Annotated in this window: 56 protein-coding genes and 1 pseudogene (2 of these 57 running past the window's edge); 29 read left to right on the top strand and 28 right to left on the bottom strand. The window is 63.4% G+C overall.

Annotated elements, in window-relative coordinates:
* A protein-coding gene (locus BSY16_RS07005; protein ID WP_083242848.1) for a DUF6220 domain-containing protein crosses the window boundary here: on the top strand, window positions 1-410 show its 3' portion. Its footprint begins 10 nt before the window's first position; the window shows 410 of its 420 coding nt (coding positions 11-420); its start codon lies off the left edge, out of view; the stop codon is at window positions 408-410.
* On the opposite strand, the gene BSY16_RS07000 is transcribed toward BSY16_RS07005, so the two are convergent.
* Window positions 411-2408: a putative bifunctional diguanylate cyclase/phosphodiesterase gene (locus tag BSY16_RS07000; RefSeq protein ID WP_083242847.1), complete on the bottom strand. Its 1998-nt coding sequence runs from the start codon at window positions 2406-2408 to the stop codon at window positions 411-413.
* A 170-nt stretch (window positions 2409-2578) separates the two neighbouring features.
* Here BSY16_RS07000 and BSY16_RS06995 point away from each other — a divergent pair, with 170 nt between their 5' ends.
* The 3 genes from BSY16_RS06995 (at window position 2579) to BSY16_RS06985 (ending at window position 5649) form a co-directional block, all read left to right on the top strand.
* A complete protein-coding gene (locus tag BSY16_RS06995) occupies window positions 2579-2932 on the top strand; it encodes a DMT family protein (RefSeq protein WP_069058993.1) in 354 nt (117 codons plus the stop codon).
* A 94-nt stretch (window positions 2933-3026) separates the two neighbouring features.
* A complete protein-coding gene (locus BSY16_RS06990) occupies window positions 3027-4466 on the top strand; it encodes a DUF1800 domain-containing protein (RefSeq protein ID WP_286157189.1) in 1440 nt (479 codons plus the stop codon).
* Window positions 4467-4476: 10 nt separating this feature from the next.
* The gene (locus BSY16_RS06985; RefSeq protein WP_069058992.1) at window positions 4477-5649 is read left to right on the top strand and encodes a DUF1501 domain-containing protein; all 1173 of its coding nucleotides are present in this window, start codon (window positions 4477-4479) and stop codon (window positions 5647-5649) included.
* Between the two features lies 1 nt (window position 5650).
* Here the strand turns inward: BSY16_RS06985 and BSY16_RS06980 are convergent, their stop codons facing one another.
* Window positions 5651-6241: a hypothetical protein gene (locus BSY16_RS06980; protein WP_069058991.1), complete on the bottom strand. Its 591-nt coding sequence runs from the start codon at window positions 6239-6241 to the stop codon at window positions 5651-5653.
* A 19-nt stretch (window positions 6242-6260) separates the two neighbouring features.
* Window positions 6261-6641 (bottom strand): acyl-CoA thioesterase, encoded by a 381-nt coding sequence (locus BSY16_RS06975; RefSeq protein ID WP_069058990.1) that lies wholly within the window; start codon window positions 6639-6641, stop codon window positions 6261-6263.
* A gap of 204 nt (window positions 6642-6845) precedes the next feature.
* Between BSY16_RS06975 and BSY16_RS06970 the strand changes: the two genes are divergently transcribed.
* The 6 genes from BSY16_RS06970 (at window position 6846) to BSY16_RS06945 (ending at window position 13915) form a co-directional block, all read left to right on the top strand.
* Window positions 6846-8666: a methyl-accepting chemotaxis protein gene (locus BSY16_RS06970; protein ID WP_069058989.1), complete on the top strand. Its 1821-nt coding sequence runs from the start codon at window positions 6846-6848 to the stop codon at window positions 8664-8666.
* Between the two features lie 276 nt (window positions 8667-8942).
* Window positions 8943-10175 (top strand): extensin-like domain-containing protein, encoded by a 1233-nt coding sequence (locus tag BSY16_RS06965; protein ID WP_069061425.1) that lies wholly within the window; start codon window positions 8943-8945, stop codon window positions 10173-10175.
* Window positions 10176-10289: 114 nt separating this feature from the next.
* Window positions 10290-10943: a glutathione S-transferase family protein gene (locus tag BSY16_RS06960; RefSeq protein ID WP_069058988.1), complete on the top strand. Its 654-nt coding sequence runs from the start codon at window positions 10290-10292 to the stop codon at window positions 10941-10943.
* 372 nt (window positions 10944-11315) lie between these two features.
* Entirely contained in the window at window positions 11316-12137 is an 822-nt protein-coding gene (locus BSY16_RS06955) for a sulfite exporter TauE/SafE family protein (RefSeq protein ID WP_069058987.1), read from the top strand.
* Window positions 12138-12230: 93 nt separating this feature from the next.
* Window positions 12231-13157, top strand: a complete 927-nt coding sequence (locus tag BSY16_RS06950; protein ID WP_069058986.1) for an ABC transporter ATP-binding protein — start codon at window positions 12231-12233, stop codon at window positions 13155-13157.
* The gene (locus BSY16_RS06945) at window positions 13154-13915 is read left to right on the top strand and encodes an ABC transporter permease (RefSeq protein WP_069058985.1); all 762 of its coding nucleotides are present in this window, start codon (window positions 13154-13156) and stop codon (window positions 13913-13915) included. The genes BSY16_RS06950 and BSY16_RS06945 overlap by 4 nt, the downstream gene beginning before the upstream one ends.
* 45 nt (window positions 13916-13960) lie before the next feature.
* Here BSY16_RS06945 and BSY16_RS06940 read toward each other — a convergent pair whose 3' ends face one another.
* Both BSY16_RS06940 and BSY16_RS06935 read right to left on the bottom strand, forming a co-directional pair.
* Window positions 13961-14887 carry a pseudouridine-5'-phosphate glycosidase gene (locus BSY16_RS06940; RefSeq protein ID WP_069058984.1) on the bottom strand — a complete coding sequence of 309 codons (927 nt, stop codon included), beginning with the start codon at window positions 14885-14887 and terminating at the stop codon, window positions 13961-13963.
* A 46-nt stretch (window positions 14888-14933) separates the two neighbouring features.
* A pseudogene (locus BSY16_RS06935) lies at window positions 14934-15882 on the bottom strand (carbohydrate kinase family protein).
* Between the two features lie 230 nt (window positions 15883-16112).
* Here BSY16_RS06935 and recA point away from each other — a divergent pair.
* The 5 genes from recA to BSY16_RS06915 all read left to right on the top strand — a co-directional run bounded on the left by recA (window position 16113) and on the right by BSY16_RS06915 (window position 22620).
* The gene (gene recA / locus BSY16_RS06930) at window positions 16113-17195 is read left to right on the top strand and encodes a recombinase RecA (RefSeq protein WP_069058983.1); all 1083 of its coding nucleotides are present in this window, start codon (window positions 16113-16115) and stop codon (window positions 17193-17195) included.
* A 373-nt stretch (window positions 17196-17568) separates the two neighbouring features.
* On the top strand, window positions 17569-20229 hold the full coding sequence (gene alaS, locus BSY16_RS06925; protein WP_069058982.1) for an alanine--tRNA ligase: 2661 nt from the start codon (window positions 17569-17571) through the stop codon (window positions 20227-20229).
* A 111-nt stretch (window positions 20230-20340) separates the two neighbouring features.
* On the top strand, window positions 20341-20787 hold the full coding sequence (locus BSY16_RS32305) for a hypothetical protein (RefSeq protein WP_171902392.1): 447 nt from the start codon (window positions 20341-20343) through the stop codon (window positions 20785-20787).
* Window positions 20687-21577, top strand: coding sequence for a GGDEF domain-containing protein (locus BSY16_RS06920; protein ID WP_171902391.1), 891 nt, complete (start codon window positions 20687-20689; stop codon window positions 21575-21577). Before BSY16_RS32305 ends, BSY16_RS06920 begins: the two co-directional genes overlap by 101 nt.
* 182 nt (window positions 21578-21759) lie before the next feature.
* Window positions 21760-22620: an AraC family transcriptional regulator gene (locus tag BSY16_RS06915; RefSeq protein ID WP_069061424.1), complete on the top strand. Its 861-nt coding sequence runs from the start codon at window positions 21760-21762 to the stop codon at window positions 22618-22620.
* A gap of 161 nt (window positions 22621-22781) precedes the next feature.
* On the opposite strand, the gene BSY16_RS06910 is transcribed toward BSY16_RS06915, so the two are convergent.
* Both BSY16_RS06910 and BSY16_RS06905 read right to left on the bottom strand, forming a co-directional pair.
* A complete protein-coding gene (locus BSY16_RS06910) occupies window positions 22782-23417 on the bottom strand; it encodes a glutathione S-transferase family protein (RefSeq protein ID WP_069058980.1) in 636 nt (211 codons plus the stop codon).
* Between the two features lie 115 nt (window positions 23418-23532).
* On the bottom strand, window positions 23533-24747 hold the full coding sequence (locus BSY16_RS06905; RefSeq protein WP_069058979.1) for an NADP-dependent isocitrate dehydrogenase: 1215 nt from the start codon (window positions 24745-24747) through the stop codon (window positions 23533-23535).
* A 216-nt stretch (window positions 24748-24963) separates the two neighbouring features.
* Between BSY16_RS06905 and BSY16_RS06900 the strand changes: the two genes are divergently transcribed.
* From BSY16_RS06900 to BSY16_RS06865, 8 genes are all read left to right on the top strand, one after another.
* The gene (locus BSY16_RS06900) at window positions 24964-25530 is read left to right on the top strand and encodes a hypothetical protein (RefSeq protein ID WP_150129893.1); all 567 of its coding nucleotides are present in this window, start codon (window positions 24964-24966) and stop codon (window positions 25528-25530) included.
* Between the two features lie 68 nt (window positions 25531-25598).
* Complete coding sequence (locus BSY16_RS06895) at window positions 25599-26432, top strand: RNA methyltransferase (RefSeq protein WP_069061423.1); 834 nt, start codon at window positions 25599-25601, stop codon at window positions 26430-26432.
* Window positions 26433-26448: 16 nt separating this feature from the next.
* Entirely contained in the window at window positions 26449-27210 is a 762-nt protein-coding gene (gene murI / locus BSY16_RS06890; RefSeq protein WP_069058977.1) for a glutamate racemase, read from the top strand.
* A 120-nt stretch (window positions 27211-27330) separates the two neighbouring features.
* The gene (locus tag BSY16_RS06885; RefSeq protein ID WP_069058976.1) at window positions 27331-28842 is read left to right on the top strand and encodes an ATP-binding protein; all 1512 of its coding nucleotides are present in this window, start codon (window positions 27331-27333) and stop codon (window positions 28840-28842) included.
* 222 nt (window positions 28843-29064) lie between these two features.
* Complete coding sequence (gene rpsD, locus BSY16_RS06880; protein WP_069058975.1) at window positions 29065-29682, top strand: 30S ribosomal protein S4; 618 nt, start codon at window positions 29065-29067, stop codon at window positions 29680-29682.
* A 71-nt stretch (window positions 29683-29753) separates the two neighbouring features.
* Window positions 29754-30680, top strand: a complete 927-nt coding sequence (locus tag BSY16_RS06875) for a glutaminase (protein ID WP_069058974.1) — start codon at window positions 29754-29756, stop codon at window positions 30678-30680.
* 43 nt (window positions 30681-30723) lie between these two features.
* Window positions 30724-31596 carry a tRNA 2-thiocytidine(32) synthetase TtcA gene (ttcA, locus tag BSY16_RS06870; RefSeq protein WP_069061422.1) on the top strand — a complete coding sequence of 291 codons (873 nt, stop codon included), beginning with the start codon at window positions 30724-30726 and terminating at the stop codon, window positions 31594-31596.
* Window positions 31580-32404 carry an inositol monophosphatase family protein gene (locus tag BSY16_RS06865; RefSeq protein WP_069058973.1) on the top strand — a complete coding sequence of 275 codons (825 nt, stop codon included), beginning with the start codon at window positions 31580-31582 and terminating at the stop codon, window positions 32402-32404. The genes ttcA and BSY16_RS06865 overlap by 17 nt, the downstream gene beginning before the upstream one ends.
* Window positions 32405-32582: 178 nt before the next feature.
* Here the strand turns inward: BSY16_RS06865 and BSY16_RS06860 are convergent, their stop codons facing one another.
* From BSY16_RS06860 to BSY16_RS06830, 7 genes are all read right to left on the bottom strand, one after another.
* The gene (locus tag BSY16_RS06860; protein WP_069058972.1) at window positions 32583-33788 is read right to left on the bottom strand and encodes a multidrug effflux MFS transporter; all 1206 of its coding nucleotides are present in this window, start codon (window positions 33786-33788) and stop codon (window positions 32583-32585) included.
* A gap of 125 nt (window positions 33789-33913) precedes the next feature.
* Window positions 33914-34249 carry a Grx4 family monothiol glutaredoxin gene (grxD, locus tag BSY16_RS06855; protein ID WP_069058971.1) on the bottom strand — a complete coding sequence of 112 codons (336 nt, stop codon included), beginning with the start codon at window positions 34247-34249 and terminating at the stop codon, window positions 33914-33916.
* 118 nt (window positions 34250-34367) lie between these two features.
* The gene (locus tag BSY16_RS06850; RefSeq protein ID WP_150129892.1) at window positions 34368-34673 is read right to left on the bottom strand and encodes a hypothetical protein; all 306 of its coding nucleotides are present in this window, start codon (window positions 34671-34673) and stop codon (window positions 34368-34370) included.
* 140 nt (window positions 34674-34813) lie between these two features.
* Window positions 34814-35077, bottom strand: coding sequence for a hypothetical protein (locus tag BSY16_RS06845; RefSeq protein WP_069058969.1), 264 nt, complete (start codon window positions 35075-35077; stop codon window positions 34814-34816).
* A gap of 6 nt (window positions 35078-35083) precedes the next feature.
* Window positions 35084-35317 carry a BolA/IbaG family iron-sulfur metabolism protein gene (locus BSY16_RS06840; protein WP_069058968.1) on the bottom strand — a complete coding sequence of 78 codons (234 nt, stop codon included), beginning with the start codon at window positions 35315-35317 and terminating at the stop codon, window positions 35084-35086.
* Window positions 35318-35336: 19 nt separating this feature from the next.
* Complete coding sequence (gene purL, locus BSY16_RS06835; protein ID WP_069058967.1) at window positions 35337-37574, bottom strand: phosphoribosylformylglycinamidine synthase subunit PurL; 2238 nt, start codon at window positions 37572-37574, stop codon at window positions 35337-35339.
* 102 nt (window positions 37575-37676) lie between these two features.
* Window positions 37677-39095 carry an aminotransferase-like domain-containing protein gene (locus BSY16_RS06830; protein ID WP_069058966.1) on the bottom strand — a complete coding sequence of 473 codons (1419 nt, stop codon included), beginning with the start codon at window positions 39093-39095 and terminating at the stop codon, window positions 37677-37679.
* A 94-nt stretch (window positions 39096-39189) separates the two neighbouring features.
* Between BSY16_RS06830 and BSY16_RS06825 the strand changes: the two genes are divergently transcribed.
* Complete coding sequence (locus tag BSY16_RS06825; protein ID WP_069058965.1) at window positions 39190-39405, top strand: DUF1127 domain-containing protein; 216 nt, start codon at window positions 39190-39192, stop codon at window positions 39403-39405.
* A gap of 3 nt (window positions 39406-39408) precedes the next feature.
* Here BSY16_RS06825 and BSY16_RS06820 read toward each other — a convergent pair whose 3' ends face one another.
* Genes BSY16_RS06820 through purC form a run of 5 tightly spaced genes read right to left on the bottom strand, consistent with a single transcriptional unit; the run spans window position 39409 to window position 41843 of the window.
* Window positions 39409-39801 carry a hypothetical protein gene (locus tag BSY16_RS06820; RefSeq protein ID WP_069061421.1) on the bottom strand — a complete coding sequence of 131 codons (393 nt, stop codon included), beginning with the start codon at window positions 39799-39801 and terminating at the stop codon, window positions 39409-39411.
* A 47-nt stretch (window positions 39802-39848) separates the two neighbouring features.
* Window positions 39849-40520 (bottom strand): phosphoribosylformylglycinamidine synthase subunit PurQ, encoded by a 672-nt coding sequence (gene purQ, locus BSY16_RS06815; protein ID WP_069058964.1) that lies wholly within the window; start codon window positions 40518-40520, stop codon window positions 39849-39851.
* Complete coding sequence (locus tag BSY16_RS06810; protein WP_069061420.1) at window positions 40517-40774, bottom strand: hypothetical protein; 258 nt, start codon at window positions 40772-40774, stop codon at window positions 40517-40519. The genes purQ and BSY16_RS06810 overlap by 4 nt, the downstream gene beginning before the upstream one ends.
* A gap of 17 nt (window positions 40775-40791) precedes the next feature.
* Entirely contained in the window at window positions 40792-41034 is a 243-nt protein-coding gene (gene purS, locus BSY16_RS06805; RefSeq protein WP_069058963.1) for a phosphoribosylformylglycinamidine synthase subunit PurS, read from the bottom strand.
* 44 nt (window positions 41035-41078) lie between these two features.
* Window positions 41079-41843: a phosphoribosylaminoimidazolesuccinocarboxamide synthase gene (gene purC, locus BSY16_RS06800; RefSeq protein WP_069058962.1), complete on the bottom strand. Its 765-nt coding sequence runs from the start codon at window positions 41841-41843 to the stop codon at window positions 41079-41081.
* Window positions 41844-42070: 227 nt separating this feature from the next.
* Between purC and BSY16_RS06795 the strand changes: the two genes are divergently transcribed.
* On the top strand, window positions 42071-42391 hold the full coding sequence (locus BSY16_RS06795) for a DUF1476 domain-containing protein (protein ID WP_069058961.1): 321 nt from the start codon (window positions 42071-42073) through the stop codon (window positions 42389-42391).
* Window positions 42392-42450: 59 nt separating this feature from the next.
* Here BSY16_RS06795 and BSY16_RS06790 read toward each other — a convergent pair whose 3' ends face one another.
* Both BSY16_RS06790 and BSY16_RS06785 read right to left on the bottom strand, forming a co-directional pair.
* The gene (locus BSY16_RS06790) at window positions 42451-45039 is read right to left on the bottom strand and encodes a sensor domain-containing protein (protein ID WP_069058960.1); all 2589 of its coding nucleotides are present in this window, start codon (window positions 45037-45039) and stop codon (window positions 42451-42453) included.
* 85 nt (window positions 45040-45124) lie between these two features.
* Window positions 45125-45685 (bottom strand): RBBP9/YdeN family alpha/beta hydrolase, encoded by a 561-nt coding sequence (locus tag BSY16_RS06785; RefSeq protein ID WP_069058959.1) that lies wholly within the window; start codon window positions 45683-45685, stop codon window positions 45125-45127.
* 167 nt (window positions 45686-45852) lie between these two features.
* On the opposite strand from BSY16_RS06785, the gene BSY16_RS06780 reads away from it, so the two are divergent.
* On the top strand, window positions 45853-46656 hold the full coding sequence (locus BSY16_RS06780; protein ID WP_069061419.1) for a DUF2189 domain-containing protein: 804 nt from the start codon (window positions 45853-45855) through the stop codon (window positions 46654-46656).
* Between the two features lie 85 nt (window positions 46657-46741).
* Here BSY16_RS06780 and BSY16_RS06775 read toward each other — a convergent pair whose 3' ends face one another.
* The 7 genes from BSY16_RS06775 to BSY16_RS06745 all read right to left on the bottom strand — a co-directional run bounded on the left by BSY16_RS06775 (window position 46742) and on the right by BSY16_RS06745 (window position 52542).
* Window positions 46742-46984, bottom strand: a complete 243-nt coding sequence (locus BSY16_RS06775) for a hypothetical protein (RefSeq protein ID WP_069058958.1) — start codon at window positions 46982-46984, stop codon at window positions 46742-46744.
* A 100-nt stretch (window positions 46985-47084) separates the two neighbouring features.
* On the bottom strand, window positions 47085-48392 hold the full coding sequence (gene purB / locus BSY16_RS06770) for an adenylosuccinate lyase (RefSeq protein ID WP_069058957.1): 1308 nt from the start codon (window positions 48390-48392) through the stop codon (window positions 47085-47087).
* Window positions 48393-48451: 59 nt separating this feature from the next.
* The gene (locus BSY16_RS06765; RefSeq protein ID WP_353652370.1) at window positions 48452-48991 is read right to left on the bottom strand and encodes a hypothetical protein; all 540 of its coding nucleotides are present in this window, start codon (window positions 48989-48991) and stop codon (window positions 48452-48454) included.
* A gap of 2 nt (window positions 48992-48993) precedes the next feature.
* Complete coding sequence (locus BSY16_RS06760; protein ID WP_083242845.1) at window positions 48994-49728, bottom strand: DUF2259 domain-containing protein; 735 nt, start codon at window positions 49726-49728, stop codon at window positions 48994-48996.
* Entirely contained in the window at window positions 49725-50402 is a 678-nt protein-coding gene (rpe, locus tag BSY16_RS06755; RefSeq protein WP_069058956.1) for a ribulose-phosphate 3-epimerase, read from the bottom strand. Before rpe ends, BSY16_RS06760 begins: the two co-directional genes overlap by 4 nt.
* A 64-nt stretch (window positions 50403-50466) precedes the next feature.
* Window positions 50467-51465 (bottom strand): P1 family peptidase, encoded by a 999-nt coding sequence (locus BSY16_RS06750; RefSeq protein WP_069058955.1) that lies wholly within the window; start codon window positions 51463-51465, stop codon window positions 50467-50469.
* Window positions 51466-52542, bottom strand: a complete 1077-nt coding sequence (locus BSY16_RS06745; RefSeq protein WP_069058954.1) for an ABC transporter substrate-binding protein — start codon at window positions 52540-52542, stop codon at window positions 51466-51468. It abuts the gene before it with no gap.
* Window positions 52543-52684: 142 nt separating this feature from the next.
* Here BSY16_RS06745 and BSY16_RS06740 point away from each other — a divergent pair, with 142 nt between their 5' ends.
* The 3 genes from BSY16_RS06740 to BSY16_RS06730 form a co-directional block, all read left to right on the top strand.
* The gene (locus tag BSY16_RS06740) at window positions 52685-53212 is read left to right on the top strand and encodes a flavin reductase family protein (RefSeq protein WP_171902444.1); all 528 of its coding nucleotides are present in this window, start codon (window positions 52685-52687) and stop codon (window positions 53210-53212) included.
* Window positions 53213-53290: 78 nt separating this feature from the next.
* Window positions 53291-54166 (top strand): AAA family ATPase, encoded by an 876-nt coding sequence (locus BSY16_RS06735; RefSeq protein WP_069061415.1) that lies wholly within the window; start codon window positions 53291-53293, stop codon window positions 54164-54166.
* Window positions 54167-54169: 3 nt separating this feature from the next.
* On the top strand, window positions 54170-55008 hold the 5' portion of the coding sequence (locus tag BSY16_RS06730) for a vWA domain-containing protein (protein WP_069058953.1). Its footprint extends 403 nt past the window's final position; the window shows 839 of its 1242 coding nt (coding positions 1-839); it begins with the start codon at window positions 54170-54172; the stop codon falls past the right edge of the window.

Raw genomic sequence — 55008 nt, 5'->3', positions numbered from 1 at the left:
CCGATTTTGCAACCACGGCAAAGCCGCGACGCACAGTGCCGTTCTGGTATCTGCAGGCGGCACGCTCGGTGCCGGCCGGCATTCTCGCGCAATATCTGCTCGCGGGGCTTGCGCTTTTCCAGGATGGGGTTTTCTGGGCGTGGCATGGCGGGCTTGGCATGCTGCTCTCCGTGCCGATCTCCGCGATGGCCCTTGCAGCCTGGCTTCTTGCGCAGACAAGGCCGCTGCGCTGGTGGGCGGGCCTGCTCGCGGGGCTCTACGTTACGCAGATCGTGTTGATCGTGAGCGGGCAGAACCTGGAATCCGGCCTGTTGCAGGCGCTGCATCCGTTCAACGGCGGGCTGATGCTCGTCGCGGCGCTGGTCATCGTCGTCAAGGTGGAGCGCAACCGGGCACGAACGGTACGGTGATCAGGGCGTGCCAGCCATGCTGCGGCTGATGCGCAAGGCATGCTGGTCAAGCCAGCGCGGGATGTCGGCGGCCGGCATGGGGCGAGCGAAGTGATAGCCCTGGGCGTGGCGGCAGCCGAGCATCCTGAGCACTTCGGCCTCTTCCTCGTCCTCGACACCTTCCACGACGATATCGATGGAAAGCGCGTGGCCGATGCCGACCAGGGCGGCGATGAGGGCTTGGTTCTCGCGGCTTCTGGCAATGCCCTTGACGAAGCTGCGGTCGATCTTCAACCGGTCGATATGCAGGCTGACGAGATAGGCCAGCGAGGAATGGCCCATGCCGAAATCATCGACGGCGAGGCGGAAGCCTGCGGCTTCCAGCCGGGCAAGTTCGGCGCCGGCGGCCTGTGTGTCGAGCGTCGCCTCTTCGGTGATCTCGATCTCCATCAAGGCCGGGGAAATCTCGTGCGCGGCGGCAATGCCGCTCAACAGGCGGGAAAGCGTGTCGCCGGAAAATTCGCGCGGAGAGACGTTGACCGCCACGCAGGCCTCCGGCAGGCCGAGGCGGGGCAGGGTGCGCAGCAGCTCGGCGGCGCGGTTGGCGACATAGCCTGTCAGTTCCGTGGCGATGTGCAGGGCCTGGGCGGCGCGCACGATATCCGGCGGATTGACTGGGCCGAGATCGAGATGCGCCCAGCGCAGCAGGGCCTCGAAACCCGTGACGCGGCCGGTGGCCAGCTCCACCTGCGGCTGGAAGACCACCAGCAGCTGATTGTTTTCTATCGCTTCGGCGAGCGTCGCCTCGATAAGGCGTTGCCGCTCGATGCGGGCCTTCAGCACGGGATTGAACAGGCCGAGCCGGCGGCGGCCACCCTCCTTGGCGGCATAGAGCGCGATGTCGGCGCTGGCGAAAAGATCGTCCGCCGTTTCCCCGTGTTGCGGGTGGAGCGCAAGCCCGGCACTGGCGCCGACCGTCACGGGGCGCTCGCCGATAAAGATGGGATCGCCGGCCAGCCGCACGATGGCATCGCCGATCGCGCGGCCGCGCCCCTCTGCCTGCTCGCCCTCGACGATGACGGCGAATTCGTCGCCCCCGAGACGCACGACCGTATCTGTCGGGCCGGTGAGGCTGACGAGCCGCCCGGCAATTTCGACCAGGACGGTATCGCCCGCACCATGGCCCATCGTGTCGTTGATCGCCTTGAAACGGTCGAGGTCGATGACAAGCAGGGCGAGCGTTCCCGTCGGGAAATCGCTGGCAAGCAGGCCGCGCAGCCGCTGGTTGAACAGGGCGCGATTGCCGAGGCCGGTCAGCGGATCGCGGTTCGCCAGCGATGCGAGCTGGTGATAGGACTGGCGGATTTCCGCATTGGCATCCGACAGCGACGAGGCCAGCGCCACGGCCTTCAACCGGTCGATCTGGCTGCGGATGAAGCCTGCCTCGCTGAGTTGCCCGGCGCGCACCATCATGATCGCGAGCAGCAGGGCGTCGGCGGCGATGACCAGCGCATCCGTCGTACCGGATATCAGCAGCGAGACGATGGCGGTGAGCAGCGGCGGGCCGGCGAAGAGCAGGGCGGTGCGGGCATAGGCGGTGCTCTGCATCAGCGAGCCCGCACAAATGCCGCCGATGATGAAGATGAGATAGGGATTGAGCCCGCTGGCACCATGGGCGGTGCCGATGAAGGGCACGAGGCTCCACGCAATACCGCCGCCGAGCGCTCCGAGCGACAACACGCCGAGCGCGCGCCGCGGCCGTTCCACCGCACAGTTCAGGCGCCGGACGACGCGCACGCCGACATAGCGCGAGAGATTGACGGCAAACACGGCGGCCAGCCAGAGATAGATGCTGATATCGGGGCCGTCGAGCCAGAGGATCGCGGCGGTCGTTGCGGCGAGGAAGCAGTTGGCGGCAAGCGACAATACGATGCCGTCCAGCACGGACAGCGCCTGTGCTGAAAGGATCTGGCGTCTTGTCGGTTCATCCGCCGGCATCAGCCGGCTCGCATCCGTCATTCTGGTCCGCCCCGTCGACTTGCCGTCTGGACGGCTCGCGGGGATGGTGTGGCGGCGCGCATAAGATTGTCTTAACGGGGGATCGCGAGAATCAGTGGCTTGCCGATCTTGACGGTGCCGGCCTGTCGGTTATGCCCTTCACCCATCTCCTCAGGAATCAGGATTCGCCAATGCCCTTCAGCCTCAACCCCGCGGCCGTCTGGCCGATCGTGCTGCTCTGCCTCTCCAACGTCTTCATGACCTTCGCCTGGTACGGACACCTCAAGTTCAAGTCGGCGCCGCTGTTCATCGCCATTCTGGCGAGCTGGGGCATTGCCTTCTTCGAATATTGCCTGGCGGTGCCGGCAAACCGCTTCGGCCACGAGGTCTATTCCGCCGCCCAGCTGAAGACCATCCAGGAGGTCATAACCCTTCTCGTCTTCGCCGGCTTTTCCGTGTTCTGGCTGAAGGAAAGCCTCACCTGGAACCACGCCGTCGGCTTCATGCTGATCGCAGCCGGTGCCGCCTTCGTGTTCAAGGGATAGGCTAAGTCTCCCAAAATAGTCGCAATCGGGCGCAAGCATTGCGCATGGACTGGATGGGACTCGTTTGATGTCAAATTTCGCCAGCATGGCGGCGATGCGCTTCGGCTACGGCAGGCGACCGGGCGAAGCTGCGCCGCAGGATGTGGACACGTTGATCCGGCAAGTGGAGCGCGGCGCGGCTGAGACCTGTCTTTTCCCCTATGAGGGCATAGCCGAGCGCCGCGCGCGTTTTGTCGATTACAACGCCGTCAACGTTTCCAGCAAGGCCGCGGGCAAGGCCGGCACGCTTCGGATGATCGGCGAGCGCGCCGTCAATCCCTACAACATAGTGCTCAACAATTCGCTGCAAATGGACCGGCATCGGAGGGTTCAGCAGGCGGTTCTGTCGTCAAACGGATTCTTCGAGCGACTTGCCGCCTTCTGGTGCGATCATTTTTCGATCGATGCGCGCAAGGGGCCTACATTGTACCTCATGGCGGCGTTGTTCGAGGCGGAGGCGGTGCGGCCCAATATTGCGGCGCGTTTCTACGACCTCCTGAAGGCCGCCGTGCTGCACCCGGCCATGCTGGTCTACCTCGACCAGATCCGGTCTGTTGGGCCGAATTCGCCGGTCGGTCTCAGGACGGGACGTGGACTCAACGAAAACCTGGCCCGCGAACTGATCGAACTGCACACGATGGGGGCGGGGAGCGGCTACACGCAAACGGATGTTCGCGCTGCCGCCTACGTCCTCACCGGCTTGTGGTATCGTGCGCCGCACTATCACACCGTTTTTCGGACCCGTTTCGCCGAGCCTGAAGGCTACGAGGTGCTTGGGCGTTCCTACGGTGGCGCCGACGCGCAGATGCAGCGGGTGCATGACTTGCTTGGCGACCTGGCTGGGCGGGAGGAAACCCATTGCCACATCTGCCGCAAGCTTGTCGTGCATTTCATCTCCGACGACCCGCCGCAGGCGGTGGTGGACGCCATGGTGGAGGCGTGGGCGCGCAGCGACGGCGCGCTGCTCGACGTGTATCGGGCGATGCTCGAACATCCGCGGAGTTTTGCGGAAGAGGGGCAGAAGGCGCGGCAGCCGTTCGACTTCGTTGTTGCCGCGCTTCGGGCGATGAATGTATCGAAAACGGCGTTGCAGCCGCGTGGTGCTAACGAGAAAACGTGGCAGCTCGCGTCGGATGTGGTGGCGTTGGAAGACGTGTCGATGATGACGGCGGAAGGCCGGCCGGCTTTGGGCGCTAATCCGTATACCGTAGGCGCCATCGCCCGGCTCGGCCAACCAATCTGGTCTCCACCGAGCCCGGCAGGCTGGGCGGAGGAGCTTTCGGCCTGGGTTACCGCCAGCCAGCTCACCGAGCGGATTGCCTGGAGCAGGCGTCTCGTCGCGCGCTTCGGTCGCGATGCGAATCCACGCGGCTTTCTCGAGGCGACGCTTTCAGATGCGGCGCGGGCAGATACGATCGAAACCGTCTCGCGTGCACCCAATCGCGAGGTTGCGATGGCGCTGGTGCTGGCATCACCGGAATTCAATCGACGTTAGGAGCATGGCGATGACGACAGAAATCAACCGCCGGGCCTTCCTTGCAGGGGCATGCTGCGTGGCGGGTTCGCCGCTCCTGACGCCGGTCAGCTTTGCGGCTATGCCCGGCGACAACCGGCTTGTGACGATCGTGTTGCGCGGAGCGCTGGACGGGCTGGCGCTGGTGCAGCCCCATGGCGATCCGGCCCTTCGGCTGTTGCGGCCGAAGCTGGCGCTCGACGCCGATGACGGCCTGGTCGACCTGGACGGTTTCTTCGGCCTGCACCCGGCCGCCGCCGAGCTGATGCCGCTGTGGCGCTCGAACGAGCTTGCTTTCGTGCACGCGACCTCTACCCCCTATCGCGACGGCCGCAGCCATTTTGACGGGCAGGACGTGCTGGAAAGCGGCGGCTCGGCCGTTCATGGAGACCGCACCGGCTGGCTCAACCGCGCCATCGCCGTCATTCCGCGGGCCGCCGATCGCCGCGCGATCGACGTGACCACCACGGCGGAGCTCATTTTGTCGGGACAAAACCCGGTCGATGTCTGGTCGGCACGCGCCGATCTCGCACTGCCGGAAGACGAGCTGGCGTTTTTCGCCCGGCTCTACCAGAACGACCCGGCATTTTCCGCCGCTATGCAGGAAGCGACCGATACGGACCTGTTGTCGGACACGATCCGTGACGCGCAGGGCAAACCCGGAGGGGGAATCGCTGCCGTCGCAAAATTCACTGCTGGCATGCTGTCGGCCGATCATCGCATCGCGAGTTTCTCCATCAACGGCTGGGATACACATTTCAACCAGGCGCGGATCTTCCAGCGGCCGGCCACGGATCTCGCCGCAGCTATCGTCACGCTGAAGGCGAACCTTTCTCCGGCGATCTGGCGCAAGACCGCGATCTTGGCGATCACCGAATTCGGACGCGCGGCGCGCGAGAACGGTTCGATTGGCACGGATCATGGCACGGGCGGCGTCGCCATTCTGGCGGGTGGTGCCATCGCGGGCGGCAAGGTCTACCGCGACTGGCCATCGCTTGCCGAGGGCGACCTGTTCGAGGACCGCGACCTGCGGCCGACGATGGACCTGCGCCAGATCGCGGCGGCCATGCTGCGCCAGCAGTTCGGCATTCCCACAAGCGACCTCGAGTCATCGGTTTTCCCGGGGCTCGTCGTCGACAAGCGGCCGGCGTTCCTTCGCGGATAGATCACTCCAGCATGTCGAAGGCGCGGAAAATCCAGCTCAGCTGGTAGAGGATGCCGAGGCTGACGAAGGCAGTGTGAAAGCGTCGGCTGGCCGTCCATGCCGCCGTCAGGCAGAGCACGATGAAGGCGACGTTTCGGACCGGGTATTCATAGCCGAAGGAGCCGAAATAGGCCTCGCCCTTCAACGCCGTGTCCACCAGATCGACAGTGAAGACGAGGGCGAATGCGCCAAAGAACCATTTTCGGCGGGAATAGAAGTAGTCCTCATAGCCGGCATAGTCATCGAGCGTTGTTGGAAACAGGAAGACGGCGAGCAGGAAGAATAGGCAGCAATAGCTGATCAGGAACAGGTAGACCCCGAAACCGATCGTCGTCAGTGCCTGCAGGCGGAATTCCCACCACCAGAAATGCAGCAGAAACAATAGAAGGAAGGCGCCCCAGGCAAGGTGCACCGGATAGGCCTTCACCTTGCCGGGATGCTGGATGAACAGGGCGACGCCGGTCAGGAGACGCGCGACGGTGAGGCTCACCACCATGCCGATGACGATGCGCACATGGCCGAAAATGGCGGGATCCGGGGTCGAGTGCTCCATGTGGGGGCCTCCTGTCGCCTTATTCGACGGGAACAGGGGTCGGATGGCCGTCCTTGTCGAGCGCCACCATGACGAAGGTCGCGCCCGTCACCTTTTCGAGCGTCGTGGTGAGGTAGCGCTGCGCCCAGGCCTCGACGGACAGCGTGATCGAGGTACGGCCGACGCGGGCAATATCCGTGTAGATGCTGAGCGTGTCGCCGATCTTCACCGGCAGATCGAAGGCCATTTCCTTGACGGCGGCGGTGACCACGCGGCCCTGGGCGCGTTCCGCGGCGCGGATGCCGGATGCAAGGTCCATCTGCGCCATGACCCAGCCGCCGAAAATATCGCCCGCGGCATTGGCATCGCCCGGCATGGCGAGCGTGCGAAGGGTGAGCTGTCCGTTGGGCGTGCTGGTCATGCGGGTCCTCTCCGTTTCCCTTCGGTCTAGCCCAATGCGGCCAGCGGAGAAAGAGGGCGGGTGCCGAGCCGCAGATCCGGCGGCGCCATTTTCGAGCATGCTCAGACTCTAAAATTGATAATTGCAATTTTAGATGATTTTAAAAGGTTTCCGAGACCTTCGCCGACAAGGCGCACTGCGTCCAGTGGTGTCGAGGAGAGCCCGGTGAAGAATTTCAGAATTTCCACGCGACTTTCATTGCTTGTCGGTCTCGCCCTGACCATCTTCGCAGCGGCACTCGTCTATAGTCTGTACCATTATCAGGATGCGATGGTTGTCGAGCGCAAGGCAAAACTTGCCGCGATGGACCAGAGTATGCTGACGTTGTTCAAGCACTACCACGAGCTTGAAACGGCCGGCACGCTGACGCGCGAAGCGGCACAGACACGGGCGAAGGACGCAGTGCGGGCGCTGCGCTACGAGGACAGCGGCTATTTCTGGATCAACGACATGAATGCCGTGATCATCATGCATCCGATCAAGCCGGCGCTCGACGGCACCGACCAGACCGGCATGGCGGATCCCACCGGCAAACGCATCTTCGCCGAATTCGTGAAGGCGGTGAAGGCAAGCCCGACGGGACAGGATTTCGTCGATTACTACTGGCCGAAGCCGGGCTTCGAGGAGCCGGTGCTGAAATATTCGCACGTTGCCGGTTTTGCGCCCTGGGGCTGGATCGTCGGCACCGGCGTCTATGCCGACGATCTCGCCGCGATGTTCCGCAGCAATGCCATCGAGACGGCAATGATCCTCGCCATCGGCGGCCTCGCCATCATTCTTGTCGCCTATGCGATCGTGAAAAGCGTCACTGGTCCGATCCTGCGCCTCAAGGCGTCCATGCAGGCGATCGCCGAGGAGGATGTGTCCAGCGACGTGCCGGAAACCGACCGCAAGGACGAGATCGGCGAAATGGCCAAGGTCGTCTCGATCCTGCGCCAGTCGGTGGCCGAGCGTTCTGAACTGCGTGTCCGCGAGGGCGAGCAGCAGGTTCGCCTCGACGAGGAGCGCGGCGAGAGCGAACGCCGGCAGCGGCAGGTGAGCCAGAGCCAGACGGATGCCATGCATGTCGTCGGCGGCGCGCTGGAACGCCTTGCCAGTGGCGACCTGACCGTCTCCATCGGCTCGATCGCGCCGGAATATGCCAAGTTGCGCGACGACTTCAACCGGGCTGTCGATGCGCTGTCCAGCGTCATCAACGCCATCGCCCACTCGACCGAGATCGTGCACGGCAGCGCCGGTGGTATCGCGGAAGCCGCCAACAATCTCTCGCATCGCACCGAACAGCAGGCGGCTTCGCTGGAGGAAACCGCGGCCGCACTCGACGAGATCACCGCGACCGTTCGCAACGCCTCCGAACGGGCCGCCGAGGCAAGCCGCATGGTGGCCGAGACCAAGCAGTCGACCGGTCGCTCCGGTGCGATCGTGCGCGATGCCGTCGCCGCGATGAGCCGCATCGAGGACGCCTCCAGCCGCATCAGCCAGATCATCGGCGTGATCGACGAGATCGCCTTCCAGACCAATCTTCTTGCGCTGAATGCCGGCGTCGAGGCGGCGCGGGCAGGCGAGGCGGGTCGCGGCTTTGCGGTCGTGGCGCAGGAAGTGCGTGAACTTGCCCAGCGCTCCGCCAATGCGGCGAAGGAGATCAAGGGCCTCATCAGCAACTCGGCCACCGAAGTCGGCACCGGCGTGACGCTGGTGCGCTCGACGGGCGATGCGCTGACCGAGATCGAATTGCTGGTCAACAAGGTGAATGACCAGGTGACGTCGATTGCCACCTCCGCCCGCGAGCAGGCCACCGGCCTTGCCGAGGTCAACACGGCGGTCAACCAGATGGACCAGATGACCCAGCAGAATGCCGCGATGGTGGAAGAAACCAACGCCGCCGGCCAGACGCTGACCCAGGAAAGCGAGCAGTTGAAGACGTTGCTCGGGAACTTCCGGCTGAACCCAGCCGGAGCGGCCGCCCCCAGGCGCCGCGCCGCATAATCAGAAGACGATCTCCGGACTTCCTTGCCCCGGCGCTCGACAAGCGCCGGGGTTTTTCGTTGACCTCTGATTTGGTGGGGTCGGCGGGAACGTTTCCTTTACCCTGTTGCGAGAAAATCTTCTGGAAATGCAGGCACGTCGCCCTGCAGGTCCGGTTTCAGGCTTTCGCCGTCCGAATGCGGACAAAAGCGGCCTGCACCATCACCGGACAAAGGTGTGTGCAACCGGGACTTCGCGATGGTGCGAGGCGGATGCCAGGCGGAAGTGACAATGAGTATTGCGTTCGTTTCTCGTCTCCGCAGGCCGTTGGGGCTGTTTCTGGTCCCGGTGCTGCTCGCCGCCTGTTCCGGTGGCCTGACCCCGCCGGACGACATCGACGGTGCCGGCGTCGGCGCCATCCGGCCGGCGACAGATGTTTCGCGACGGCAGACCGACGACATGGGTGATACGGGTGGCGATCTCACCGCCTATCCCGTTGAGGAACCCGCCGGGCGGGTGGCGACGGCGGACACGGCCATGATGACGCCCGTCACGGAAAACAAACGTCTGCCGATGATCGACAGCGATGAGGCCATGGGCATTTCGCAACCCGTGCAAGCGTCTTCCGGCGTGCTCACGGTGCCGGAGGGCGGCGTGAACATGGATGAGGGGCTCGGCGTCGAGCGGGTCGAAGGGCTCGCGGAAACGCAGGCCAACGAGATCGCCGAAGGCAATGCCACGCAGGTCGTCGTCGATGGCATCGGCACCGATACGCCGCAGCAGATCGGCCAGCCGGATACGATCCCGATGACCGAGGCCGGCACCGAGCTTGGTACGGCGGCTGACGGCGACGACTATCTGCAGGTGCCGGACAAGGCCACGACCCGTCGTCACAAGGTTGTCGAGGAAGACCAGGTCGCCTTCCTGCCGCGGCTCAACAACCCGATGCAGATCCCGGAAACCATGGGCGGCATGCCGGCCTCGGAAAAAGCCTGCCGGCAGCGGCTCCAGAAGCTGGGCGTGAAATTCCGCGATGTGCCGCGCATCTCCAAGGGGCGTTCCTGCGGCATCGCATGGCCGGTCGAGCTGTCCGGCCTTTCCGGCGGCATCCAGATCAAGCCGGCTGCACAGGTCAACTGCCAGATCACCGAGGCCTTCGCCCGCTGGGTGAAGCAGGAACTCGTGCCTTCGACGCGCACGCGCTACCTCTCAGGCGTCTCGGCCATCCACCAGATGTCATCCTATTCCTGCCGCACCATGAACTCGCAGCGCGGCGCTTCCATGTCGGAACATGCCAAGGGCAATGCCATCGATGTCGGCAAGATCGTGCTGAAGAGCGGCAAGGCGATCGCCATCGAGAAGAAGGGGTTCTTCGCCTTCCGCGAAAAGGGCCTGCTGAAATCGGTGCGCAGCGACAGCTGCAAGTATTTTTCCACCGTGCTTGGCCCCGGCAGCGACCGCTACCACAAGGACCATTTCCACTTCGATCTACGTGCCCGCAACTCCGGCTACCGCCATTGCAGCCTGTAACCGTATTGGATTGCCCTTGTCGGCGTGGTGTCTGCGCGGGAATTATCTGCGGCATCGTGTCGGAACTTCGCCTGGTCAACCGTCTTCCAGAGAGGCAAGCCAGGGAGAAAGACGATGACGGCTACGATTACCGGATTTGCACAATCGCCCGACCGCGGCAGGGGACTGGCGCGTGACATGCGCGTTCGCTGGGCGCTCGAAGAGGTCGGCCAGCCTTACGCGGTCCGTCTTCTGTCCTTCAAGGCGATGAGGCAGCCGGTGCATCTCGCACTCCATCCTTTCGCGCAGATTCCGACCTATGAAGAGGGCGATCTCGCGCTGTTCGAATCCGGGGCGATCGTGCTCCATATCGCGGAAAACCATGCCGGTCTGCTGCCAAACGATGCAAATACCAGGGCGCGCGCCATCATGTGGATGTTTGCCGCAATCGGCACGGTGGAACCGCCGATCGTCGATCGTTCGGCCGCGTATCTGATGGAGCGCGACAAGCCCTGGTATGCCGAGCGGCTGCCGATGCTCGATGGCCGCGTTCGCGTGCAACTGGATCGGCTTTCCCACCACCTTGGCGATGCAGAATGGCTCGACGGTGCCTTCAGCGCCGGGGACCTGATGATGGTGCATGTGCTGCGCCGGCTGGAATCGTCGGGCCTGCTGGAGGACTACGCGAAGCTCGCCGCTTATATCGCCCGCGGCGAGGCGCGGCCTGCCTACAAGCGGGCCTTTGCCGACCAGCTGGCGGTTTTCACCGCCGCAACGGCTGGCGGATAATGTGATCCAGAACGGCAGACAAAAAAAGACCGGCGGGGAGCCGGTCGAAAGGGGTGGCAGCGCACATAGGGGTGGTTGCTGCCTGGAACGTCACATTCCGTCACCCGCGCCGGCGCGGACCGGCGAAGATGCATGCGGGCTTCCGCGGGGGAAGCGGGCGGATGGGGCCGCCGGTGGCTCCCTCAGGGTTCGGGAGCAAGGCCGCTGCGGAGCGCAGGGGGAGCGATGGGTGGTGCGGGGTGCAAACCGTTCCCGTCGGCCTCGCGCAGAGACTGGTTGAAATGGGTCACGGTTTGATGACATCTGGCGTCTCGCCGCCGCGAAATTTTCGCGAGTCGCCGCCGCCCCTGATGGCCCTGTCCGGAAGCCCCCATGCCGCCCATCACCGACCTGTTTCTGTTTGCGCGCGCGCTCGTTGCCGCCGGCGTGGTGTCGGGCCTGCTCGCCGGCATCTTCGGCATTGGCGGCGGGGCGATCCTCGTGCCGGTGTTCTATCAGGTGTTCGGTTCTCTCGATGTGCCGGAGGCGGTGCGCATGCACCTGTCCATCGGCACCTCGATCGCCATCATCGTGCCGACGTCGATCCGCTCCTTCACGGCGCACCGCCAGCGCAGCGCGGTGGATACGGACCTGCTGGAAAGCTGGATCGTCGCCCTGCCGCTCGGTGCGATCCTCGCCTCGGTGATCGCGGCCTTCATTTCCAGCGTCGGGCTGCGCCTCGTCTTCGTCGGCATCGCGCTGCTGGTCGCGCTGCGCATGCTTTTCAACCGCGATACCTGGCGGATCGGCACCGAACTGCCGAAAGGCATCGGCAACCAGCTCGCCGGCGTCGTCATCGGCACGCTTTCCGGCCTGATGGGCATTGGCGGCGGTGTGCTCAACAACACCTACATGACCTCGTTCGGCCGCCCGATCCATCAGGCGGTGGCAACCTCCTCCGGTGTCGGCGTCCTCATCTCCATTCCCGGCATCTTCGGCTATATCTGGGCCGGCTGGGGCGAAGCCGGTCTGCCGCTCGGCTCCACCGGCTTCATCAACTGGATCGCCGTCGCGCTCATCGTGCCGATCGCGCTTGTCGTCACCCCCTGGGGCGTGCGGCTCGCCCATTCGATGAGCAAACGACAGCTCGAACTGGGCTTCGGCGTTTTCCTGATCCTCGTTTCGCTGCGCTTTCTCTACAGCATCTACGGATGAGCGAATTTTTTCTCTCACCCGGGTGAAAATTGACAAGGGACACGCCATATAGGGTGTCCTTCCGCATGAAATTTCCTCATTTCGGACCATCCCATGGCGCCCATCGTCTCCATTCGCAATCTCACCAAGAGCTACGCAACCGGGTTCAAGGCGCTGAAGGGCGTTGATCTCGATATCGAGGAGGGCGAAATCCTCGCGCTGCTCGGGCCGAACGGCGCCGGCAAGACGACGATGATCTCGATCATCTGCGGCATCGTCACGCCGACCAGCGGCACGGTAACGGTCGGCGGGCATGACATCCTGCATGACTTCCGCCAGACGCGTTCCATCATCGGCCTCGTGCCGCAGGAACTGACGCTCGACGCCTTCGAAACGGTGTGGAACACGGTCTCCTTTTCGCGTGGCCTGCATGGTTGCAAGCCCAACCCGGCGCTGATCGAGCGTATCCTCAGGGAGCTCTCGCTCTACGACAAGAAGGACACGATGCTGCGCCACCTGTCGGGCGGCATGCGCCGGCGCGTGCTGATCGCCAAGGCGCTGTCCTACGAACCGAAGGTGCTGTTCCTCGACGAGCCGACGGCGGGCGTCGACGTCAACCTGCGCAAGGACATGTGGCAGCTTGTCGAGCGGCTGCGCGCCAACGGCGTCACCATCATCCTGACGACCCACTATATCGAGGAAGCCGAGGAGATCGCCGACCGCATCGGCGTCATCAACCACGGTCAAATCCTGCTGGTGGAAGAGAAGAAGGCGCTGATGGCCAAGCTCGGCCGCAAGCAGATGACCGTCGAGCTTGCCGAACCGCTGGCGGCGATCCCCGACACGCTGTCGCCCTTCGGGCTGACGCTCTCGGAGGAGGGCGCGCGCCTCGTCTATGAATTCAATGCATCCGGCGAGCGCACCGGCATTTCGTCGCTGCTCGCCGCGCTGTCGCAGGCGGGCCTCCGGGTCAAGGACATCTCCACCGAGCAGAGTTCGCTGGAAGACATTTTCGTGGAATTGGTGGGAGAGGGCAAATGAACGTCGAGGCGATCAAGTCCATTTACGCGTTCGAGATGGCGCGCACGCGCCGCACGCTGCTGCAGAGCGTCGTCTCGCCGGTCATCACCACCTCGCTCTACTTCATCGTCTTCGGCGCGGCGATCGGCTCGCGCATGCAGGAGGTGGAGGGCGTGTCCTACGGCGCCTTCATCGCGCCCGGCCTCATCATGCTGACCCTGCTCAACCAGTGTATCAGCAACGGCTCCTTCGGCATCTACTTCCCGAAATTCATGGGAACGATCTACGAAATCCTGTCATCGCCCATCTCGATGACGGAGATCATCATCGGCTATGTCGGGGCGGCGGCGACGAAGGGACTGATCGTGGGCACGATCATCCTCATCACCGCCTCGTTCTTCGTCGACATATCGATCAAACATCCGTTCATGATGGTGCTGTTCTTCGTGCTGACGGCGGTAACCTTCAGCCTGTTCGGCTTCATGATCGGCATCTGGGCGAAGGATTTCGAGCAGTTGAACCTCTTCCCCATGCTCATCGTGCCGCCGCTGGTCTTCCTCGGCGGCAGCTTCTACTCGATCGACATGCTGCCACCCTTCTGGCAGACCGTCAGCCACTTCAACCCGGTGCTCTACCTGGTCTCGGGTTTCCGATGGAGTTTCTACGAGATCGCCGACGTGAACCCCATCGTCAGCCTGGTGACGGTGCTGGGCTTCCTGGTGGTATGCCTGTCGATCACGGCGTGGATATTCAAGACAGGATACAAGCTGAAGAACTGAAGACCGAGAGGAAACGGCCGGTCCAAACCGGCCGCTTCCGCAAACTCAGTTCACCAGCGCGACGGCGATTTCCGCCGCCAGACGCGCGTTGTTTTCTACGAGCGCGATGTTTGTCTTCAGGCTGCGGCCGTCCGTCAGGTGGAACAGGCTGTCGAGCAGGTAGGGCGTGACGGCCTTGCCGGCGATCTCGTCGCGCTCGGCATTGTCGAGTGCGCGCGCGATGTAGATCTCCATCTCCTCGCGCTCGATCTCGTCGGCCTCCGGCACCGGGTTGGCAATCAGCATGCCGCCGTCGATGCCGAGCTGGTCGCGCACCGTCTGGAAATTGGCGATCGCTGCCGGGCTGTTCAGCGTCAGCGGGCTCTTGATGCCCGAATCGCGCGACCAGAAGGCCGGAAAGATCGGGCTGTCATAGGTCACCACCGGCACGCCGCGCGTTTCCAGCACTTCCAGCGTCTTCGGAATGTCGAGGATCGCCTTGGCGCCGGCGCAGACGACGATGACGCCGGTGCGCGACAGTTCGTCGAGATCGGCGGAAATGTCGAAGGTCTCTTCCGCCTTGCGGTGCACGCCGCCGATGCCGCCCGTCGCAAAGACCTTGATGCCGGCACGCGCCGCGCCGATCATCGTTGCGGCGACCGTCGTGGCGCCGGTGCGACGCTCGGCGATCGCGAAGGCGAGGTCGGCGCGCGAAAGCTTCATCGCGCCCTGGGTCTGCGCGAGCGTCTCCAGTTCTGCATCCTCGAGGCCGATATGCAGCACGCCGTCGATGACGGCGATGGTCGCCGGCACGGCGCCTTCCTCACGGATAATACGCTCGACGCTGCGCGCCATGTTGAGATTACCCGGATAGGGCATGCCATGCGTGATGATCGTCGATTCGAGCGCGACGAGCGGCGCACCACGGTCCCTGGCGGCGGCGACTTCGGTCGAAAACTGCACCGGCAGGAGGGGGGATACGGGTCGGGTCATGCTGTGTCCTTGCGGTTCTTTGGGCGGGAATTCAGGCAAAAGAGTCTCATGCCATTCCTTCGGCGTCGGGTACAAGAGAAAGTGCATCCGCAAGGGCTGCCTGCGACAATTCTTCAGCGGCGGCGAGGGGCGAGCGCACGGTGATTGCCGCTGCTGCCACCCCGCGGCGCAACGCTTCGCCGATGGGCGAACCGGCAAGCCAGGAGCTGAGAAAACCAGAGGCGAGCGAATCGCCGGCACCCGTGACGTCGCCGAGTGCCGGTATTTCCGGCGGCACGACGAGGGCTGCCCGTGTGTCGTCAAACGCGATGACGCCTTTGCCGCCGCGCGTCACCACGCCGGCGGAAAGGCCCACCGCGCGCAACGCCTTCGGCCAGTCGGCGGGGTTTTCGGGTGTTGCACCCGTCAGCGTGCGTGCTTCCGCCTCGTTCATGAACAGGAAGGCGAGGGCGGCAAGGCTCTCGCGGAACCGCACCACCTTGGCCGGCGAAATCGCGATGCCGGCGATCGGTACGCCGGCTGCCGCCGCGGTGCCCGTCATGGCTGCCAGCGTTTCGGCCGGCAGGTTCGCATCGGTGAGGATGAGCCCGGTATCCGCCATCGCCTCGCGCACCGCCCGTTGCTGCAGGCGGCGTGGTGAAAACAGCCGGTAGAGTTCCATGTCCGCCAGCGCGATGACGAGATTGCCGTCCCGCTCGATGATCGCCGTATAGCTCGGCGTCGCCCGGTCGAGAAAGATGAAGGGCGTATCCTCGACGCCTGCAGCTTCCGCCGCCGCCGCGACGATATCGCCGTCCGCATCGCCGCCGCGTGGCGAAATCAGCCGCACCCGGTGGCCCAGCCGCGACAGGTTGCGCGCCGCGTTGAACGCGCCGCCGCCCGCCTCGACGAACCAGGCGCCCGGATTGCTCGCCCCCCGGCGCCGTTTCACCGGCGATGCGTCCGCGTCTGTCCACATGGGCCCCGCCCATCACCAGTATCGTCTTGCCTGTCATCATCTTCCTTTTCGCCCGCCGATTCGGCACTCAGGGCCGCTTGTCCCGGTGGGGTCGTTCATCGCCCTGCTTGGCGCGTATCCACCGAAAACAAAAAAAGAACACACCGGAGATTTGCAAATATATTCAAATTGTTGAACGTAGCTTGCAAAACGAGAACAAAATGTGTACATAGCATTCATCGGCGGCTTCATTGCCTGTCTTGCTTCAATAACCTAAAGGTGGACCAAATGGCACAGAACACTTTGCGGCTCGTAGAGGAAAAATCAGTGGATAAAAGCAAGGCACTCGAAGCGGCACTCTCCCAGATCGAGCGCTCCTTCGGCAAGGGCTCCATCATGAAGCTCGGTGGCAAGGACAGCATTATCGAGACCGAAACCGTCTCGACGGGATCGCTCGGGCTCGACGTTGCGCTCGGCATCGGCGGCCTGCCGAAGGGCCGTATCATTGAAATCTACGGCCCGGAAAGCTCGGGTAAGACGACGCTCGCGCTGCAGACCATTGCGGAATCCCAGAAGAAGGGCGGCATCTGCGCCTTCGTCGATGCCGAACATGCTCTCGACCCGGTCTATGCCCGCAAGCTGGGCGTCGATCTCGAAAACCTGCTGATCTCGCAGCCCGACACCGGCGAGCAGGCGCTGGAAATCACCGACACGCTGGTGCGCTCCGGCGCAATCGACGTGCTGGTAATCGACTCGGTTGCAGCGCTGACGCCGCGCGCCGAAATCGAAGGCGAGATGGGCGAAAGCCTCCCCGGTCTCCAGGCACGTCTGATGAGCCAGGCGCTGCGCAAGCTGACGGCCTCGATCTCCAAGTCCAACACGATGGTGATCTTCATCAACCAGATCCGCATGAAGATCGGCGTCGTCTACGGTTCGCCGGAAGTGACGACGGGCGGCAATGCGCTGAAGTTCTACGCCTCCGTCCGCCTCGACATCCGCCGCATCGGCGCCGTCAAGGAGCGTGAAGAGGTCATCGGCAACCAGACCCGCGTCAAGGTCGTCAAGAACAAGATGGCGCCGCCCTTCAAGCAGGTCGAATTCGACATCATGTATGGCGAAGGCGTTTCCAAGACCGGCGAACTCGTCGACCTCGGCGTCAAGGCCGGCATCGTCGAAAAGTCGGGCTCCTGGTTCTCCTACAACAGCCAGCGCCTTGGTCAGGGTCGTGAAAACGCCAAGACGTTCCTGCGCGACAATCCGGATCTCGCCCGCGAGATCGAGACGTCGCTGCGCCAGAATGCCGGCCTGATCGCCGAACGCTTCCTGGAGAATAGCGGTCCGGATTCGAGCGATACCGACGGCGAAGGCTGATCGCTGCGCAGCGCCGTAACGCGTTGCACCAAGCGGGCATGGGTTTTGCGAAAGCGACATGCGCAAAACAAAATGCGAAATTCCTGAAAAACCGGCCTCTTCTTCGTGAAAGGCCGGTTTTTTGATGTCTGGACAGGTGCCGAGGCGGGCGATAAAAGCCTTGAGTTCTCGCGCGCGCCCCCAAGGTTTTCGACCTTTCCGCAAGATAGGCGGCGGCCGCGTGCAGTTCGACGGAATTCGCGGATGGATGGTCTTCCAGTGGCCTCCGGGCGGGCACTCCGGCCGGCGGGGCGGTTTCGCATCTGCTGTAATGCAATTGGGTGGGTAATGCGCCGTAGACAGGCGCAGACAGTGCAGAGATGAAGGACGCGATATGAACGGCGTGAATGAGATCCGGTCGACTTTCCTCGACTATTTCCGAACGAACGGCCACGAGGTCGTATCGTCCAGTCCGCTCGTGCCGCGCAACGATCCGACATTGATGTTCACCAATGCCGGCATGGTACAGTTCAAGAACGTCTTCACCGGCCTCGAACAGCGCCCCTATTCCAGGGCGGTGAGTGCGCAGAAATGCGTGCGCGCCGGCGGCAAGCACAACGACCTCGATAATGTCGGCTACACCGCGCGTCACCACACCTTCTTCGAGATGCTCGGCAACTTCTCCTTTGGCGATTATTTCAAGGAGCAGGCGATCGAGCTTGCCTGGAACCTGATCACCAAGGAATTCGGCATCGACAGGAACCGGCTGCTCGTCACCGTCTACCACACGGACGACCAGGCCTTCGATCTCTGGAAGAAGATCGCCGGCCTGACCGACGACCGCATCATCCGCATCGCCACCAGCGACAATTTCTGGGCCATGGGCGATACCGGCCCGTGCGGTCCCTGTTCCGAGATTTTCTACGACCATGGCGACCATATCTGGGGCGGACCGCCGGGCTCGCCGGAAGAGGATGGCGACCGCTTCATCGAGATCTGGAACCTCGTCTTCATGCAGTTCGAGCAGATCACGAAGGAAGAGCGCGTCGACCTGCCGCGCCCGTCGATCGATACCGGCATGGGCCTCGAGCGCGTCGCAGCACTCCTCCAGGGCAAGCATGACAACTACGACATCGACCTGTTCCGCGCCCTGATCGACGCCTCCGTCGAGGCGACCGGCGTTCCGGCCGTCGGCGAAGCGCGCGCCAGCCACCGCGTCATCGCCGATCACCTGCGCTCGTCCGCCTTCCTGATTGCCGACGGCGTGCTGCCGGCGAAGGATGGCCGCGGCTACGTGCTGCGCCGGATCATGCGCCGCGCCATGCGCCATGCGCAGCTGCTCGGCGCCAGGGATCCGCTGATGTGGAAGCTGCTGCCGACGCTGGTCGGCGAGATGGGCCGCGCCTATCCGGAACTGCAGCGCGCCGAAGCGCTGATCTCCGAGACGCTGAAGCTGGAAGAAACCCGTTTCCGCACCACGCTGGAGCGCGGCCTGAGCCTGCTGTCCGACGCGACCAACACGCTGGGCAAGGGCGACATGCTGGACGGCGAGACCGCCTTCAAGCTCTACGACACCTATGGTTTCCCGCTCGACCTGACGCAGGACGCGCTGCGCGCCCGCGAAATCAACGTCGACCTGTCCGGCTTCACCAATGCGATGGAGCGCCAGAAGGCCGAGGCCCGCTCGCACTGGGCCGGCTCCGGCGACAAGGCGACCGAGACGATCTGGTTCGAGATCAAGGAAAAGTTCGGCGCGACCGAATTCCTCGGCTACGACACCGAGACGGCCGAAGGCGTCGTCCAGGCGATCGTGCGCGACGGCAAGTCGGTCGAAGCCGCCTCCGTGGGCGACGAGGTGCAGATCGTCACCAACCAGACGCCGTTCTACGGTGAATCCGGCGGCCAGATGGGCGATACCGGCATCATTTCCTCCGACACCGCCAAGCTCGCCGTGTCGGACACGCAGCGCAAGGGCGAGGGTGTCTTCGTTCACATCGCCACCGTTGCCGAGGGCACGCTGAAGGTCGGTGATGCGGTCGCGCTGACGGTCGATCACGCCCGTCGCTCGCGCCTTCGCGCCAACCATTCGGCGACGCACCTGCTGCATGAGGCGCTGCGCGAAGTGCTCGGCACCCACGTCGCCCAGAAGGGCTCGCAGGTCGCGCCCGAGCGCCTGCGCTTCGACGTCTCGCATCCCAAGCCGATGTCGGCGGAGGAGCTGCGCATCGTCGAGGACATGGCAAACGAAATCATCGTACAGAATTCCCCGGTCACCACGCGTCTCATGACGGTGGATGACGCGATCGCGGAAGGCGCCATGGCGCTCTTCGGCGAGAAGTATGGTGACGAGGTCCGCGTCGTCTCGATGGGCACCGGCCTTCATGGCGCCAAGGCCAACCGCGCCTATTCCGTGGAGCTCTGTGGTGGCACGCATGTGGCCGCGACCGGCGAGATCGGCCTCGTGCGCATCGTCTCCGAAAGCGCCGTCGGCTCCGGCGTGCGTCGTCTGGAAGCACTGACGGGTGAGGCGGCACGTGCCTATCTCGCCGAACAGGACGAACGCGTGAAGACGCTTGCGACAGTGCTCAAGGCTCAGCCGAGCGAAGTGCTCGCCCGCGTCGAGGCGCTGGTGGACGAACGCCGCAAGCTGGAACGCGAGCTGACCGAAGCGAAGAAGAAGCTGGCCCTCTCCAGCGGTCCTGCCGGCGGCGATGACGGCGTGCGGGATGTCTCGGGCACAAAATATCTCGGCAGGGTCGTCACTGGCGTCGAGCCGAAGGACCTGAAGAGCCTGGCGGACGAGGGCAAGAAGAGCCTCGGGTCCGGCGTCGTCACCTTTGTCGGTGTCTCGGCGGATGGCAAGGCAAGCGCCGTGGTCGCCGTCACGGACGACCTGACAGGCCGTTTCAGTGCCGTGGATCTGGTGCGCCGCGCCTCTGAAGCGCTCGGCGGCAAGGGCGGCGGCGGGCGTCCCGACATGGCCCAGGCAGGTGGCCCGGATGGCACGAAGGCCACTGACGCCATCGAGGCGGTTGCCGCGGCCATCGGCGGCTGATCCACCGGTATCCATGGCTGTATCGATACGACGGCGGGCTCAGGCCCGCCGTTTTGTTTGCGAAGTCTTCAGGGTTTCCGCCTAGCATCCCCGCGCGCGGAGTTCAGTGTTTTGATTGAAGAATTCGTCAGCATATCGACCTTGATGATCTGCACGTTCCTGTCGACGATGGTCGTCGGGATTTTCATGCTTCAGGTCTGGCTCACCGACCGCCGCCACGCCGCAGCAGGATACTGGTGCCTGGCCATGTGGGTCGGCTCGCTTTGCACGATTCTCTTCGCACTGCGTCCCATCGGCTTTCCCCTCATCACCGTCGGTCTCGGCAACGCGCTGGCCGCTTTCAGCTATGCGTTCATGTGGGCGGGCTTTCGCGATCTTCGATCGTCGCCCGCTCTATCTGTCGGTGGTGCTTGCGGGGCCGATTCTTTGGTGCGGGGCTTACCTGCTCCTGCCGCCGGTGGCCAACGACGTCAACAATCGTGTCATCCTGACGTCGGTCATCATCGCCGTTTATTCCATCTGGATGGGCCTGGATATCTGGGCGGGGCGTCGACATGAGCGACTGCCGACCCGCTCGATCGCCGCCTTTTTCTTCGTGACGCACGGCATCATCTATTCGCTGCGTATTCCCATGGCCATTGCCGCGCCGGCGGAGCTTGGCCATGGAACAGCCTATTCGGCCTGGTTCGCGCTCTTTTCCCTGGAACTCTTCGCCCATACGATCCTGTCCGCTGTCGCCATGCTGGTGCTCATCAAGGAGCGTGGCGAAGCGCTTTACCGCCAGGCCTCGCGCACCGATACCCTGACAGGCATCGCCAACCGCGGCTCGTTCCTGGAGGATGTGCAGGCCCATCTCGCCCGCGGCGGGCAGGGCACGTTGATGATCTTCGATCTCGATCGCTTCAAGGCGATCAACGACACCCACGGCCATGTCGCGGGCGATGCGGTGCTCAAGCATTTTTCCGCGCGGGTCTCGTCCTGGCTGGAAGGCGGCATGCTGTTCTGCCGTTTCGGCGGCGAGGAGTTCGCGCTGTTTGCGCCCAGGCACGATATCGACCAGGCGGCGGATTTTGCCGAAAGGCTTCGCTGCGAGGTCGCCGCCATGTCGATTGCCCACGAAGGGCGCGAGATCGGCGTTTCCGTCAGCATCGGCCTTGCGGACGTCGCCGCTTTCGGCACGGATTTCGACCGCCTGCAGTCGGCGGCGGACAACGCGCTCTATGCGGCAAAGGAGGCCGGCCGAAACTGCGTGATGCGATGGACGCCGTCCGAGGGGCTCGCCGATGTTGCCGAGCGCATGCGCGTGCCGGACACCGCGCCGACCTTCAATGCATCGATAGCCGGCTAATAACTTGGCTGCCAGGTGGCAATTTTCGCCATGGCACAATGGACCCGGCACAGCATCTTTTGCCCGCCTTTGTTATGATGGACGACGAGGCCGTGCAAAAATCGCAGGCCGCGACAGAAGCGCAGGATTTGTGAAATCGCCTCATGCTTGATTGAATGCGTCCCGACGAGAGAGGCAACGGCATGAGCGAGAATGTGATCTGGGCCACCTACGAGAAGCGCCTGCTGCGCGTCTCCGCCTATATCTACGAGCATCTGGAAGAGGATCTGGACCTCGACCGGCTGTCGGAAATCGCCTGCCTTTCCGCCCATCACTGGCACCGCGTCTACCGGGCCGTGCACAACGAAACGCTGGCCGCGACCGTGCGCCGGCTGCGTCTGCACCGCGCGGCCGGCGATCTGGTGCGCAGCGACCGCTCCGTTCGGGACATCGCCGCGCGATGGGGCTACCCCAACCTGCAATCCTTCACGCGCACCTTCGCGGCCGCCTATGGCATGCCGCCGGCGCGCTACCGGAAGGAGGGGCCGCATCGCGCCTTCGAACCCGAAAACGGCAAGGAGTCGCCCCACATGTACGACGTTACCATCCGCACCATGCCCGAGCAGGCACTGCTCGGTGTCCCGCATACCGGTTCCTACATGGGCATCGGCAAGGCTTTCGAAGCGCTCTACGGCGCGCTTTTTTCCCGCAACATTTTTCGCCCGGACATGCGCATGATCGGCGTATTTCTCGACGATCCCGATCTGGTCGCGGAAGACAAGCTCCGCTCCTTCGCCTGCGTGACGGCAGACGGGGATGTTCCGGCCGAAGCGCCGCTCGTACAGCGCACGCTGGCGGGCGGCGACTATGCCGTGCTGCGTCACAAGGGCCCCTATGCCGATATGGGCGCGGCCTATCGTTGGCTCTATGCCACTTGGCTGCCGGGATCCGGCCGCTCGATCCGCGACGAGGTGATGTTCGAAGCCTATCTCAACAACCCACGCGACGTCCCGCCGAACGAACTGCTGACGGAAATCTACCTGCCACTTCAGCCGGCGACCTGAATACAACGGGATGGGCGAGGGGCTGGCTCAAAAACCTGTTGTCGAGCGCGCCCGCTCGCCAACCCCAAACGTCATCCTCGGGCTTGACCCGAGGATCCACGCCGCGTCCGCGACGGGGATGGTCGGGTCAAGCCCGACCATGACGGAGGAGAGGGTTGTCTTCAGCCCTTCGCCGCCGCAAGCTGGCGATGCATCTCTTCATCGTCGATGGCGGTTGCGCGTTTGCTGGCCGGTCGGTCCTTGAGGCGGTCCCAATAGGCCTGGAATTCCGGCCGGGCCTCCAGCGTGCCGAATTGCAGGCCCCAGCTGATATGCGCGCCGACATAGACGTCGGCGGCGGTGAAGGTTTCGCCGGTGACGTAGGGATGCTGCGTCACGGCGAAGGAGAGGGCATCCATCACCGATTCGTAGCTGCCGCAACCGATGCTGCGCTCGCGTTCCTTCGGTACATTCAAGGCGAAGGCCTTGAGCGATACCGCCATTTCCAGCGGCCCGGCGGCAAAGAACATCCAGCGGTAATAGTCGCCGCGCTTGTCGTTCGGCGGCGCAAGGCCGGCGTCGGGGAAGGCGTCGGCCAGATAGGCGCAGATCGCGGCGGCTTCGCTGACGACGGTCTTGCCGTGCCGGATGGTTGGCACCTTGCCCATCGGGTTGATCGCGAGAAATTCCGGCGATTTCATCGTCCCGTCGAAGGTCAGCCACTCCGTGCGGTAGGGCGCGCCGACCTCCTCCAGCATCCAGCGGGCAATGCGCGCACGCGACATCGGGTTGGCGTAGAAAATGAGGTCCTCGGCCATGTTGTCCTCCTCTGCATGTAGCGAGGGGGAAGATAAGGCAGGGCGCCAGTGCCGCAAGAGTACGACAAAGAAAAAGCCCGGCGCGAAGGCCGGGCTTTCCAAGGGTTTTTGTGGCTTAGGCCGCCATGGCCTTCTTGAGGTTTTCGTCGATCTTGTCGAGGAAGCCGGTGGTGGAGAGCCACGGCTGGTCGGGACCGATGAGCAAAGCCAGGTCCTTGGTCATGAAGCCGGATTCGACGGTTTCGACGCAGACGCGCTCCAGCGTGTCGGAGAACTTGGCGAGTTCCGTGTTGCCGTCCAGCTTGGCGCGGTGGGCAAGGCCACGCGTCCAGGCGAAGATCGAGGCGATCGAGTTGGTCGAGGTTTCCTCGCCCTTCTGGTGCTGGCGGTAGTGGCGCGTCACCGTGCCGTGCGCGGCTTCGGCTTCCACCGTCTGGCCATCCGGCGTCATCAGAACCGAGGTCATCAGGCCGAGCGAGCCGAAGCCCTGCGCCACGATGTCGGACTGCACGTCGCCGTCATAGTTCTTGCAGGCCCAGACGTAGCCGCCGGACCACTTCAGCGCCGAAGCGACCATGTCGTCGATCAGGCGGTGTTCGTACCAGATCTTGGCTTCCTTGAACTTGTCGGCGAATTCGGCGTCGAAGACCTGCTGGAAGATGTCCTTGAAGCGGCCGTCATAGACTTTCAGGATGGTGTTCTTGGTCGACAGGTACACCGGCACCTTGCGCTGCAGGCCGTAGTTCAGCGAGGCGCGGGCGAATTCGGTGATCGAATCGTCGAGGTTGTACATGCCCATGGCGACACCGGCGGACGGGGCGTCGAACACGTCGTATTCGATTTCCTTGCCGTCCTCGCCGACGAACTTCATCGTCAGCTTGCCCTTGCCGGGGAACTTGAAGTCGGTGGCGCGGTACTGGTCGCCGAAGGCGTGGCGGCCGACGATGATCGGCTTGGTCCAGCCGGGAACGAGGCGCGGCACGTTCTTGCAGATGATCGGCTCGCGGAAGATGACTCCGCCGAGGATGTTGCGGATCGTGCCGTTCGGCGACTTCCACATCTTCTTCAGCTTGAATTCCTCGACGCGGGCTTCATCCGGCGTGATGGTGGCGCACTTGACGCCGACGCCGTGCTTCTTGATGGCGTTGGCGGCGTCGATCGTCACCTGGTCGTCGGTGGCGTCGCGGTTTTCCATGCCGAGGTCGTAATATTCGAGGTCGACGTCCAGGTAGGGATGGATCAGCTTGTCCTTGATGAACTGCCAGATGATGCGCGTCATCTCGTCGCCGTCGAGTTCGACGACGGGGTTGGCGACCTTGATCTTTGCCATGGAGAGCCTCGTGTTTTGTAGGGGCTGGGCGCCCCGGATCGTGGACTTGAAAGAACCGTTTGGCCCTATAGCACTCACGACCCGGAAGGCAAAGCCAACCATAGGCGGAGGCGGTTTATTTTCGCACTGCGGAAGAATAAGTTTCGCCAAAATTGCGTTGCAGGAAGGTCCGCTCGCAGGCCCGTCCGGACCTGTCGTCATCCAATGGAGAATGCCATGTCGCGTTTCGGTCTCGTTGCGCTCGCCCTTCTGCTTCCGGTTTCGGTTCAGGCCGCCGATTTCAAGGCGCCGGTCGTGGAAATCCTGTCCGCGGCCACCGCCAACTGGCAGGACATGGGCACCGACACCGATACGCCGCCGCCCTATACCGACTATTTCAGCGAGGATTTTCTAAAGCGCCTCTACAGCAAGGATTTCGTGGCGAAGTACCGCGAGGCGGCAAAATACCCGGCCTATGAGGATGGCGGTTCGCCGTTCGATTATGACCCGATCATCGGCGGCCAGGACGGCTGCGCGCTGAAGGACGTGACGACCACCGAAGGCCAGCCGGCGGCAGGCGCGGAAGACGTCACCGTGACCTTCGACAACAGCCATTGTTTTGGCGAGCGCGCCACCGACTGGCAGCCGGAAAAACTCGTCTTCAAGCTGGTTGAGGAAGATGGCCGCGCGGTGATCGACGATATCGAGCGCCCGGACGGTGCTTCCTTGAAGAAGGAACTGCTGGAGATCGCGCAGGAAGGCGCCAATGGTGGAAACGGCAGTGCTGCGGAATCGCCGGAATAAGTGACTTCCGCTTTTCATTTTCGGCCGTTTATGCCAGTGAGGCCCCTTCTTTCTAGGGAATTATGAGCATGGCAGGCACGAACAGCGAACGCACGCTGATCGCCGAAGGACCGGCGATCATCCTCGTTCATCCGCAACTCGGCGAGAATATCGGCATGGTGGCGCGCGCCATGGCGAATTTCGGCCTGGCGGAACTGCGCCTCGTCAATCCGCGCGATGGCTGGCCGAGCGAGAAGGCAATCTCCGCCGCCAGCAAGGCCGATCATGTCATCGAGGCGGCAAAGGTCTATCCGTCGTTGGAAGAAGCCGTCGCCGACCTCGAATTCGTCTATGCCACGACGGCGCGCGATCGCTACGGCTACAAGGAAGTCCGTTCGCCGGTCGTTGCCGCCGATGACCTGCGCGTGCGTTTCCGCGCGGGCGAAAAAACCGGCATCCTCTTCGGTCGCGAACGCACCGGCCTCACCAACGAGGAAATCGCGCTCGCCGACGAATTGGTGACCTTCCCGGTCAACCCCGCCTTCGCCTCCTTGAACCTAGCCCAAGCCGTTCTTCTCATGAGCTACGAGTGGATGAAAAGCGGCCTAGCCTCCGTCGAGAGCACGCCGTTCCACGCGTTGTCGCAGCGGCCGGCCAAGAAGGAAGAACTGCAAGGCCTTTTCGACCATGTGGAAGAGACGCTCGATGCGCGTGGTTATTTTCGCCCTGCCGAAAAAAAGCCCAAACTGGTGGAGAACCTGCGCGCCATTCTGACGCGTCCCTCCTTTACCGGCACGGAGATCCAGGTTTTGCGCGGCATCATTTCCTGCCTCGATCGTTTCACCCGCGAATCGCCCCGCGGCGCGGTCGATCCGAACCGCACCCGCAACCGCCGGCCCAAGGTGCCTCGTGACGAACAATAGCGCAAAACCGGTTCTCATGTTCGACAGCGGCATCGGTGGCCTCACCGTGCTGCGCGAAGCCCGCGTGCTGATGCCAGAGCGACATTTCATCTATGTCGCCGATGATGCCGCATTTCCCTACGGCCCCTGGGAAGAGCCGGCGCTGAAGGCACATGTCATCGAACTCTTCCGGAAACTGCTTGCCGAGCATGACCCGGAAATCTGCGTCATCGCCTGCAACACGGCGTTCACGCTGGTCGGTGCAGACCTGCGCGCCGCCTTTCCGCACATGCCCTTCGTCGGCACCGTTCCCGCCATCAAGCCCGCCGCAGAACGCACGCGCTCCGGCCTCGTCTCCGTGCTCGCGACGCCCGGCACGGTCAAACGCGCCTATACGCGCGATCTCATCCAGTCCTTCGCCAGCCAGTGCGACGTGCGGCTCGTCGGCTCGGAGCGCCTTGCGCCGATGGCCGAAGCCTATATCCGCGGCGAAACGCTGTCGGATGAGGCGGTGCGTGCCGAGATCATCCCTTGCTTTGCCGATGAGAATGGCCGCAAGACGGATATCGTCGTGCTCGCCTGCACGCATTATCCTTTCATGGCGAACCTCTTTCGCAAACTCGCGCCATGGCCGGTCGATTGGCTCGACCCGGCAGAGGCCATCGCCCGCCAGGCCCGCCGGCTCGTGCCGCCGCTGGAGACGCTTGCGCCCGGCGAGGACATCGCCGTCTTCACCTCGCGCAACCCGGATTTTTCGACGCGGCGCCTGATGCAGGGCTTTGGCCTGCGCGTCGTTTGACGCGGCTTTCCCTGTGGGTTTTTCCAAAGCGGGTCGTGACGGGCGCGGATTTCGTGTTAGGGCTCTCCGGTTGCCCGGTGGCGGCCGGACGAATCACAAATTTCAGGAACGAGGAACGGCATGAAGGTCGGCATCGACATGGGAACGGTGCAGGGCGGCGCACCGGCCAAGCTCGATATCGAGGAACTGCTGGCGACGCGCCTGCTGGTGCAGGGCAATTCGGGCTCGGGAAAGTCGCATCTTTTGCGGCGCCTGCTCGAACAATCCGCGCAATGGGTGCAACAGGTCATCATCGATCCCGAGGGTGACTTCGTGACGCTGTCCGACCGATTCGGCCATGTGGTCGTCGATGGCGAGCGCACGGAAGCCGAACTCGTCGGTATTGCCAACCGCATTCGTCAGCACCGCGTTTCCTGCGTGCTTTCACTCGAAGGCCTCGAAGCCGACGAGCAGATGCGCGCCGCCGGCATCTTCCTCAATGCGCTGTTCGATGCGGACCGGGATTTCTGGTATCCGGTGCTCGTCGTCGTCGACGAGGCGCAGCTTTTTGCGCCAGCCTCCGGCGGCGAAGTTTCTGAAGAAGCACGAAAGCTCTCGCTCGGCGCGATGACCAACCTGATGTGCCGCGGCCGAAAACGCGGTCTTGCCGGCGTCATCGCCACGCAGCGTCTGGCAAAGCTTGCCAAGAACGTCGCGGCGGAAGCCTCGAACTTCCTGATGGGCCGCACCTTTCTCGATATCGACATGGCGCGCGCCGCCGACTTGCTCGGGCTTGATCGCCGGCAGGCGGAAATGTTCCGCGACCTTCCGCGTGGCGCCTTCGTGGCGCTCGGCCCGGCGCTGTCGCGCCGTCCGTTGCCGGTGACGATCGGTGCCGTCGAGACCTCCGCCCGCTCGACCAGCCCCAAGCTGATGCCGTTGCCGGATGCACTGCCCGATGTCGAAGATCTGATCTTCACGCCTGACCCCGAAGAGTTTTCCCGCCCGCTGGTGCGCCGTGCGCCACCCGCGCCGCGCCCGACGACGGATATCCTCGCTGAACTCTCCCGCGCCCGGCCGGAGCCGGTGCAGACGGAAACGAAAGTCCCGGCGCCGGAGATTTCCGCCGAAGAGCGCGACGGCCTGCTCGACCAGGTGCTCGCCGAAATCCTCGGCAATCCCGATGCGGCTTTCCGTGCGGATGCCGAACTGTTCCAGGATTTCCTCGTGCGCTGCCGCATCCGTCGCGTGCCCGGCGCGCCGCTGTCGCTTCCGGCCTTCCGTCGCAAGATGGCGGTCGCGCGCTCCGGCGTCGATGCCGAGACGGCGGCAACGGAGATCTGGGGCAAGGCGCTCGATCTTTCCCGCAGCGTCTCCGAGGATTTGCAGGGCGTCTTCCTGCTCGTCGCGCAGACGGCCGTGCGCGGCCTTGCCTGCCCGTCGGATGCGCGGATCGCGCGCGCCTACGGTACCCATTCCGCCCGTCGCGCGCGGCGCCTGCTCGGCTATTTCGAGGAACAGGGGCTGGTCGTCGTGCACAGCGATCTCGCCGGCCACCGAATCGTCGCCTTCCCGGATCTCGCCTGCGAGACGCTGCCGGGTGACGCCAATGGGCCGGATCTCGTTGATTCCCACCAGGATGCTGCGGAATAGGCGGTTTTTCCCGGCTCCGCGCGTTGACAATTTCATGAAACCCGCCTAATGACCCCGCCAACGCCGGGCAGAAATGTCCGGTGTTTCATTTGACATGTCCCGTGGATTCTCCGATCGCGATCGTGAGAAACCTGTCGGAACCTCGAAAAGGTTCAGAGGAGGGCGTGTTTCCTTCAGCCGGCCCGGCAACGGGCGGGTATAACAAGACTAAGAGGAAATGCGATGAGCAAGCGCGCTGCATCCAAGTACAAAATCGACCGCCGTATGGGCGAAAACATCTGGGGCCGTCCGAAGTCCCCGGTCAACCGCCGCGAATACGGCCCCGGCCAGCACGGCCAGCGCCGCAAGTCCAAGCTTTCGGACTTCGGTGTTCAGCTCCGCGCCAAGCAGAAGCTGAAGGGCTACTATGGCGATATCCGCGAGAAGCAGTTCCGCGCGATCTTCGCTGAAGCCGAGCGCCGCAAGGGCGACACCCCGGAAAACCTGATCGGTCTGCTCGAATCGCGCCTCGACGCGATCGTCTACCGCGCCAAGTTCGTTCCGACGGTCTTCGCTGCCCGTCAGTTCGTCAACCACGGCCACGTCAAGGTCAACGGCGTCCGCGTCAACATCGGTTCCTACCGTTGCAAGCCGGGCGACGTCATCGAAGTCAAGGAAAAGTCCAAGCAGCTCGTCACGGTTCTTGAATCCGTTGGCCTCGCCGAACGCGACGTTCCGGACTACATCGAAGTCGATCATAACAAGATGGTCGCCACCTTCGTTCGCATCCCGGTTCTCTCCGACGTGCCGTACGCCGTCGTCATGGAACCGCACCTGGTCGTCGAATTCTACTCGCGTTAATCGCGACGACGCCTTGCGCAATCTGGAAAAGCCGCCAAGAGATTGGCGGCTTTTTCTTTGGGGAACTGCTTATGGATCTTCAGGCCATCATCGAAGACATCCACGCAAACCTTTCACCGCGGCGCGGCGAGGGTAGGGTGGCGAACTACATTCCGCAGCTTGCCCATGTCGATCCCCAAAAATTCGGCATGGCGGTAGTGACGGTCGATGGTGACGTGCACCTCGTCGGCGACGCGGAAGAAGCCTTTTCCATCCAGAGCATCTCGAAGGTCTTCACGCTCACGCTGGCGCTCGGCAAACACGGCGAGGCGATCTGGAAACGTGTGGGACGCGAGCCGTCCGGCTCGGCGTTCAACTCCATCGTCCAGCTCGAGCAGGAAGGCGGCATTCCGCGCAATCCCTTCATCAATGCCGGCGCGATCGCCATCACCGACCTCGTGCTCGCCGGCCACACCCCGAAGGAGGCGATCGGCGAGATCGTACGCTTCCTGCGCTACCTGGCGGACGAAGACGATATCATCATCGACCAGGCCGTGGCGCGCTCCGAGCAGGCGACGGGCTTCCGCAATTTCGCACTCGCCAATTTCATGCGCTCCTTCGGCAAGCTCGATCACGCGGCCGAGCTGGTGCTTGGCGTCTATTTCCATCAATGCGCGCTGGCGATGAGCTGCCGGCAGCTTGCCAAGGCGGGGCTGTTCCTCGCCAATAGCGGCACCAATCCGCTGACCGGCCACCGCGTCGTCTCGCATATGCGGGCGCGGCGTATCAACGCGCTGATGCTGACCTGCGGCCACTATGACGGATCGGGCGATTTTGCCTACCGCGTCGGCCTGCCGGGCAAGAGCGGCGTGGGCGGCGGCATTCTGGCCGTGGCGCCCGGAAAAGCCTCGGTCGCGGTCTGGTCGCCGGGCCTCAACGACAACGGCAACTCGCTTCTCGGTTCGCTGGCGCTGGAAATGCTGGCGGCGCGCACCGGATGGTCGGTCTTCGGGGCTTGATTGTGCGGCCGGTTCGGGGCATTGCAGGCCCATGACGGCACCGATGACCCTGGCAATCGCTGAACCCGACGACGACACACCGGACGATGGTCGTCATCCGCTCTTTGCGGATGCACCCTCCAGCGTGTCGTTCAACAAGCTACGCAAGCGCCTGCTCCGGCAGGTGCGGCAGGCGATGGACGATTTCGCCATGCTGAAGGGCCAGAAGCGCTGGCTCGTCGGCGTCTCCGGCGGCAAGGACAGCTACGGCCTGCTTGCGCTTTTGATGGACCTGCAATGGCGCGGCCTGCTGCCGGTCGAACTGATTGCCTGCAATCTCGACCAGGGCCAGCCGAATTTTCCAAAGCACATCCTGCCGGAATACCTGAAATCGATCGGCATCAAACACCGCGTCGAATACCGAGACACCTATTCCATCGTGAAGGAGAAGGTGCCGGCGGGGGCGACCTATTGTTCGCTGTGCTCGCGGCTGCGGCGCGGCAATCTCTACCGCATCGCCCGGGAGGAGGGCTGTGATGCGCTGGTGCTCGGCCACCACCGGGAGGATATTCTGGAAACCTTCTTCATGAACTTCTTCCATGGCGGGCGGCTGGCCGCCATGCCGCCGAAGCTGCTGAATGACGAAGGCGACCTGATGGTGCTGCGTCCGCTTGCCTATGCGGCGGAAGACGATCTCGCAAAATTCGCCAGCGCCATGCAATTCCCGATCATCCCCTGCGACCTCTGCGGCTCGCAGGACGGCCTCCAGCGCAATGCGATGAAGGCGATGCTGGCGGATATCGAAACGCGCATGCCGGGCCGCAAGGACACCATGTTGCGCGCGCTCGGCCACACCAATCCGTCCCATCTTCTCGACCCGAAGCTTTTCGATTTCTCCTCCCTCGAAACGGTAAGGCCCAATGACGACGACGATTGACATCAATGCCCTGGCGCTTGTGCTTGCACAGGCGGCCGAAGCCGAAATCCGCCCGCGCTTTCGCGCACTCGCCAAAAGCGACATCCGCACCAAGGCCGACGCCAACGACCTGGTGACGGAAGCAGACGAGGCGGCGGAACGTTTCATCAAGAAGGAAGTGGCGGCGCAGTTCCCGGGCGTGCTGTTCGTCGGCGAGGAATCGGTCGCGGCCGATCCGGCGCTGCTGCCGAAGCTGGCGGATGCCGATCTCGCTATCGTCGTCGATCCGATCGACGGCACCTTCAACTTCGCCTCCGGCGTGCCGCTGTTCGGCGTGATGGCGGCGATCGTTTCCGGCGGCGAGACGGTCGGCGGCATCATCTATGATCCGATGGGCGACGATTTCGTGATGGCGGAAAAGGGTGGCGGCGCCTGGCAGACCGGCGATCACCGGCCGGCCGTCAGGCTGAAGGCGCGCGGTGCAGCCCCGCTCGAAGCGATGACCGGCATGGCCTCCACCAGCTTCCTCGATCGCGATCGCCGCGCCCGCATCCTGGCGAACCTCGCGCAGGTCGCCTTCGTGTCGAACTACCGTTGCGCAGCCCACGAATACCGCACCTTCGCCGGTGGCCACCTGCACTACCTGATGTACAACAAGCTGATGCCATGGGATCACCTGGCCGGCACGCTGATCGCCCAGGAAGCCGGCGCTTATGCGGCGCGTTTCGACGGCTCCGCCTACAAGCCGCACCATGTCGAGGGTGGCCTGCTGGTCGCGCCGGACAAGGACAGCTGGGAAATGCTGCGCCGCGACGTCTTTGTCGACTGACACTTTTCGATCACCAATGAGAAAAGGCCCGGATGCGGATGCATCCGGGCCTTTTTGTTTAGGAACACTTACGCCTCCTCTCGTCATCCTCGGGCTTGACCCGAGGATCCACCGGCAAACGCGGCATGGATGGTCGGGTCAAGCCCGACCATGTCGACGGAAGCGTCCGGTGCTGCCGTCAGACCGCCTTGTTATGCGGCTGGAACAGCTTTCCGCGTTCGGCGATCAGCACGAAGATCAGGCCGATGATCGAGAGTACGAAGAAGCCCATGACCAGCGGCAGCGCCGTGCCGTTGAAGGACTGGCCGATGATCGCACCGATGATCGTGCCGCCGGCGGTGCCCATGAAGCCGAGCACCGAGGAGGCCGTGCCGGCGACGTGGCCGAGCGGCTCCATGGCGAGCGAGTTGAAGTTCGAGCCGATCCAGCCGAACTGGAACATCGACAATGCGAACAGCACGATGAAGATCGCGAAGGGCACATGTCCCGGCCAGAGGAGCGTCAGCACGAGCCACAATGCGTTGACGGCGAGGAAGCCGACCAGCGCCCCATGCGACAGCCGCCGCATGCCGAACCGGCCGACGAGCTTCGCATTCACGAAGGACGACAGCGCCATGAAGGCCGCGACACCGGCGAAGGCGACGGGGAACCATACGCCGAGCCCATAGATGCCGACATAGATCTGCTGCGCCGAGTTGATGAAGCCGAACAGCGCCCCGAAGATGAAGGTGCTCGCCAAGGTGTAGCAGAGCGCCACGCGGTCGGTCAGAACGATGCGGAAGCCTTCGAGAACCGAGCGCACCGTGAAGGGGCGCACGTCGTCCGGGTGCAGGGTTTCCGGCAGGCGGACATACATCCAGGCCCAGATGGCAGCGGCCATGACCGCCATGAAGACGAAGATCAGGTGCCAGTCACCGAACAGCATGACGATCTGGCCCGTGCCCGGCGCGAGCACCGGCACGACCATGAACACCATCATGATCAACGACATGACTTCCGCCATCGCGCGACCGCCGAAAATATCACGGACGATGGAGATGGTGATGACGCGCATCGCAGCCGAGCCGATGCCCTGGACGAACCGCAAGGCCAGCAGTCCAGCGAAGCTCGGCACGAAGACGACGGCAAGCGATGACACGATATAGACGGCGAGGCCGAAAAACATCGGCGCACGACGACCGAACCGGTCGGAAACCGGGCCGTAGAGTAGCTGCGCGAAGGCAAAGCCGATCAGGTAGGCGGAGATGACATATTGCCGGTGGTTCTCGTTCTCGACGCCAAGGCTGGCGCCGATTTCCTGGAGGCCGGGCAGCATGATGTCGATGGCGAGCGCATTGAGCGCCATCAGCAACGCCATGAGCGCAATGAATTCTATCTTGCCCATGCCATTGAGACGCTGGGCAGCTTCAGGGGTAAGTGCAGACATAATAACTATATTCCATGAAAGAGATAAGGCGCCGCTGGGGTGCGGCGCCTTTGAAAAGCTTGAGGTCGGAAGACCGTAAAGCGTCAGGCAGCGCCCTTAATCGAAATACCCTGTTCCTGAAGGTGCGACTGCAATTCGCCCGACTGGAACATCTCGCGCACGATGTCGCAACCGCCGACGAATTCACCCTTCACATAAAGCTGCGGGATGGTCGGCCAGTTGGAATAATCCTTGATGCCCTGGCGGATGTCGGCGTCGGCGAGCACGTTGATGCCCTTATAGTCCACACCCACATAATCGAGGATCTGTACGACCTGACCCGAGAACCCACACTGCGGGAATTCCGGCGTGCCCTTGAGGAACAGGACGACGTCGTTGGTCTTTACTTCGTTGGCGATGAAATCGTTGATGCCGCTCATTGCAGTCTTCCCTAGCAAATCGGCTTCAAGGGCCGATGCGATAAACCGTTCGCCCTAGATAACAACCCCGGGTGAGAAATGCCAGAAGGCCCTCAGAAAAAATGCCGGGGTGTGTGCTTCAGGTCGCAGCACGACGCCGATGATAGGCAAGCAACCAGTAGGTGGCACCACCGGCCATACCGCTTGCGATGACGGCAAAGAAGAATTCGTCAGGGCTCAGCATGTTGCCATCGAAAATTGCCATGGACAAAACGGCGTCCAGACCACCCGCAATGGTAAAGAAGCGCCATCCTTGCAAACCAAAAGCACGGGCGATCAGGACGGTCACGACGAAACCGGGGAGGGCGCAGGCAAACGTGACCGCGCACCCAAAAAGGAAAACAAGAGAAACGAACCCATCCACACCTTTGAGAATGGAGAGCAATGTTACCACGGCAAGGGAGGCGCTAATGACTGCGGCAATGTAACCACCGACTACAAGGGACAGTCTCGGCTGCGAACGCCGAGTACTGCTTTCCTTCCCTGCGTCAGGAGCTTGTCTATCCAATTTCACAGTGCAGAAATCTACCGGCTGCGCTGGCGCGAGCGGCTTGCCGCCGTGCGTCGGCGGCTGACCTGCTTGCGTGGCCGCCGGGCCGGCTTTTTTGTCGCCGGCTTCAGCGCCGCTTCAAGGATATCGCCGAGGATGCCGCCGGAGGCCTTCTTGCGCGTCGTTGTCCTGCGGCGCGTGCGCTTGGCCGTTGTCTTGCGCACACCGGTCTTCTTCAGCACCTCTTTCAGGGCTGCGTCGACCACGCCAGAGACGAGTTCGTCGAGGAGACCGGCCATGGCGGCTCAGTCCGGGATCGAGGTTTGAAGGGCAAGGGCGTGCAGGACACCCCCCATATTGCCCTTCAGTGCATCATAGACCATCTGGTGCTGCTGCACGCGGGTCTTGCCGCGGAAGGCTTCCGCGACGACCTCGGCCGCATAGTGGTCGCCATCGCCGGCCAGATCGCGGATGACCACCTTTGCTCCGGGAATGCCGGATTTGATCAGGTCTTCGATGTCGCCGGGTGACATAGGCATACGGACTGCTCCCTTATCGTTATTCCGCGGCGGCAGCGGCGGTGCCGTTGCCATCCATGAAGTCAGGGAACCATGATTCATGGGTGTTGCGCAATTGTTCAATAGAGACCGTCAGAAGGTCACCCACGACGAGATTGTCACCCCCGACCGTACCAAGACGGCGGAACGGCACGCCCGCACCTTCCGCGTTGGCGCAGAGGAAGTTGGCGAGATCGGCGGGAACGGCCAGCACGTAGCGGGCCTGATCTTCGCCGAAAAGCAGCGCATGGGCCGGGCCGTTCGAGCCCGAAAGATCGACCGTCGCGCCCTTGCCGGACGACATGGCCATTTCGGCAAGGGCAACCGCGAGGCCGCCCGAGGAAATGTCATGGCAGGCCGTGACCTGGCTGTTGCGGATGGCCGAGCGGACGAAATCGCCATTGCGGCGTTCCGCGTGCAGGTCGACTTCCGGCGCCGGGCCGTCGATGAGGCCGAGCACGTCGCGCAGGTAGACGGACTGGCCGAGATGGCTGCCGTCGACGCCGATGAGGATCAGCTGGTCGCCGTCCTTCGCGCCGCCGATCTTGGCCATCACGGACCAGTCGGGCAGCAGGCCGACGCCGGCGATGGTGGGCGTCGGCAGGATCGCGATGCCGTTCGTCTCGTTGTAGAGCGAGACGTTGCCGGAGACGATCGGAAAATCGAGCGCGCGGCAGGCTTCGCCGATGCCCTGGATCGCCTTGACGAACTGGCCCATGATTTCCGGCTTTTCCGGATTGCCGAAGTTCAGGTTGTCGGTGGAGGCAAGCGGCTCGGCGCCGGTCGCCGTGATGTTGCGCCAGCATTCGGCGACAGCCTGCTTACCGCCTTCGAACGGGTCGGCCTCGACATAACGCGGGGTGACATCGGAGGAGAAGGCGAGCGCCTTGGTAGCATGACCCTCGACGCGCACGACGCCGGCATCGCCGCCGGGGATCTGCAGCGAGTTGCCCTGGATCAGCGTGTCATACTGTTCATAGACCCAGCGGCGGCTCGACTGGTTCGGCGAACCGACGAGTTCCAGCACGGCCTGGGCATAATCGCTCGGCTCTGCCACCAGATTGGCCGGGAGAGGGGCGGACTTGCCGGGCTCGCGCCACGGGCGGTCATACTCCGGTGCCTGGTCGCCCAGGTCCTTGATCGGCAGGTTTGCGACTTCTTCGCCCTGATGCAGGATGCGGAAACGCAGGTCGTCCGTCGTGTAGCCGACGATCGCGAAGGCGAGGCCCCACTTGACGAAGATCGCCTTGGCGACCTCTTCCTTGGCGGGCTCGAGCACCATGAGCATGCGCTCCTGGCTTTCCGACAGCATCATCTCATAGGCGGTCATCTGTTCTTCGCGCACCGGAACGAGATCGAGGTTCAGCTCGATGCCGAGGTCGCCCTTGGCGCCCATTTCGACGGCGGAGCAGGTGAGGCCGGCCGCACCCATGTCCTGGATGGCGATGACGGCGCCGGTCTGCATCAGTTCAAGGCAGGCTTCCAGCAGGCACTTTTCGGTGAAGGGGTCGCCGACCTGTACGGTCGGACGCTTCTCCTCGATCGATTCGTCGAATTCGGCGGACGCCATGGTCGCGCCGCCCACACCGTCGCGGCCGGTCTTGGCGCCGAGATAGACGACCGGCAGGCCGACGCCCTTGGCTTCCGACAGGAAGATCGCGTTGGACTTGGCAAGACCGGCTGCAAAGGCGTTGACGAGGATGTTGCCATTGTAGCGCGGGTCGAACTCGACTTCGCCGCCAACGGTCGGCACGCCGAAGGAATTGCCGTAGCCGCCGACACCGGCGACGACGCCGGAGACGAGGTGGCGGGTCTTCGGATGATCAGGCTCCCCGAAGCGCAGCGCGTTCATCGCCGCGACCGGGCGCGCACCCATGGTGAAGACGTCGCGCAGGATGCCGCCGACGCCCGTCGCCGCACCCTGGTAGGGCTCGATATAGGACGGGTGGTTGTGGCTCTCCATCTTGAAGACCACGCAGTCGCCGTCGTCGATGTCCACCACGCCGGCATTTTCGCCCGGACCCTGGATGACGCGCGGACCCTTGGTCGGCAGCGTGCGCAGCCAGCGCTTGGAGGACTTGTACGAGCAGTGCTCGTTCCACATGGCCGAGAAGATGCCGAGCTCGGTATAGGTCGGCTCGCGGCCGATCAGCGAGAGGATGCGATCGTATTCATCCGGCTTGAGCCCATGGGCAGCAATCAGCTCCGGGGTGATCGGGCGGGTGTTCGAAATGGTCATCGTCGCTCGTCTTGTCGTGGAGGGCAGGATTGGGGTCTCTTTAACCTATGCTGCCGTGCAGTGCGACAGGAAAATGACCGGAAACCACAGCAGAGCGGGGCTTCAGGCCGGGCTGTCATAGCCCGTCGGGCCGTGTTCGAGCAGGCGGCGCAGCCGCGCCAGGCCGGTCACGACATCCGCGCGGTCGACAGGCGGCGAAAAGCCGATGCGCACCCGGTGGAAGGTCTTCTCCGAGCGGCCCGCCTTGAACTCGTCCTCGTCATCGATGAGGATATCTTCCGCGAAGGCGGCCTGCCGGAACGTGCCGGAGAGCCAGGGGTCTGGCAGTTTCAGCCAGAGGAACGGTACGCGCGGGTGCGAGACGAAATCCAGCCCGGCAAAAATGTCTCGCACAATCGCTTCGCGCGCCTGCACCTCGTCCGCAACCGCATTGCGAATGGCGTCCGCCTTGCCTGAGAGCACAAGGCGAGCGGCGAGTTCGGCAAGCAGGAACGGCAGGCCGCCGCTCACCATCTTGTGGGCGATGCGCACGCGTTGCGCCAGATGGGGCGGGCAGGCGACCCAGCCGCCACGAACGCCGGCCGCAACGCTCTTCGACAGGCCGCCGACGAGAAAAGTCCGGTCCGGCGCGATCTCGGCGAGCAGGGGAATGCCGCTGTCCACGGTGGCGCCGTAGAGATTGTCCTCTATCAGCCAGACATTGTGCCGCTTGGCGATGGCGACAATGGCACGGCGGCGATCCTCCGGCATGATGGCAAGCGTCGGGTTCTGCGCCGTGCTCATCAGGAAGGCGGCCTTGGGGTGCTGCTGCACGCAGACGCGCTCGAAATCCTCGGGAATCACGCCATAGGCATCGGACTCGACCAGTGCCGTCTGGCGGCCGAGCAGCGCGGTACCGCGGCTGATCTGCGAATAGGTGACGTGTTCGAAGACGATGCGGTCGCCGGGCGAGGTGATGACGGAAACGGCGGCGACAATGGCCGCATGTGCGCCGAGGGTGGGTACGATGCTGTCGATGCTCGGTTGCCAGCTACCGCTTCCCAGCCAGCGCTGGCCCGCTTCCAACCAATGGCGCGGGAAATTGCGCGTGTAGCTGGCGATCTCGTTCGGCTGCTCCCGGCAAATCGCCGCGAGAATGTCGGTGACGGCGACGGATTGCCCGATATCGGTTGCCGCCGTTGTATCGAAGCGCAGCTTGCCGGGCGGTGCATTCGCCGCGCGGGTGCCGACCAGTCTGGCACTGATCGGATCGATGCCAGCGGGGTTATCGTTTTCCGGCGTTCCAAGCACATAGGTGCCGCGGCCGACTTCGCCGCTGACGAGGCCGCGCTCTCGAACCATGCTGTAGGCGCGGCTGACGGTGCCGATGGTGACGCCGATATCATAGGCGAGGTTGCGCTGGGGCGGCAGCTTGGCTCCGGAGGCGAGCGCACCGGTGTTGATCGCGCGCTCGATCTGGTCGGCGATGCGGACATAAAGCGGGCCATCGGAGGCCTGAAGATCAGGAAGCCAATTTGTCATGGTGGCAATTCTTATATTGCACCGTTCGTAGAGTCAATTATTTCCTGAATGCACCGATTGTCACGCTCCCAGTGGCATTTCAGGAGAAAGCACCATGGCAATTGATACAATTTTCGTCACGAGCGACGTCAGAAGTGGCCGCTCCCTAGGCGCAACGCTCTATCGGGCATGGCTTGTCTGCCATGCCTGGGCCATCAGGCGCCGCACGCGCCATGCGCTGGTGGAAATGACCGAGGAGCAATTGTGCGATATCGGCATAACCCGCAGCGAAGCGCAGCGGGAAGTCCGGAAATCGTTCTACTGGGATTGAGGCTCAGCAGCCCTTGCCGCCGGCGGCCCAACGCTTGACGTCGGTCGCGATGCGCGCGCTGACGGCTTCGCTCATCAACGGACCGAAGGCTTCGAGTCTTGCCGGATTGCCCTCCGCGTGCACGACGAGCAGCGGGCGCGATTCGGGCGAATTGCGATGCACGACGAGAATGCGCGGGCGGCCGGAGAAGGAGTTCAGCTCCGGTGCCAGGCGGTAGGCCTTGAAGGCCGGGTCACCCGATTTGAACCAGCAGGCATTTGCGCCGAGCGCGATGCGCTCCATGGTCGGCAGCGCCGCGCCATTGGCCTTCGGCGCCGGTGTCTTCGTCTGGCAGGCCGCCAGAGCCGCAACGGCAATGAGCGGCAGGACAAGCTTGGCGGAGAGGAGAGGGCGCATGAAAAGCCTTTCGGGGATGGACATGCGCCCTTGATAGCAACGGCTGGTTAAGCGGCGATTACGTCGAGCACCGACGCGAACAGGCCGCGACCATCGGAACCGCCATGCGCGGCCTCGATGAGGTTTTCCGGATGCGGCATCAGGCCCAGCACGTTGCCCTTGGCGTTCATCACGCCGGCAATGTCGTTGAGCGAGCCGTTCGGGTTGGTGCCGTCCGCGTAGCGGAACACGACCTGGCCGTTGCCTTCGATGGCGGCCAGCGTCTCGGCATCGGCAAAGAAGTTGCCGTCGTGATGGGCGACCGGGCAGCGGATGATCTGGCCCTTGTCATAGGCGCGGGTGAAGTCGGTCTCGGCATTGGCCACTTCCAGCTTCACTTCGCGGCAGACGAATTTCAGCGAGGCATTGCGCATCAGCGCGCCCGGCAGCAGGCCCGCTTCGAGCAGGATCTGGAAGCCGTTGCACACACCCAGAACCTTCACGCCGGCTTCGGCCTTGGCCTTGATCGCCTGCATGACCGGCATGCGCGCGGCAATCGCGCCGCAACGCAGGTAATCGCCGTACGAGAAACCGCCCGGGATGACGATGAGGTCGACATCCGGCAGATCCGTTTCCGTCTGCCAGACGGTGACCGGTGCGGTACCGGAAATCTTGGTCAGGGCCGCGATCATGTCGCGGTCACGGTTGAGGCCGGGGAGCTGGACGACGGCAGACTTCATGGGTGTGGTTCAAACCTTGCCTGGGCCTCGGCGAGTTCACGCAATTCGAGGCGGTTTTCGATACGGTCGAGACGCTGGTCCATTTGAGCGAAGGCCCCGCGAAGGCTGTTGATGTCGCCCTGCATGCTGTGAATCTGGTTGCGTATGGAGAGGTTGTCCTGACGTAGGTCGCGTTGACCTTCCTTCAACAGGGCAATGTCCGTCTGAATACGCTTCAGTATTTCATAGACAGGATCAGCATCAACCGTGGCCATCGCCGCCTCCTCAACCATTAAGAGAGGGCGATAGTATAGTTCTCGATTACCGTGTTGGCGAGAAGCTTGTCGCACATCGCCTTGAGGTCGGCTTCCGCCTTCGCGCGGTCGGCGGTCTGAAGCTCGAGGTCGAAAACCTTGCCCTGGCGGATGGCGCCGACGCCCTCGAAGCCGAGGCTGCCGAGCGCGCCTTCGATCGCCTTGCCCTGCGGGTCCAGAACACCGTTCTTGAGCGTCACCGTTACGCGTGCCTTGATCATGTCTTCCTCTTCAAACCAAATAGTGTCAGCCGGCCGGTGAAGAGTTACTTCACCAGAACCGGGCCGGTGCCGCGCACGGGCTCGTTCTCGTTGATGATGCCAAGGCGGCGGGCAACTTCCTGATAGGCCTCGACCAGACCGCCCATATCGCGGCGGAAGCGGTCCTTGTCCATCTTCTCCTGGGTGGCGATGTCCCACAGGCGGCAGCTGTCCGGCGAAATCTCGTCGGCGATGATGATACGCATCATGTCGCCTTCATAGAGCCGGCCGCATTCGATCTTGAAATCGACGAGCTGGATGCCGACGCCGAGGAACAGGCCGGAGAGGAAGTCGTTGACGCGGATGGCGAGCGCCATGATGTCGTCGAGTTCCTGCGGGCTCGCCCAGCCGAAGGCGGTGATGTGCTCTTCGGAAACCATCGGGTCTTCGAGCGCATCGGCCTTGAAATAGAATTCGATGATCGAGCGCGGCAGCACGGTGCCTTCCTCGATGCCGAGGCGCTTGGAGAGCGAGCCGGCAGCGACGTTGCGCACGACCACTTCGAGCGGAATGATCTCGACTTCCTTGATCAGCTGCTCGCGCATGTTGAGGCGGCGGATGAAGTGGGTCGGGATTCCCATCTTGTTGAGCTGCGTGAAGACGTATTCGGAAATACGGTTGTTCAGCACGCCCTTGCCGTCGATGACCGCATGTTTCTTCTTGTTGAATGCGGTCGCATCGTCCTTGAAGAACTGGATCAGTGTGCCAGGCTCGGGGCCCTCATAGAGAATCTTGGCCTTGCCCTCGTAGATACGGCGGCGACGGTTCATGGATTTTTCTCTTTGTTGGCGCGCTTGGGGCTCGCGCAGGTGTCGTTCGTTCCCGGCTCCATAAACGAATTGCCGCACTTTAACAATCGGCGTTACACCCGATCCCCCGATTTCCGGCCGCTCCGGGAAGTCCGGCCGGACAAAAGTTCGCATTGCACTTTTGCCGTCGTTTTGATTTATGGGCTTGGAAAACCCCACTGGGAAAAAGAATCTACGGGAGTCAAAGGATGACCAATATGCAGGATCGGGAAAAGGCGTTCGAGGCCAAGTTCGCTCTCGACGAGGAACTGCGCTTCAGGGCCGAGGCTCGCCGCAACAAGCTGGTTGGCCTCTGGGCCGCTGGCCTGCTCGGCAAGACGGATGGTGATGCGGACGCCTATGCCAAGGAAGTCGTCGCCGCCGATTTCGAAGAAGTCGGCCACGAGGATGTCGTGCGCAAGGTCAAGGCCGATTTCGACGCCGCCGGCGTTGCCCGCAGCGAAGACGAGATCCGCGTTCAGATGCTGGAACTTCTTGCCGTCGCTATCGCGCAGCTCGAAGCCAACTGATCGCAGCGAGATTTTTCGCTTTTGAAAGCCGTCCGGTCCTGCCGGGCGGCTTTTTCAGTTTAGCGGTTGATGGCCCGGCGCACTTCGTTCTGCAGGTCCCGCACTGCGCCACCGTGCGCGCGCCATTCCTGCCGGTGCACAAAGTCCGGCACGGCATGCGCAGGCATGGGGCGGGCAAGCGCGTAGCCTTGCAGGATATCGCAGCCGAGATCGCGCATGATGGCGACATGGGCGGGCGTCTCGACGCCTTCGGCCACCACCTCGATGTTCAGGGACCGGCCGATCTCGATAATGGTGCCGATGAGCTTGCGTTGGCCGGGCGAGCGGCTGACGGGCTTCACAAGCTGGCGATCGATCTTCAGGCGGCGTGGGCTCAGCTTCATCAGGCTGATGATCGATGCGTGACCGGTGCCGAAGTCGTCGATCTCGATATCGATGCCGAGCTTGCGCATCTCGGCGAGGTTTTCCAGCACCGTGCGGTCACAGTCATCGAGGAAGATCGATTCCAGAAGCTCGAAGGACAGCGATTTCGGCTGGATGTCGAGCGTGCGCAGCGAACGACCAAGCTCGGGGTCGTGCAGGCGCTTTGACGAGACGTTGGCCGAAATCTTGTCGATGCCAAGCCCGAGCGTCTGCCATTCGGCGAAATCGGCGAGCGATCGTTCAAGCACGATCCGGTCGATGGTCGCCACGCAATCGAGATCTTCGGCGATCTTGAGAAACGTGTCGGGCGCAAGGATGCCGCGCGTTGGATGATCCCAGCGCGCCAAAGTCTCGACGCCGACAATATCCAGCGTGCGCGCGCAGAATTGCGGCTGGTAATAGGGCAGGAAGCGCCGCTGCTCCACGCCGGAAAGGATCTCGTCGGCGGTCTGCTTGTTGACGATGATCTGTGCCTGGAAATCGCTGGTGAAGAATTCGTGCCGGCTGCGGCCGCGATTCTTGGCGCGGTAGAGCGCAAGGTCGGCATTGACGAGGAGCTGCTTGGCGTCGACCGCACTGCCCGATTGGCTGGCAATGCCGACGCTTGCGCCGAATCGGCAAATATGACCGTTGAAGGTAACCGGCTTGCGCATGGCCGCCACGATGGCCTCTGCAAGCGTTGCGAGATTGCGCCGCGCAGAGCCCGTGGAGAGAAAGACGAATTCGTCGCCGCCGATGCGGGCGACAAATTCACCGGGGCCTTTCAACTCGTTCAGAACACCTGCGGCGTGCACCAGCATCTGGTCGCCGGCGAGGTGGCCGAGCGTGTCGTTGATCTCCTTGAAACGATCGAGGTCGATGTGCAGCACGGCAAGGCGCTGGCCGGTTTTTTGTGCCTCCTGTGCGGCCTCCTCGATTGCCGCATCCAGATAACGTCGATTCGGCAGGCCAGTCAGATGGTCGTGCAGCGCGATATATTCGATGCGTGCCCTGGCGGCTTCCAGCTCGTCGTTGCGGGCTTCGGCCAGCTCTTTCGCGTGTTTCAGCTCTTCCTGCAGGCGCACGTCATCCGTCACGTCCCAGTTCGCGCCGATGAGGCGGGGTGCGCCCGTCGTGTCGACATAGGGCGCAGCGCGTCCGCGCAGGTGGCGGATTTCGCCGTCACCGCGGACGATACGGAATTCGTTGGCGAAATCCCGGTTGCGGAAGATGCCGTCTTCGACCTTTGCCGTCGCCTTGCGCCGGTCTTCGGGATGCAGCGCGCGCTCCCAGCTGGCCCCATCGGGCTCTTCGGTCAGGCCGTACATCTCGATCATGCGGTCGTCCCACCGCACGTCATTGGTCCGCAGATTGACGTCGAACACACCGATGCGCGACACGCCGAGCGCGAGCTCGAGGCGTCGGGACATCTGGGCGAGGCGTTCCTCCGCCTCCTTGCGTTCGGTGACATCCGTATCGGTGCCGGCGATGCGGCTCGGCTTTCCGTCGGAGCCGTATTCGACGACAGCGCCGCGGCTTTCGATCCAGACCCAGTGCCCATCCTTGTGTCTTTCGCGGTAGCTGAAGACGTTGAAGGAGGCTGCACCGCTTTCCTGCCTGGCGATTTCGGCGAGAACATGTGCCCGGTCATCCGGATGCACGGTCTGGATCCAGGTTTCCAGCGACGCATCGATCGGGTCGTTCGGCTGCAGGCCGCGGATGGTGCGCCACTGGCGGGAATAGAAGAGATCGCCACGCGCAAAATCGTGGTCCCATACACCCTGGCCGGCGGATTCGAGCGCGTGATTCCAGCGGCTTTCGCGTTCCGCCAATTCGAGCGTGTTGCGCTTGCGCTCATCGATATCGATCGTCTGAACGATCAGCGCGGGCGTGATGTCTTCGCCCGGAAGGCACGGTGGCACGATGAAGGAGGCGAGCACCCAGAATTCCTCGCCATCTAGGCGCTTCAGCCGGATTTCCCAGGGGGCCTGTTCGAAAGCATCGCGTCGCATGGCGAAGGCGAGGACGGAACGATCCTTGGGAGAGACGCATGCCTCGAAGGACGGCAATTGCGAGAGCGCGGTGGCATTGAAGGCGGAGAGCAGGCTCGCATTGGCATCGATGATGCGGTCTTCCGCATCCAGAGCGGCGAAACCAAAGCCGGAACGCGCGAAAAGCCGACGATAAAACGGTTCGCTCTCCGTTTCTCGCACGGCAGTGAAGGTCGAACCGGACGGTTTGGCCATGAAACGCGGCGCCTGCAATGAACTCAACAGCCGCAGCGTGCAGGATTTCTATGAAGTTCTTCTTAATAACAAAAGCCGGAAAGGCCTACTCGGGCGCCTTCAGGCGGCTGAGGAACTGCGCGAACACCATCGTGCCTTCCGGCCAGGGGCCATGCCCGGACTCGGTGTTGATGTGCCCGGCTTCGCCCGCGTCGAGCAGCAGCGAGCCCCAGGCGGCCGCGATGTCGTCGGCATGCTCATAGGTCCCAAACGGATCGTTGCGGCTCGCCACGACGAGGGAGGGGAACGGCAGCGGCTCGCGCGGATAGGGGCCGAAGGTCATCAGGTGCTTGGGGCGGATTTCCGGGTTGGCAACATCCGGCGGCGCGACGAGGAAGGCGCCGGCGACCTTGTTGCCGAGATGGGGCGCGGCATGGATCGCGGTCGCGACACCCAGCGAATGCGCGACGAGCACGACCGGCTTCGTTGCGGCCGCCACTTCCTCGATCACCCGTTTTACCCAGTCTTCGCGCACGGGCTTTGCCCATTCCGCCTGCTCGACGCGGCGCGCCGAGCCGAGCCTGGACTGCCAGCGGCTCTGCCAGTGGTCGGGCCCGGAGTTGGTGTAGCCGGGAACGATGAGGATTTCTGCTTCTGACGCTTTCATGCGCCGGCATGTGCGTTCACGAAGTGCTGAAGTCAAGAGGCTGGGACAAATCAGTACGCGGGTGTATGCTGCGTCGTCTTCAATGCCAATCACGGTCCTTCGTGGTGGCGGACAATTGCCCTCCACACGCAGGCCGTGACGGTTCCAGACCGGCAGGAGAAATGGTCATGACGACTTTTCATGTGATGGCAGGTTCCGACGACATGGTAACGCGACCGGCGATCCGGCGGATCACGTTGTCCGATGTCTGGGACGCACTGGCGCTCGGTTTCGAGGATTTTCGCGCGAAACCGTCGCACTATGTCTTTCTAAGCCTGATCTATCCGATTTGCGGCGTGGTGCTCGTCACCTGGAGTTCCGGCGCCAACCTGCTGCCGCTGATCTTTCCGCTGATCGCCGGCTTTGCACTGCTCGGACCGTTCTTCGCCCTCGGCCTCTACGAGATCAGCCGCCGGCGCGAACTTGGCATGGACACCTCCTGGCGTCATGCGCTTGAAGTCCGCCATTCGCCGGCACTTCCGTCCATTCTCGCCGTCGGCGCCTTGCTGTTTGTGCTTTTCATCGCCTGGCTGGTCTTTGCGCAACTGCTCTATACCAACCTGTTCGGGCCGGAGCCGCCGCAATCGCTGGCCCTGTTCATGGCCTCGATCTTCAGTTCGGAAAACGGGTTGCTGCTCATGCTGGCGGGCAACGCGATCGGCTTCTGCTTTGCATTGGTCGTGCTCGCCACGACGGTCATCGCCTTTCCGCTGATGCTGGATCGCGATGTCGGAGCAGTCGCCGCGATGGAAACGTCGTTGCGCGCCACGCTGATGAATCCGATGCCGATTGCCGCCTGGGGCCTGATCGTCGCCGCACTGCTGATTGCCGGCACCATCCCGCTCTTTGTCGGCCTTGCCGTGATCATGCCGATCCTCGGCCATGCGACCTGGCATCTCTATCGCAAGATCGTCGTCGACGAGCGGCCGTAAACGGTTTTGCAGGCGGAACCCGCCAGGAGGAGGGCGTGAAACCGCCTGTCAGAGGGGAGCGATGGCGCCTTGGGCGCCATCGCTGTTACTTCGTCAGCGGATAACATTTGTCCGTGGAGAAGGCGTCGTCCTTGAAGCCCATCTGGCAGATGACGATGCTGTCGTCATCATCCTTTTCCAGGAAGACGACATAGCTTTCGGCGATCGGCGACACGTTGATGATGTCGTAGCCGATTTTCAGCAATTCGAGGATGGATTGCGGCGTCTGCGCCTGCGCGGATCCGGCAAGAGACGCTGCGGCAAGCAGTGCGATAGCAAGAAACCTCATGATCAGCTCCCAATGGCGCGTGCGGCATTGCACGCGAGGGAAGTCTAATACAGAGGCGTGGGCCGGCGAAGAGACTTCGCCGGCCTGTTCCGGATCGATCTCAGACGGTGCCGAAGACGCGGCGGAAGATCGTGTCGACGTGTTTGGTGTGGTAGCCGAGGTCGAATTTTTCGCGGATCTGCTCTTCGGAGAGGGCTGCCCGTACCTCGGCGTCGGCCAGCAACTCTTCCAGGAAGTCCGCGCCCTTTTCCCACACCTTCATCGCGTTACGCTGCACGAGGCGGTAGGAATCTTCGCGCGAAACGCCGGCTTGCGTAAGGGCAAGCAGAACGCGCTGCGAATGAACGAGGCCGCGGAACTTGTTGAGATTCTTCAGCATGTTCTCCGGATAGATCACCAGCTTCTCGATGACGCCGGCAAGACGGTTCAGCGCGAAGTCGAGCGTGATCGTCGTGTCCGGGCCGATGCCGCGCTCGACGCTGGAGTGGGAAATGTCGCGCTCGTGCCAGAGCGCCACGTTTTCCATCGCGGGCGTTACGGCCATGCGGACCAGGCGAGCAAGACCTGTCAGGTTCTCGGTCAGCACCGGGTTGCGCTTGTGCGGCATGGCGGACGAACCCTTCTGGCCCGGCGAGAAGAACTCTTCCGCTTCCAGAACTTCCGTGCGCTGCATGTGGCGGACTTCGATCGCGACGTTTTCGATCGACGAGGCGATGACGCCGAGGGTCGCGAAGAACATGGCATGACGGTCGCGCGGGATGACCTGCGTCGAGACCGGCTCCGGCACCAGGCCGAGCTTGGCGCAGACATGTTCTTCGACGCGCGGATCGATATTGGCAAAGGTGCCGACGGCGCCGGAGACCGCGCCGGTTGCGATTTCGGCGCGGGCTGCGACGAGACGGGCGCGGTTGCGGTCCATCTCGGCGTAGAAGCGGGCGAGCGTCAGGCCCATTGTCGTCGGCTCGGCATGGATGCCATGGCTGCGGCCGATGCGGATCGTGTCCTTGTGCTCGAAGGCGCGGGTTTTCAGCGCGGCGAGCAGGCGATCCATGCCGGAAAGCAGGATGTCGGCGGCGCGCACGAGCTGGATGTTGAAGGTCGTGTCGAGCACGTCCGACGAGGTCATGCCCTGGTGCACGAAGCGGCTGTCGGGGCCGACGAATTCGGCGAGATGCGTCAGGAAGGCGATGACGTCATGCTTGGTGACGGCTTCGATCTCGTCGATGCGGGCAACGTCGAATTCCGCCTTGCCGCCCTTTCCCCAGATGGTTTCAGCTGCCGACTTCGGAATGACGCCAAGTTCGGCCAGCGCATCGCAGGCATAGGCTTCGATCTCGAACCAGATGCGGAACTTCGTTTCGGGCGACCAGATGGCGACCATGTCCGGTCGGGAATAGCGAGGGATCATCGGCTCAAGACTTTCTCAGGTGGGCGTTGCCGCCGCTTTAGCAAAGATGGCCGGCAAGCTCAACGCATGTATGGGGGCATCGACCGCGCGAGCCACAGGCTGGCGCCCGCCAGAATGGGCAGGCCGACCGGTAGGTAGAGCCGCAGCCCCATGACGAGGAACTGATAGACGGCGCCGGCGGAGGTGAAAACGAACTGATAGGCCCAGATGCGCGTGCCGAAGGGCTGGTGCCATTGCGCGTAGAACAGCCGGTAATCCATGGCGAAAAGAAAGGCCGTGGCGACGACGGTGCCGAGGCTGAGCAGCGCGAAATGGGCGGCAAAGCGCGTCTCGGCGCTGCGCCGTCGCGTCAGCAGGCGGGCCATCGGCAGAACGACGATCCAGGCAAGCACGCCGCCTGCGAAAAAGATCAGCAGGATCATTGCGAGGTGAAATGTCTGCGCACGCCCCTGCATTGCAAGCGAGACGAAGGCGCAGGCCGCCATCAGCAGACCCCAGGCAACGGAGCCGCCAAGGTGAAGGGGACGGGAGGGGAAGACCGGCGCGGGCCTGCTCTGAAACGTGGCGCTTGCGCCTGTCGCCCCCGCCGCCAGATCCATGCTCAAGGCCGGAACGGTACGGCGATCCAGCGGCCGTCGCTGCCTTCGAAGCCGAAGCTGCGCACCAGCACGAGCGCCATATGCACCGGATCGGCGTTGAACGCGTTGAAGGTTACGGCGCCGGATATCTGGTAGGAATGCGGACAGTTGCGGCTCTCGGGCACGCGCGTATCCTCGTGCACCACCGTGTCGGCCACCTGGCCGTCGCGTCTCACGAGCTTAAGGCGAAATCCTTTTATCCCGTCGGGAGTGAGATCACGGCATTTGTCCGTCATGGCGAGCGCGATGTCTTCGAGGGCCAGCGCATAGCTTCCGCCGACCATCGGCTCGATCGCATGCGGGAAATACTCGACACGCTTGCGGTCGACACCGGCTTCGCCCATCGGATTGAATGCCGCGAGCAGGCCCGGATTGGAGAGCACCTTGTGCTGTGCGATCAGGTTTTTCGCCTTGTCACGGCTTTCCGCCCGCGCCTTTGCAAGGTCCGCTTCCTCGTCGTCGATCCGCGCACGGATCGGCGTGCCGGGAAGATAGGCGTCCTTCTGCGTGTCGATGAAGTAGATGGTCGAATAGGGAAAGCCGGAACCGTCCTGGACGCCGAATTCCTCGAAGGCGTAGACCTTACCGTCCGGCGAGAAGCCAAGGGTCTGGAAGGTCGAGAAGTCGCCGGCTGACGCACCTGCCGTTGCCAGCACGGTCACCAGAAGGGCGAACGCCGCCTTTCGCAAAATCCTCACGCCCGCGCACCCTCCGCATTGCTGCGCAGAGTGTCGATGGTTTTGCGATAGGCGTCAATGTGACCGCCGCCGAAGATGGCGGAGCCCGCGACGAAGACATTGGCACCGGCGGCGGCGGGCATGGCGATCGTATCGACCGCTATACCGCCATCGACCTGGATGTCGATCGGCCGGTCGCTGACGAGCGAACGCACGCGGCGAAGCTTTTCCTGCATCGCCGGAATGTATTTCTGGCCGCCGAAGCCCGGGTTGACCGTCATCACGAGGATGAGGTCGATCTTGTCGAGAAGATAGTCGAGCACGCTTTCCGAGGTCGCCGGGTTGATCGACACGCCGGCACGTTTTCCCAGCGCTTTGATCGCCTGCAGCGAACGGTCGAGATGGGGGCCTGCCTCGGCATGCACGGTGATGCTGTCGCAGCCGGCCTTGGCGAAGGCTTCGAGATAGGGATCGGCCGGCGCGATCATCAGATGGCAGTCGAAGAAGGCGTCGGTATGCGGACGCAGTGACTTGATGACATCCGGGCCGAAGGAGATGTTCGGCACGAAATGGCCGTCCATGATGTCGAGATGGATCCAGTCGGCGCCTGCCGCGACGACGTCGCGCACTTCCTGGCCGAGTTTCGCATAGTCGGCGGCGAGAATGGAGGGCGCGATCCGGATGGGAAGGGTCATGTCAGGCTCCGTGGAAGAATTTGCGTCGCCATACCATCCCCGGGATTGGCGAACAACGGGCGATTTACCGCGCCCAGCTTGGCATGACGTCGCCCGGCATCGGCGTGGCATCATGCACGCCGCCGGCGATGGCGCGCGCCATGGTGGATGCGGCGGCGGCGCAGAGGCCGATGAAGTCCTCCGGCGCCGGCGCGCGGCCGCTTTTGCCGGTCGCCAGCGCGAAGACGAGATCGCCGTCGAGCGGCGTGTGGGCCGGCCAGAGGGCACGGGCAAAACCGTCATGGGCGGCAATGGCGAGACGCTTCGCTTCGGCCTTGCTCAGCAAGGCATCCGTGGCGATGACGGCGATGGTGGTGTTCTCCGTGCCGGTGGGGCGACGCGACATTTTTGTGCGTGGTATGCGCGCGCCGGCCGGGAAGGGGAAGGGCAGGCCGAGGCCCCCGAACTCTTCCGCTTCCTCGAAGGGCGCCGCCCAGAAATGGCGCGTGTCGCCGACCGTCGCGGAGCCGAGCGCATTGACCGCCACGAGGGCGCCAACGGTAAAGCCGGCCTCCAGAACGGTGGAAGCAGAACCGAGGCCGCCCTTGAAGGTGGCGGTGAGCGCACCGGTGCCGGCACCGGCGCTGCCGGTCTCGAAGTCTTCGGCGGCCCTGACAAGTGCCGCATAACCAAGCTCGCGATAGGGTGGGTAGCGGCCCCAGTCCTTGTCGCCGCCGTTCATCAGGTCGAACAGGATTGCGGCGGGCGCGATCGGCACGCGAAAAGGCCCGACGGCAAAACCGCGTCCTGCCTCGCGCAGGCCCGCCTGCACGCCGGACGCCGCATCCAGCCCGAAGGCCGAACCACCGGACAGCACGAGGGCGTCAACGGTCTGAACGGTGTTGTGCGGCTCCAGAAGGTCCGTCTCGCGCGTTCCCGGCGCGCCGCCGAGCACCTGTACCGCGGCCACGGCCGGCTCGTCGCAGAGCACGACGGTGACGCCGGAGCGCAGGGCGTGATCCGTCGCGTTGCCGACCTTGAGACCGGCGACATCCGTGATGCGGTTGTTCGGCCCCGGTTTCATCTACTCGCTCTCCGGGGCTGCTTCCACCGGCACGAAGGCGCCGGCCTGCCAGACGAGCAGGCGGTAGGGGTTTTCACGCATCTCATGATCCGCGCCAAAGGCGACGGTGCCGATTGTCGTCTGGAAATTGCCGCCGGCCAGTGTTTCCACGAGGTTGCCGCCCTCTGCCGCGGCGGCCGCAAGTGCGGTAACTGCGGCGTGGGCAGGCAAAACATAGCCTTCGGCGACGATGCCGCTCTCCTGCATCGCCCTGGCGACCGGCAGCCCTGCCGGCAGCGTCTGGTAATCGGGCAATGCAATCGCCTCCACGCCATCCGTCATCGGCACGAGTGGATCGGCGCCGAGCAGCGCCTCGCCGCCAAGCAGGGTCAATGGCGTCTTTTCGCTCTTCGCATCACGGGCGATGACAGCGATATCGGTGCGGTCGCCACCGACGAAAACATGGGTTACGCCGGTCTTGATGAGGCGCCGGATGAGGGTGAGCTGCTGTTCCTGCGTCGGACGGTAGGTATCGACGAACGCCGCCTTCATGCCGACCTCCTCCAGCCGCAGCCGAACCGTCTCGACCAGTTCGCGGGCATGGATCGTACCATCGTCGATGAGGGCGAATGGCTCGGATTTCCAGGCGCGGGTGATGATGTCGACGGCCTTGTCCGCCTCGGCCTTCGGGCCAGGGGCGAGGCGGAAGAGCGGCCATTTCTTCTTCAGCGCATCTTCCATGAGAATGCCGGAGCGGACCGACAACGTGATCGCCGGTATGTTTGCCTCCGCAAGGGCGGGAAGTGAGGCGGCAAGCCCTTCGGTGCACAGGAAGCCGACGGCGGCTACGGCATCCGCGGCGAGGATCTGCTTGGCAATTCCCTCGCCATCGTTTTCGTCGCAGGATTCGGGAATGGTCACGATGGTGTCGCCATTCGCCTCCGCTGCAAAACGCGCGCCATCGCGAACCTGCTGGCCGAGAATGGCGAGCGGCCCCTCCTGCGGCGCGACGACGGCAAAGGTCAGGCCTGCGGCTGCGGCCGGGCTGGCTGCAAACAGAAGGGTGCTGAACAGGGTGAGGAGGGACGCGGTCTTCATTCTGGATCCATGGGGCAAAGCTAAGTCTTTTGTAAGGATCGCGCGAAGGGCGTCAAAGGGAAATCTCCGTTGAAAATCCGCGCGGAAAAACTGGATGAGAAAAATCCACTTTAAGGGGGTTACATTTTTCTTCATTTTCGCCATGTATCTCCTTCATGAGAAGGAGAACGCCGTGTTGGACAGATTGATGCTGGACCCATCGCTCTACCGTAACGCGATGAGCCGCTATGCAGGCCATGTGCAGATCGTGACGACGACCTTCGAGGGCGAGCGGCGCGGGGTGACGATCACTGCTGCCTGCTCGGTGTCGGACAATCCGGCCATGGTTCTCGCCTGCGTCAACGCCTCCAACCCGAAGAATGCCATCTTCGAGAAAAGCGGCCGCTTTGCGCTGAACACGCTTGCCGCCGACCAGATCGAGCTTGCCAATGCCTTTTCCGGCCGCGATCCCGCCTTGACCTCGGAAGAGCGCTTCGCCAAGGGCGACTGGGAGGAACTGGTGACCGGGGCACCGGTGCTGAAGAACGCGCTCGCCGCCTTCGACTGCCGGCTTGTCGAATTCAAGGTCATGGCGACGCACATGATGCTGATCGGCGAAGTGATGGGCGTTTCCGCCGGCGCGCACAAACCGGCGCTTCTCTATATGGACCGGGGCTACCACACGCTATAAGTTCCTCCTCCGGAGTGGAGGAGCGGTGTGGTTTACCAACGCGGACATATCCCGCAATCGATCGACGAGACCGCCGAGATGCTGTCGGCTGGCAACTACCTCGCCGCGCGTTCGCTGGCGACGGTGCTTTTCCTGTCGCTGCGCATGAAGCGGCCGCTTTTCCTCGAGGGGGAGGCCGGCGTCGGCAAGACCGAGATCGCCAAGGTGCTGGCCGCTTCGCTCGACCGCCCGCTGATCCGCCTGCAATGTTACGAGGGCCTCGATATCGCCTCGGCCGTGTATGAGTGGAACTATCCGGCGCAGATGCTGGAAATCCGCCTCGCCGAAGCTTCCGGTACCACGGACCGCGGCCGCATCGAGGCCGACATCTTTTCCGAGCGCTATCTCATCCGCCGTCCGGTGCTTCAGGCGCTGTCGTCGCCGGATGGCCGCGCCCCTGTCTTCCTGATCGACGAACTGGACCGAACCGACGAGGCCTTCGAAGCCTTCCTGCTGGAGGTGCTGTCGGATTTCCAGGTGACGGTGCCGGAACTCGGCACGATCCGAGCGGCCGAACCGCCCATCGTCATCATCACGACGAACCGCACGCGCGAAGTGCACGACGCACTGAAGCGGCGCTGTCTCTACCATTGGGTCGACTATCCCGCAGCGGCACAGGAACTGGAGATCATCCGCCGCAAGGTGCCGCGCTGCAACGAGGTGCTGTCGCGCCAGGTCGTCGCCTATGTGCAGAAGCTGCGCACGCTCGATCTCTTTAAGAACCCGGGTGTCGCCGAAACCATCGACTGGGCGACGGCGTTGACCGAACTCGACCGGGTGGCGCTCGACCCCGAGACGGTCTCGGACACGCTCGGCACGCTGCTCAAATATCAGGACGACATCGCCCGCATCGACGGCGCCGAGGGCCGTAAGCTGCTCGACGAGGTGAAAACCGGCCTGGCGGCGACAGGCTGAACGATGACCCTGGCGGCGGACAACGACAGTGCAGATGCTGCCACGGATGGCCGGCTCGCCGACAATATCGTGCATTTCGCGCGCGTGCTGCGCAAGGCGGGGCTGCGCATCGGGCCGGCGGCGGTGACGGATGCCATCGAGGCGGTGCAGGCGATCGGCATTGGCGAGCGCGAGGAGTTCTACACCGCGCTGCATGCGACGCTGGTCAAGCGGCATGAGGACGACGCCGTCTTCGACGAAGCCTTTCGCCTGTTCTGGCGGTCGCGTGATCTTGTGGGGAAAATGATCGCGCTGATGTCGCCGGTCGTGACGCGGCAGGAGGAGCGGGAAAAGCGCAAGGCGGGGGAAGCCCGCGTGTCCGATGCGTTGTTTGGCGAACGGCCGGACGAACGGCCGCAACGCGACGAGCCGGATGTCGAAATCGACGCCCGTTTCACCGCCTCCGGCAGCGAAATCCTGCGCCGGACCGATTTCGCCCAGATGACGACGGCGGAACTGGCCGCGGCCAAGCGCACGATTTCCAATCTTGTGCTGCCGGTGGACGAGGTGCGCACGCGCCGTTTCCGCCGCAGCAACCGGCCGGTGGCCATCGATGCCCGCGCCACGATGCGCCACGCCATGCGCACCGGCGGCGCACTCATCCTGCCACGCTACCGGGAACCGAAGACGATCCATCCGCCGCTCGTCGTGCTGGCCGATATTTCCGGCTCGATGAGCCAGTACACGCGCATCTTCCTGCATTTCCTGCATGCGCTGGGCGAGCATCGCCGTCGCGTGCACGCCTTCCTGTTCGGCACGCGCCTCAGCAATGTCACGCGCCAGATGCGCCACCGCGATCCCGA

The sequence above is a fragment of the Sinorhizobium sp. RAC02 genome, assembly GCF_001713395.1.
GTDB lineage: Bacteria > Pseudomonadota > Alphaproteobacteria > Rhizobiales > Rhizobiaceae > Shinella.
This window is presented reverse-complemented; position numbering and strand designations above follow the sequence as displayed.

What these genes read in the sequence shown, in the direction of transcription:
- BSY16_RS06860 (WP_069058972.1), bottom strand. Translation starts at nt 33,788, where the DNA reads ATGGGCAAGATAGAATTCATTGCGCTCATGGCGTTGCTGATGGCGCTC.
- BSY16_RS06895 (WP_069061423.1), top strand. Translation starts at nt 25,599, where the DNA reads ATGGCAGGCACGAACAGCGAACGCACGCTGATCGCCGAAGGACCGGCG.
- BSY16_RS06745 (WP_069058954.1), bottom strand. Translation starts at nt 52,542, where the DNA reads ATGAAGACCGCGTCCCTCCTCACCCTGTTCAGCACCCTTCTGTTTGCA.
- BSY16_RS06910 (WP_069058980.1), bottom strand. Translation starts at nt 23,417, where the DNA reads ATGGCCGAGGACCTCATTTTCTACGCCAACCCGATGTCGCGTGCGCGC.
- BSY16_RS06820 (WP_069061421.1), bottom strand. Translation starts at nt 39,801, where the DNA reads ATGCGCCCTCTCCTCTCCGCCAAGCTTGTCCTGCCGCTCATTGCCGTT.
- BSY16_RS06900 (WP_150129893.1), top strand. Translation starts at nt 24,964, where the DNA reads ATGTCGCGTTTCGGTCTCGTTGCGCTCGCCCTTCTGCTTCCGGTTTCG.
- BSY16_RS07000 (WP_083242847.1), bottom strand. Translation starts at nt 2,408, where the DNA reads ATGACGGATGCGAGCCGGCTGATGCCGGCGGATGAACCGACAAGACGC.
- BSY16_RS06905 (WP_069058979.1), bottom strand. Translation starts at nt 24,747, where the DNA reads ATGGCAAAGATCAAGGTCGCCAACCCCGTCGTCGAACTCGACGGCGAC.
- BSY16_RS06990 (WP_286157189.1), top strand. Translation starts at nt 3,027, where the DNA reads ATGCGCTTCGGCTACGGCAGGCGACCGGGCGAAGCTGCGCCGCAGGAT.
- BSY16_RS06810 (WP_069061420.1), bottom strand. Translation starts at nt 40,774, where the DNA reads ATGGCCACGGTTGATGCTGATCCTGTCTATGAAATACTGAAGCGTATT.
- BSY16_RS06830 (WP_069058966.1), bottom strand. Translation starts at nt 39,095, where the DNA reads ATGACAAATTGGCTTCCTGATCTTCAGGCCTCCGATGGCCCGCTTTAT.
- BSY16_RS06945 (WP_069058985.1), top strand. Translation starts at nt 13,154, where the DNA reads ATGAACGTCGAGGCGATCAAGTCCATTTACGCGTTCGAGATGGCGCGC.
- rpsD (WP_069058975.1), top strand. Translation starts at nt 29,065, where the DNA reads ATGAGCAAGCGCGCTGCATCCAAGTACAAAATCGACCGCCGTATGGGC.
- recA (WP_069058983.1), top strand. Translation starts at nt 16,113, where the DNA reads ATGGCACAGAACACTTTGCGGCTCGTAGAGGAAAAATCAGTGGATAAA.
- purC (WP_069058962.1), bottom strand. Translation starts at nt 41,843, where the DNA reads ATGAACCGTCGCCGCCGTATCTACGAGGGCAAGGCCAAGATTCTCTAT.
- BSY16_RS06790 (WP_069058960.1), bottom strand. Translation starts at nt 45,039, where the DNA reads ATGGCCAAACCGTCCGGTTCGACCTTCACTGCCGTGCGAGAAACGGAG.
- BSY16_RS06915 (WP_069061424.1), top strand. Translation starts at nt 21,760, where the DNA reads ATGAGCGAGAATGTGATCTGGGCCACCTACGAGAAGCGCCTGCTGCGC.
- ttcA (WP_069061422.1), top strand. Translation starts at nt 30,724, where the DNA reads ATGACCCTGGCAATCGCTGAACCCGACGACGACACACCGGACGATGGT.
- BSY16_RS06940 (WP_069058984.1), bottom strand. Translation starts at nt 14,887, where the DNA reads ATGACCCGACCCGTATCCCCCCTCCTGCCGGTGCAGTTTTCGACCGAA.
- purS (WP_069058963.1), bottom strand. Translation starts at nt 41,034, where the DNA reads ATGATCAAGGCACGCGTAACGGTGACGCTCAAGAACGGTGTTCTGGAC.
- BSY16_RS06775 (WP_069058958.1), bottom strand. Translation starts at nt 46,984, where the DNA reads ATGAGGTTTCTTGCTATCGCACTGCTTGCCGCAGCGTCTCTTGCCGGA.
- BSY16_RS06735 (WP_069061415.1), top strand. Translation starts at nt 53,291, where the DNA reads ATGCTGTCGGCTGGCAACTACCTCGCCGCGCGTTCGCTGGCGACGGTG.
- purL (WP_069058967.1), bottom strand. Translation starts at nt 37,574, where the DNA reads ATGACCATTTCGAACACCCGCCCGATCACCCCGGAGCTGATTGCTGCC.
- BSY16_RS06785 (WP_069058959.1), bottom strand. Translation starts at nt 45,685, where the DNA reads ATGAAAGCGTCAGAAGCAGAAATCCTCATCGTTCCCGGCTACACCAAC.
- BSY16_RS06865 (WP_069058973.1), top strand. Translation starts at nt 31,580, where the DNA reads ATGACGACGACGATTGACATCAATGCCCTGGCGCTTGTGCTTGCACAG.
- BSY16_RS06950 (WP_069058986.1), top strand. Translation starts at nt 12,231, where the DNA reads ATGGCGCCCATCGTCTCCATTCGCAATCTCACCAAGAGCTACGCAACC.
- BSY16_RS06740 (WP_171902444.1), top strand. Translation starts at nt 52,685, where the DNA reads ATGTATCTCCTTCATGAGAAGGAGAACGCCGTGTTGGACAGATTGATG.
- murI (WP_069058977.1), top strand. Translation starts at nt 26,449, where the DNA reads ATGTTCGACAGCGGCATCGGTGGCCTCACCGTGCTGCGCGAAGCCCGC.
- BSY16_RS06955 (WP_069058987.1), top strand. Translation starts at nt 11,316, where the DNA reads ATGCCGCCCATCACCGACCTGTTTCTGTTTGCGCGCGCGCTCGTTGCC.
- BSY16_RS06975 (WP_069058990.1), bottom strand. Translation starts at nt 6,641, where the DNA reads ATGACCAGCACGCCCAACGGACAGCTCACCCTTCGCACGCTCGCCATG.
- purQ (WP_069058964.1), bottom strand. Translation starts at nt 40,520, where the DNA reads ATGAAGTCTGCCGTCGTCCAGCTCCCCGGCCTCAACCGTGACCGCGAC.
- BSY16_RS06825 (WP_069058965.1), top strand. Translation starts at nt 39,190, where the DNA reads ATGGCAATTGATACAATTTTCGTCACGAGCGACGTCAGAAGTGGCCGC.
- BSY16_RS06765 (WP_353652370.1), bottom strand. Translation starts at nt 48,991, where the DNA reads ATGGATCTGGCGGCGGGGGCGACAGGCGCAAGCGCCACGTTTCAGAGC.
- BSY16_RS06780 (WP_069061419.1), top strand. Translation starts at nt 45,853, where the DNA reads ATGACGACTTTTCATGTGATGGCAGGTTCCGACGACATGGTAACGCGA.
- BSY16_RS06980 (WP_069058991.1), bottom strand. Translation starts at nt 6,241, where the DNA reads ATGGAGCACTCGACCCCGGATCCCGCCATTTTCGGCCATGTGCGCATC.
- purB (WP_069058957.1), bottom strand. Translation starts at nt 48,392, where the DNA reads ATGATCCCTCGCTATTCCCGACCGGACATGGTCGCCATCTGGTCGCCC.
- BSY16_RS06960 (WP_069058988.1), top strand. Translation starts at nt 10,290, where the DNA reads ATGACGGCTACGATTACCGGATTTGCACAATCGCCCGACCGCGGCAGG.
- BSY16_RS06995 (WP_069058993.1), top strand. Translation starts at nt 2,579, where the DNA reads ATGCCCTTCAGCCTCAACCCCGCGGCCGTCTGGCCGATCGTGCTGCTC.
- BSY16_RS06795 (WP_069058961.1), top strand. Translation starts at nt 42,071, where the DNA reads ATGACCAATATGCAGGATCGGGAAAAGGCGTTCGAGGCCAAGTTCGCT.
- BSY16_RS06845 (WP_069058969.1), bottom strand. Translation starts at nt 35,077, where the DNA reads ATGGCCGGTCTCCTCGACGAACTCGTCTCTGGCGTGGTCGACGCAGCC.
- rpe (WP_069058956.1), bottom strand. Translation starts at nt 50,402, where the DNA reads ATGACCCTTCCCATCCGGATCGCGCCCTCCATTCTCGCCGCCGACTAT.
- alaS (WP_069058982.1), top strand. Translation starts at nt 17,569, where the DNA reads ATGAACGGCGTGAATGAGATCCGGTCGACTTTCCTCGACTATTTCCGA.
- BSY16_RS06875 (WP_069058974.1), top strand. Translation starts at nt 29,754, where the DNA reads ATGGATCTTCAGGCCATCATCGAAGACATCCACGCAAACCTTTCACCG.
- grxD (WP_069058971.1), bottom strand. Translation starts at nt 34,249, where the DNA reads ATGAGCGGCATCAACGATTTCATCGCCAACGAAGTAAAGACCAACGAC.
- BSY16_RS06840 (WP_069058968.1), bottom strand. Translation starts at nt 35,317, where the DNA reads ATGCCTATGTCACCCGGCGACATCGAAGACCTGATCAAATCCGGCATT.
- BSY16_RS06985 (WP_069058992.1), top strand. Translation starts at nt 4,477, where the DNA reads ATGACGACAGAAATCAACCGCCGGGCCTTCCTTGCAGGGGCATGCTGC.
- BSY16_RS06750 (WP_069058955.1), bottom strand. Translation starts at nt 51,465, where the DNA reads ATGAAACCGGGGCCGAACAACCGCATCACGGATGTCGCCGGTCTCAAG.
- BSY16_RS06885 (WP_069058976.1), top strand. Translation starts at nt 27,331, where the DNA reads ATGAAGGTCGGCATCGACATGGGAACGGTGCAGGGCGGCGCACCGGCC.